At 63.9% G+C, this 57,671-nt stretch carries 44 protein-coding genes and 2 pseudogenes (2 of these 46 cut by a window edge); 17 read left to right on the forward strand and 29 right to left on the reverse strand.

The window, feature by feature from the left end; genetic code table 11:
- Together F1609_RS24530 and F1609_RS24535 are read right to left on the reverse strand one after the other, a co-directional pair.
- Window positions 1–240: pseudogene (locus tag F1609_RS24530) on the reverse strand (transposase) (its annotated part extends 36 nt beyond the left edge of the window); the annotation flags it as partial.
- Between the two features lie 55 nt (window positions 241–295).
- On the reverse strand, window positions 296–1,687 hold the full coding sequence (locus tag F1609_RS24535; protein ID WP_167079286.1) for a thioredoxin family protein: 1,392 nt from the start codon (window positions 1,685–1,687) through the stop codon (window positions 296–298).
- 110 nt (window positions 1,688–1,797) lie between these two features.
- Between F1609_RS24535 and F1609_RS24540 the strand changes: the two genes are divergently transcribed.
- Window positions 1,798–3,666 carry an AsmA family protein gene (locus F1609_RS24540; RefSeq protein WP_167079287.1) on the forward strand — a complete coding sequence of 623 codons (1,869 nt, stop codon included), beginning with the start codon at window positions 1,798–1,800 and terminating at the stop codon, window positions 3,664–3,666.
- 114 nt (window positions 3,667–3,780) lie between these two features.
- Window positions 3,781–4,599 (forward strand): hypothetical protein, encoded by an 819-nt coding sequence (locus F1609_RS24545; RefSeq protein WP_167079288.1) that lies wholly within the window; start codon window positions 3,781–3,783, stop codon window positions 4,597–4,599.
- A gap of 18 nt (window positions 4,600–4,617) precedes the next feature.
- On the opposite strand, the gene nudC is transcribed toward F1609_RS24545, so the two are convergent.
- Window positions 4,618–5,430: an NAD(+) diphosphatase gene (gene nudC / locus F1609_RS24550; protein ID WP_167079289.1), complete on the reverse strand. Its 813-nt coding sequence runs from the start codon at window positions 5,428–5,430 to the stop codon at window positions 4,618–4,620.
- A 199-nt stretch (window positions 5,431–5,629) separates the two neighbouring features.
- Here nudC and F1609_RS24555 point away from each other — a divergent pair, with 199 nt between their 5' ends.
- Window positions 5,630–6,646, forward strand: coding sequence for a glycosyltransferase family 9 protein (locus tag F1609_RS24555; protein ID WP_229422038.1), 1,017 nt, complete (start codon window positions 5,630–5,632; stop codon window positions 6,644–6,646).
- Window positions 6,647–6,733: 87 nt separating this feature from the next.
- On the opposite strand, the pseudogene F1609_RS24560 reads toward F1609_RS24555, so the two are convergent.
- The 4 genes and pseudogenes from F1609_RS24560 to F1609_RS24575 form a co-directional block, all read right to left on the reverse strand.
- A pseudogene (locus F1609_RS24560) lies at window positions 6,734–7,614 on the reverse strand (glycosyltransferase family 9 protein).
- 203 nt (window positions 7,615–7,817) lie between these two features.
- Window positions 7,818–8,624, reverse strand: coding sequence for a glycosyltransferase (locus tag F1609_RS34775; RefSeq protein ID WP_167079290.1), 807 nt, complete (start codon window positions 8,622–8,624; stop codon window positions 7,818–7,820).
- Entirely contained in the window at window positions 8,621–9,238 is a 618-nt protein-coding gene (locus tag F1609_RS34780) for a DUF4254 domain-containing protein (RefSeq protein ID WP_167079291.1), read from the reverse strand. Before F1609_RS34780 ends, F1609_RS34775 begins: the two co-directional genes overlap by 4 nt.
- A gap of 115 nt (window positions 9,239–9,353) precedes the next feature.
- Window positions 9,354–10,580, reverse strand: coding sequence for a pyridoxal-phosphate-dependent aminotransferase family protein (locus F1609_RS24575; RefSeq protein ID WP_167079292.1), 1,227 nt, complete (start codon window positions 10,578–10,580; stop codon window positions 9,354–9,356).
- A gap of 780 nt (window positions 10,581–11,360) precedes the next feature.
- On the opposite strand from F1609_RS24575, the gene F1609_RS24580 reads away from it, so the two are divergent.
- From F1609_RS24580 to F1609_RS24590, 3 genes are all read left to right on the forward strand, one after another.
- Window positions 11,361–12,713: an FAD-dependent oxidoreductase gene (locus F1609_RS24580; RefSeq protein WP_167079293.1), complete on the forward strand. Its 1,353-nt coding sequence runs from the start codon at window positions 11,361–11,363 to the stop codon at window positions 12,711–12,713.
- A 224-nt stretch (window positions 12,714–12,937) separates the two neighbouring features.
- Window positions 12,938–16,204, forward strand: coding sequence for a DEAD/DEAH box helicase (locus F1609_RS24585; RefSeq protein WP_167079294.1), 3,267 nt, complete (start codon window positions 12,938–12,940; stop codon window positions 16,202–16,204).
- A 322-nt stretch (window positions 16,205–16,526) separates the two neighbouring features.
- Window positions 16,527–17,060, forward strand: a complete 534-nt coding sequence (locus F1609_RS24590; RefSeq protein WP_167079295.1) for a cysteine hydrolase family protein — start codon at window positions 16,527–16,529, stop codon at window positions 17,058–17,060.
- A gap of 7 nt (window positions 17,061–17,067) precedes the next feature.
- Here the strand turns inward: F1609_RS24590 and F1609_RS24595 are convergent, their stop codons facing one another.
- A complete protein-coding gene (locus tag F1609_RS24595; RefSeq protein ID WP_167079296.1) occupies window positions 17,068–17,931 on the reverse strand; it encodes a DUF2306 domain-containing protein in 864 nt (287 codons plus the stop codon).
- A gap of 139 nt (window positions 17,932–18,070) precedes the next feature.
- Here F1609_RS24595 and F1609_RS24600 point away from each other — a divergent pair, with 139 nt between their 5' ends.
- Both F1609_RS24600 and F1609_RS24605 read left to right on the forward strand, forming a co-directional pair.
- Window positions 18,071–19,129, forward strand: coding sequence for a sensor histidine kinase (locus F1609_RS24600; protein WP_167079297.1), 1,059 nt, complete (start codon window positions 18,071–18,073; stop codon window positions 19,127–19,129).
- Window positions 19,126–19,896, forward strand: a complete 771-nt coding sequence (locus F1609_RS24605; protein WP_167079298.1) for a LytR/AlgR family response regulator transcription factor — start codon at window positions 19,126–19,128, stop codon at window positions 19,894–19,896. Before F1609_RS24600 ends, F1609_RS24605 begins: the two co-directional genes overlap by 4 nt.
- Window positions 19,897–19,926: 30 nt before the next feature.
- On the opposite strand, the gene F1609_RS24610 is transcribed toward F1609_RS24605, so the two are convergent.
- From F1609_RS24610 to F1609_RS24625, 4 genes are read right to left on the reverse strand one after another with little or no spacing between them, the layout of a single operon-like run.
- A complete protein-coding gene (locus tag F1609_RS24610) occupies window positions 19,927–20,148 on the reverse strand; it encodes a hypothetical protein (RefSeq protein WP_167079299.1) in 222 nt (73 codons plus the stop codon).
- Entirely contained in the window at window positions 20,145–20,507 is a 363-nt protein-coding gene (locus tag F1609_RS24615) for a glyoxalase superfamily protein (protein WP_167079300.1), read from the reverse strand. Before F1609_RS24615 ends, F1609_RS24610 begins: the two co-directional genes overlap by 4 nt.
- Window positions 20,508–20,561: 54 nt before the next feature.
- Window positions 20,562–21,878: an aminopeptidase P N-terminal domain-containing protein gene (locus F1609_RS24620; RefSeq protein ID WP_167079326.1), complete on the reverse strand. Its 1,317-nt coding sequence runs from the start codon at window positions 21,876–21,878 to the stop codon at window positions 20,562–20,564.
- Window positions 21,878–22,753 (reverse strand): DMT family transporter, encoded by an 876-nt coding sequence (locus F1609_RS24625; RefSeq protein WP_167079301.1) that lies wholly within the window; start codon window positions 22,751–22,753, stop codon window positions 21,878–21,880. The genes F1609_RS24620 and F1609_RS24625 overlap by 1 nt, the downstream gene beginning before the upstream one ends.
- A 97-nt stretch (window positions 22,754–22,850) precedes the next feature.
- Here F1609_RS24625 and F1609_RS24630 point away from each other — a divergent pair, with 97 nt between their 5' ends.
- Window positions 22,851–23,717, forward strand: a complete 867-nt coding sequence (locus tag F1609_RS24630; RefSeq protein ID WP_167079302.1) for a LysR substrate-binding domain-containing protein — start codon at window positions 22,851–22,853, stop codon at window positions 23,715–23,717.
- 328 nt (window positions 23,718–24,045) lie between these two features.
- On the opposite strand, the gene F1609_RS24635 is transcribed toward F1609_RS24630, so the two are convergent.
- Window positions 24,046–24,498, reverse strand: a complete 453-nt coding sequence (locus F1609_RS24635; RefSeq protein ID WP_167079303.1) for a hypothetical protein — start codon at window positions 24,496–24,498, stop codon at window positions 24,046–24,048.
- 345 nt (window positions 24,499–24,843) lie between these two features.
- Here F1609_RS24635 and F1609_RS24640 point away from each other — a divergent pair, with 345 nt between their 5' ends.
- Window positions 24,844–25,191 carry a hypothetical protein gene (locus F1609_RS24640; RefSeq protein WP_167079304.1) on the forward strand — a complete coding sequence of 116 codons (348 nt, stop codon included), beginning with the start codon at window positions 24,844–24,846 and terminating at the stop codon, window positions 25,189–25,191.
- 89 nt (window positions 25,192–25,280) lie between these two features.
- On the opposite strand, the gene F1609_RS24645 is transcribed toward F1609_RS24640, so the two are convergent.
- Window positions 25,281–25,970, reverse strand: coding sequence for a glutathione S-transferase family protein (locus F1609_RS24645; RefSeq protein ID WP_167079305.1), 690 nt, complete (start codon window positions 25,968–25,970; stop codon window positions 25,281–25,283).
- Window positions 25,971–26,215: 245 nt separating this feature from the next.
- On the opposite strand from F1609_RS24645, the gene F1609_RS34785 reads away from it, so the two are divergent.
- Window positions 26,216–26,875, forward strand: a complete 660-nt coding sequence (locus F1609_RS34785; protein WP_229422039.1) for a PEP-CTERM sorting domain-containing protein — start codon at window positions 26,216–26,218, stop codon at window positions 26,873–26,875.
- Window positions 26,876–26,936: 61 nt separating this feature from the next.
- On the opposite strand, the gene F1609_RS24655 is transcribed toward F1609_RS34785, so the two are convergent.
- The 4 genes from F1609_RS24655 to ssb form a co-directional block, all read right to left on the reverse strand.
- Window positions 26,937–28,469 (reverse strand): hypothetical protein, encoded by a 1,533-nt coding sequence (locus tag F1609_RS24655; protein ID WP_167079306.1) that lies wholly within the window; start codon window positions 28,467–28,469, stop codon window positions 26,937–26,939.
- A gap of 144 nt (window positions 28,470–28,613) precedes the next feature.
- Window positions 28,614–29,144, reverse strand: a complete 531-nt coding sequence (locus F1609_RS24660; RefSeq protein ID WP_167079307.1) for a DUF6622 family protein — start codon at window positions 29,142–29,144, stop codon at window positions 28,614–28,616.
- Window positions 29,145–29,711: 567 nt separating this feature from the next.
- A complete protein-coding gene (locus F1609_RS24665) occupies window positions 29,712–32,954 on the reverse strand; it encodes a type ISP restriction/modification enzyme (RefSeq protein ID WP_167079308.1) in 3,243 nt (1,080 codons plus the stop codon).
- Between the two features lie 666 nt (window positions 32,955–33,620).
- Window positions 33,621–34,127, reverse strand: coding sequence for a single-stranded DNA-binding protein (gene ssb, locus F1609_RS24670; RefSeq protein ID WP_054265190.1), 507 nt, complete (start codon window positions 34,125–34,127; stop codon window positions 33,621–33,623).
- Between the two features lie 381 nt (window positions 34,128–34,508).
- Here ssb and uvrA point away from each other — a divergent pair, with 381 nt between their 5' ends.
- Together uvrA and F1609_RS24680 are read left to right on the forward strand one after the other, a co-directional pair.
- A complete protein-coding gene (gene uvrA / locus F1609_RS24675; RefSeq protein ID WP_167079309.1) occupies window positions 34,509–37,355 on the forward strand; it encodes an excinuclease ABC subunit UvrA in 2,847 nt (948 codons plus the stop codon).
- 10 nt (window positions 37,356–37,365) lie between these two features.
- Complete coding sequence (locus F1609_RS24680; protein ID WP_167079310.1) at window positions 37,366–37,854, forward strand: P-loop NTPase family protein; 489 nt, start codon at window positions 37,366–37,368, stop codon at window positions 37,852–37,854.
- An 11-nt stretch (window positions 37,855–37,865) separates the two neighbouring features.
- On the opposite strand, the gene F1609_RS24685 is transcribed toward F1609_RS24680, so the two are convergent.
- The 5 genes from F1609_RS24685 to F1609_RS24705 form a co-directional block, all read right to left on the reverse strand.
- Window positions 37,866–38,894 carry an Rpn family recombination-promoting nuclease/putative transposase gene (locus F1609_RS24685; RefSeq protein ID WP_167079311.1) on the reverse strand — a complete coding sequence of 343 codons (1,029 nt, stop codon included), beginning with the start codon at window positions 38,892–38,894 and terminating at the stop codon, window positions 37,866–37,868.
- 73 nt (window positions 38,895–38,967) lie between these two features.
- Window positions 38,968–40,344: an efflux transporter outer membrane subunit gene (locus tag F1609_RS24690; protein WP_370661668.1), complete on the reverse strand. Its 1,377-nt coding sequence runs from the start codon at window positions 40,342–40,344 to the stop codon at window positions 38,968–38,970.
- The gene (locus F1609_RS24695) at window positions 40,341–41,543 is read right to left on the reverse strand and encodes an HlyD family secretion protein (protein WP_167079312.1); all 1,203 of its coding nucleotides are present in this window, start codon (window positions 41,541–41,543) and stop codon (window positions 40,341–40,343) included. The genes F1609_RS24690 and F1609_RS24695 overlap by 4 nt, the downstream gene beginning before the upstream one ends.
- A 4-nt stretch (window positions 41,544–41,547) precedes the next feature.
- Complete coding sequence (locus F1609_RS24700; RefSeq protein ID WP_229422040.1) at window positions 41,548–43,212, reverse strand: MFS transporter; 1,665 nt, start codon at window positions 43,210–43,212, stop codon at window positions 41,548–41,550.
- A 183-nt stretch (window positions 43,213–43,395) separates the two neighbouring features.
- Window positions 43,396–45,261: a phosphoenolpyruvate carboxykinase (GTP) gene (locus F1609_RS24705; protein ID WP_167079313.1), complete on the reverse strand. Its 1,866-nt coding sequence runs from the start codon at window positions 45,259–45,261 to the stop codon at window positions 43,396–43,398.
- A gap of 368 nt (window positions 45,262–45,629) precedes the next feature.
- On the opposite strand from F1609_RS24705, the gene F1609_RS24710 reads away from it, so the two are divergent.
- Window positions 45,630–46,622, forward strand: coding sequence for a D-2-hydroxyacid dehydrogenase family protein (locus F1609_RS24710; protein WP_167079314.1), 993 nt, complete (start codon window positions 45,630–45,632; stop codon window positions 46,620–46,622).
- 128 nt (window positions 46,623–46,750) lie between these two features.
- On the opposite strand, the gene F1609_RS24715 is transcribed toward F1609_RS24710, so the two are convergent.
- The gene (locus F1609_RS24715) at window positions 46,751–47,515 is read right to left on the reverse strand and encodes an L-asparaginase (protein WP_167079315.1); all 765 of its coding nucleotides are present in this window, start codon (window positions 47,513–47,515) and stop codon (window positions 46,751–46,753) included.
- A 151-nt stretch (window positions 47,516–47,666) separates the two neighbouring features.
- Here F1609_RS24715 and F1609_RS24720 point away from each other — a divergent pair, with 151 nt between their 5' ends.
- Window positions 47,667–48,152, forward strand: coding sequence for an asparaginase domain-containing protein (locus F1609_RS24720; protein ID WP_126074765.1), 486 nt, complete (start codon window positions 47,667–47,669; stop codon window positions 48,150–48,152).
- Between the two features lie 171 nt (window positions 48,153–48,323).
- Here F1609_RS24720 and F1609_RS24725 read toward each other — a convergent pair whose 3' ends face one another.
- The 3 genes from F1609_RS24725 to F1609_RS24735 form a co-directional block, all read right to left on the reverse strand.
- Window positions 48,324–49,220: a recombination-associated protein RdgC gene (locus tag F1609_RS24725; RefSeq protein WP_054265203.1), complete on the reverse strand. Its 897-nt coding sequence runs from the start codon at window positions 49,218–49,220 to the stop codon at window positions 48,324–48,326.
- 212 nt (window positions 49,221–49,432) lie between these two features.
- Window positions 49,433–50,506: a DNA polymerase IV gene (gene dinB / locus F1609_RS24730; RefSeq protein ID WP_167079316.1), complete on the reverse strand. Its 1,074-nt coding sequence runs from the start codon at window positions 50,504–50,506 to the stop codon at window positions 49,433–49,435.
- Between the two features lie 122 nt (window positions 50,507–50,628).
- Window positions 50,629–51,318, reverse strand: a complete 690-nt coding sequence (locus tag F1609_RS24735; RefSeq protein ID WP_229422042.1) for a TetR/AcrR family transcriptional regulator — start codon at window positions 51,316–51,318, stop codon at window positions 50,629–50,631.
- Between the two features lie 274 nt (window positions 51,319–51,592).
- Here F1609_RS24735 and F1609_RS24740 point away from each other — a divergent pair, with 274 nt between their 5' ends.
- Window positions 51,593–52,504 carry a lipase family alpha/beta hydrolase gene (locus F1609_RS24740; protein WP_167079317.1) on the forward strand — a complete coding sequence of 304 codons (912 nt, stop codon included), beginning with the start codon at window positions 51,593–51,595 and terminating at the stop codon, window positions 52,502–52,504.
- Between the two features lie 10 nt (window positions 52,505–52,514).
- Window positions 52,515–53,435: a lipase secretion chaperone gene (locus F1609_RS24745; RefSeq protein WP_229422043.1), complete on the forward strand. Its 921-nt coding sequence runs from the start codon at window positions 52,515–52,517 to the stop codon at window positions 53,433–53,435.
- A 201-nt stretch (window positions 53,436–53,636) separates the two neighbouring features.
- Here the strand turns inward: F1609_RS24745 and F1609_RS24750 are convergent, their stop codons facing one another.
- Both F1609_RS24750 and F1609_RS24755 read right to left on the reverse strand, forming a co-directional pair.
- A complete protein-coding gene (locus tag F1609_RS24750; RefSeq protein WP_167079318.1) occupies window positions 53,637–55,457 on the reverse strand; it encodes a S8 family peptidase in 1,821 nt (606 codons plus the stop codon).
- 763 nt (window positions 55,458–56,220) lie between these two features.
- Window positions 56,221–57,671 carry the 3' portion of a TonB-dependent receptor gene (locus F1609_RS24755; RefSeq protein WP_167079319.1) on the reverse strand. 757 nt of this gene lie beyond the right edge of the window, so 1,451 of the gene's 2,208 nt are visible here — the last part of the coding sequence; its start codon lies beyond the right edge, outside the window; its stop codon occupies window positions 56,221–56,223.

Genomic DNA, 57,671 nt, shown 5'->3' on the forward strand with positions numbered 1-57,671 from the left:
TTCGCCGGGGCGTACCGCAGTCCACTGGGTAAAGTATTCATGTACCGTGCGCCAGGGCGGGAAGCCCTGCGGCACGCCGCGCCAGGCGCTGCCGGTTTCCAGCAAGTACAGCACTGCGCAAAACACATCGTACAAATCGTGCTTGCGCGGACGCGTCTTGCGCCGCGCCGCTTCCAGCATGCCGCGGACTTCTTCAAACTCTTCGCGCGAAACGTCGCTCGCGAACTCGGGTCGTGCCATCGTCTTTCACCTCAAATAACGTTTGAGGGTCTGATCTGGAACAGGTTCCCTAAATTTATCGCTTGACGTGCTCCGACAGGGATATTTTTAACTCTTCGACTTTCTCGCTGGCACCGTTCCAGCCGCTCAGCTTGTTCAACATGCGGCTGAGCTGGGTGCCGTTGCGGCGACAGTTGGCGTCAAGCATGCCTTCCACCTCGCGCAGCAGCGCGCCGCAAGCAGCCCCGATGCGGGTCGCATCGGCCGGCGTGGCATCCAGCAGCGCCAGCAGGAAGGTGGCGCCCCATTGCAGGCGCGTGGCGGGGCCGCTGGACTGTTCCCAGGCGCGCTCGTACCAGTCGAGCATGGCTGCGGTATCGCCGCGTTTTTTGGCGACACTGGCCAGGTTGTGCATGAAGTAGAACGGTGCCAGCGAGCTGGCCAGGGCCGCATGCAGGAGCGCGCCGGCGTCGTCCAGCAGGCCGGCGTCGGCCAGCATGCCGGCGGCAGTGTTGAGCACCTGATGGCGCAGCGCGGGTTCCTGCGCCCCCGCCAGTGCGGTGCCGGCACGCTCTCGCAGCGACGCTTCCAGCCCGGCAACAGGGCTGCCGAGGCGCGCCATGCGCACCCTTACGCGCAAGGCGGACAGTTGATCGTCCGGGCTCAGGGCGTCGCATGATTCCAGCTGTATCAGCGCATCCGACCATGCCGCCGTCAATGCCAGGCGTGGCGCCGACTGCGGCAAGGTCAAGCCGCGCACCAGGTCGACCGCGTAGCCGCTCACCAGGTCGACCTGCGCCAGCACCGCCTGCGGGTCGGCCAAGGTGCGCAGCAGCATGGCGCTGGCGGCGTGCTGCTCCGGCGCGGCTTTGGCCGGGAGCGCCGCGTGCAGCGCGTGCCAGGCCAGGCGCAGTGCCGATGCGGGCTCGTCGCAGGCCGCGCGCAAGCTGGCCAGGGTGGCGGCCAGGTCGCGGCCAGCCAGCAGCCGGCCTTCGTCGGTATCCCAGGAATACCACGCCAGCAAGCGCCATTCGTCGGCCGACAGGGCGCGCCGGCCCGACAAGGCGGCCTGCAGCGATGCCGACGCGGTGAACGGCGCCGCCAGCGCCAGTTGCAGCAGGTGAAGAAAGCCTGGCCCCGTCAGTTCGCACGGCAGGCGCGTGATTTCGGCGCCGTCGGGGCGGTACAGCACCAGGGTCGGGTAACTGCGCAGTTGCAAACGATCGGCGGCGCGCTGCGCGCCGGGCGCATCGCCATCGATGTGCAGCGGCACAAAAGAAGACGCCAGCGTGGCAAAGCCTGGCTGCGACAACAGCGCCGCCTTGAGCCGGTTGCAGGGCGGACACCACCTTGCGCCCCAGTACAGGAACACCGGCCTGGCCGTGGCCCGGGCCTGGGCAAAAGCGGCGTCGGCATCGTGATGCCAGCCGATGACGGAGGTTGCCTGCGTGTTAGCGTCGTTCGCCATAGTCCGGTTCCGGGTGTGTTGAAAGTGGCGAAAGTATATCGAAAACAGGGACATGCCACCGGGCTTGCCCGGTGCTACACTCGACGCCTCTCCAGCCTCCGAGTTTCGTCATGCAAGCACGCATCAGGTTCGCCGTCATCGCGCTGGGCGCCACCGTGCTGGTGCTGGGCAGCGCCCTGGGCATCGTGGCGGCCCGCTTCGACCCGAACGCCTACAAGAGCGCCATCGTGGAGCGGGTGCACGAAAAGACCCGCCGCACGCTGACCATCGGCGGCGATATCAGGCTGGCGCTGTACCCGCGCCTGGGCGTAAACCTGGGCAAGGCCAGCCTGTCGGAACTGGGCGGCCAGGGCGAATTCGCCGCGCTCGACAGCGTGCGCCTGTCGTTCGCACTGGTGCCGCTGCTGCTGCGCCAGGAAGTCGTGGTCGACCGCATCGAACTGCGCGGCATGCGCGCCACCCTGGTGCGCCGGGTCGACGGCAGCATGAACATCGACGACCTCACCGCCGCGCGCGTGAAACGTCCCGGCCAGCAGGCGGGCGCCGCCGGCAATGCGGGCGCCGGCCCGGCCAAGGTCCGCTTCGCGGTCGACAGCATCCGGGTCGACAACGCCCACCTGCGCTTCGACGACCGCAAGGCCGGCCGCGTCTTCGACATTGCGCGTCTGAACGTCGATTCGGGGCCGATCGCGCACGGAGTGCCGAGCCGGGTCGCGCTGTCGGCCAATATTGGCGTCGACCAGCCGGCGCTCAACACCGTGCTCATTTTCGAGAGCGGCTTTGCGCTCGACCGCGACACGCGCCGGGTGGTGATGACCGAGCTCGACGCCAATCTCGACTTGTCGAGCCGGGCCGGTATCGAATCGCGCGCCAAGCTCAAAGGCAGCCTCGAGATCGATTTCGGCAAGGAAGCGATTCTCGCCGCGCTCACAGGCAAGATCGACGACAGCAGCGTGAGCGGCAAAGGCGCGCTGCGCGGCGGGCTGTTGCAACTCGACATCGATATCGACCGGCTCGACCTGGCGCGCTACCGTGCGCGCGGCGCGCCGGCGGCTTTGGGGGCGGCTGTGGGGGCGGCGTCGGCTGGCGCGCCGGCTGCTGCGCCGGCGGGTGCGCCCGACCAGCCGATCGACCTGTCGGCGCTGGCCCGGCTGCGCGCCAGCGGCACCTTGCAGGTGGGCGAGCTGAGCGTGGGCGGCGTGCGCGCCGCCAACGTGCATGCGGTGTTGCTGGCAGGCGCCGGCAAGACCACCATCAAGCCGCTCTCGGCCACGCTGTACGGCGGCAACGGCACTGGCGCGCTGAGCATCGATTTCACGGACGACGCCAGCGCACCGCGCATGACGCTGGTGCAAGACTTGCGCGGCATCTCGCTCGGCCCCCTGCTGCTCGATGCCACCGGCAAGACGCCATTGAGCGGACGCGGCGACGTCCAGCTCGACCTGAACACGCGCGGCGCCGGCACCACCGCCCTGCGCGAAGCACTGGCGGGCACGGCGGCGCTGCGCCTGCGCGACGGCGTCATCGGCGGCATCGACCTGGGCCGGCTGGTGCGCGAGGCCAAGGCCGCCGCCGGCGTGGGCAGCGAGGCGGAATCGACCGGCTTCAGCGAACTGAGCGCGCACTTCCGGATAGAAGGCGGGCTTGCCCACAACACCGATTTGACTGCCAGCACGCCGCTGCTGCGGATTGGCGGCGAAGGCCAGCTCGACCTCGCGAACGAGACCATCGACTACCGCTTGCGTTGCACTGTGCTACCGAGCCTCAGCGGCCACGATGGTCCCGCCGCCCGCACCCTGGGCGGGCTGACGGTACCGGTCGCGCTCAGCGGCCCGCTGGCGCAGATGACGTGGCAGGTCGACGTGGCCGCGCTGGGCAGCGAGGCGGCGAAAAAGACGGGCGCCGGCATCCCGGCTGGCGGCAAGGAAAAACTCAAAGACCGTGTCAAGGATGCGCTCGGCGGGCTGTTCCCCCGTTGATCGTGGCGGGCGCGCCACAGCCTCCCCTTTTGTTGAGCAAAGCTGTGCCGCAGAGATCGGCTTTGCGCTAGCGTCGGACATAGCAAACCCCTTGCAAACTCATCGGGAGGATCTATGTTCGGCAGCACAGTCCTTGAAGTGGCGGTTGGCCTGACTTTTTGCTACGCGACAGTGGCATTGATTGTCAGCACGGTGCAGGAAGCGCTGGCTTCGGCGCTGAAAATGCGCGCACGCGGCCTGCTCGAAGGCATCAAGAGCATGCTCAACGATCCGGATTTCACCGCCCTGGCGCGCACCCTGTACGCGCACGCGCTGGTCAATCCGCACGGCAACCCGGCCCAGCCGGGGCAGGAACACATCGGCGCCAAGCCATCGTATATCAAGCCCGAGCATTTCGCCATTGCCCTGATCGACGCGGTGCAGTCGATTCCCGGCGACTACGACCAGCTCGGGCGCGACATCGACGCCCTGCCCGACCCGCAGATCAAGCGTGCGCTGCAAAGCATCTACCAGCGCGCCGGGGGCGACATGGCGCGCTTTCAGGCCTCGGTGGAAAGCTGGTTCGACAGTGCGATGGAACGTGTATCGGGCGTCTACAAACGGCGTTCGATGATGATCAGCGTGCTGCTCTCGCTGCTGCTGGCGGCGCTGTTCAACATCGACAGCATCCACCTGTTCCGCACCTTGTGGGCGCATCCCTCGCTGGCGGCCCAGATCGGCGCGGCCCCGGCCACGCTCAACCCGCAGGCGCTGCAGATGCTGTGGACCTTGCCGATTGGCTGGGAACAATTTCCACCGGCCCTGGACCGGCAATTCGCGCTCAGTGTGGCCGGCTGGGCGCTGACCGCCTCGACGGCGCTGTTCGGCGCTCCGTTCTGGTTCGACCTGATGAAGCGCACGGTGCAGATACGCGGTACCGGGCCCAAGCCATAAGGCCGGCCGTGACGCTCATCAAGCCGGGCGGTGGGCGTCGACCAGGATGGTGGAGACGGAGAAATGCGGCACCCTTTCGGGCCATTCGTCATGCGGCCCGAACCAGCGCGCTTCGATGATTTCGTTGGGGTCCACCCGGATCTCGCCATCGAGATAATCGGCGGTGAAGGCAATCATCAGGGAGTGGGGAAACGGCCACGATTGACTCGAAAAATATTGCAGGTTGTGGACGCGCAAGCCGACCTCTTCGAACACCTCGCGGTGCACCGCTTCTTCCACCGATTCGCCTGCTTCAAGGAAACCCGCCAGCGGCGTGAAGCGCTTGGCGGCGGACGCGGTGTGCAGCGCCAGCAAGACATGGTCGCCCTTGCGGATCAGCACCATCATCGCCGGCGATATGCGCGGATACGCCATCATCCCGCAGGCACTGCACACATAGCAGCGCTCGCCCGCCTTGAGCTGCATCGGCTGCGCGCAGGCGCCGCAGAAACGGTGCGTGCGCGCCCATTCGGCAATCTGGCTGGCACGCCCCGCCACACTGAGCAGGTCTTCGTCAAACGCACCGAACAGGGAGCGCATGCTGCGCCAGGCGTACCCCGGCAAGGCCAGCTCGTCATGATCGCGCCAGAAGGTCTGGCAATAACGCTCTCCCAGCAGGCCCACCGGATGCGGCGTGCCGGCGATTTCCAGCCGGGCCAGCTCTTGTGCGGAAGGAATCGCCAGGTCGGCCTCGCGCAGCAGCAAACGGCTGCCGTGGAACACAAACGTGAGCGGATCAGGATGGGATTGCGCCGTAATCAGCGGCGTAAAAGATGAGGGCATTTGCAGCATGCGGCCAACCTTTTTTGGATGTTGTGGACTGCAGGCAGCATACCGCATTTTTACATGCACAGATTGCGCAGCCGTGGGACGCCACACGCACCGGATGCGATCTGCATCAAGGCGCTGCAAGCCGCAGTGAACGCAAGCGACAGCGCCGTGTCCTATCCATAGCATCAGCGGTGCGCGCAAGGGCGGCACAGGTGCCCGTATGAATGACATCGACATGACATCCTCCTGGTTACAGCAGCACGACAGCGCTACCGTGGTCATTTTCCGCGCGCTCCAGCTTGGCGATATGCTGTGCGCGGTGCCAGCCCTGCGCGCCCTGCGCACGGCCCTGCCTCGGGCGCGCATCAGCCTGGTCGGTTTACCCTGGGCGGAGCAGTTCGCCAGCCGGTTCAGGCGCTATATCGACGAGTTCATTGTGTTTCCCGGACACGCGGCGTTTCCCGAACAGCCGGTCAGGCTCGACCAGCTGCATGATTTTTACGCGGGCATGCGCGCGCGCCGCTTCGACCTGGCCCTGCAGATGCATGGCAACGGCCAGCACAGCAACGCCATTGTGCGGGCCTTCGGCGCGCGCGCGATGGCGGGCTTCGGGGCGGGTCCGGGCGGCAAGGATGAGTACCTGATTGCCTTTCCGGACACCGGCGCGGAGCCGCTGCGGCTGCTGGCGCTGGCCACCGGGCTTGGTGCCCCGGCGTGCGGCGCGCAACTCGAATTTCCGATCACCGGGGCGGACCAGCGGGAGCTGGAAGCGAGCGGCATCACCTGCGGCCTGGCGCCGGGCAGCTACCTGTGCATCCACCCCGGCGCGCGCTCGGCCGACAAGTGCTGGCCGCCAGCCCGGTTTGCGGCAGTGGCGGACCAGCTTGCGATCGACCGGAGGCTCACCACGGTGCTGACCGGTTCGCCCGCCGAGGCGCCGCTGACGGCCGCCGTGGGGCGCCTGATGCGGCGTGCGCCGGTCGATGCCGCCGGGCCGCTGTCGATCGGCGCCATGGCGGCCTTGATGAGCCGGGCGCGCCTGCTGATTTGCAACGATACGGGGGTGTCCCACATTGCCGCCGGGCTCGGACTGCGCAGCGTAGTTATTTTCAGCAAGGCCGATATCCGCCGCTGGGCGCCGCTCGACCAGCAATTGCACCGCTGCCTGTGGGACCCGTTCGGCGAGCAGGCGCAGACCGTGATCGATCAGGCAAGGGCATTGCTGAGGTTGCGGTAAGCGGCTGGGAGGCGCAAGGCGCGTGGTGCAATGCCGACATCTCGTTCAGGCAGCAAAGTTCAGGCAGCAAAGTTCAGGCAGCAAGCTTCAGGCAGCAAGGTCAAGGCCGCGCCTTTCACGCAGCAGCCCGAGCGCCAGCGCGTTCACCTCCTCCTGCGACACGTCGTCGACAAAGCTGGCGTCATGCGCACAACGCGTCTTGATGTTTGCTTCCCCGCAGACCGGACAATGCACCCGCAGCGACACCGCCGCACGATGCCCCTCCTGCCTGAGCGGACCCGATTCGATCAGGTTGGTCAGCCAGTAAATGCCGACGGCAGGGGTACCGATCGCCAGCGCCAGGTGCAGCGGGCCGGTATCGTTCGATACCACCAGCGCACTGCGCGCCAGGATGCCGCACAGCGCACGAGCGAGGCCTTGCCGCTCAGGTCGATCGCCGGATGATGCATCGCCGCGATGAGTTCGCGCACCAGCGGTGCCTCGTCCGCGCTGCCGTTGACCGCCACCTGCGCTCCTTCTCCGGCCAGCAGATCGCCCAGCGCCGCGAAACGCCGCACCGGCCAGCGCCGCCGCGCATCGCTTGCGCCCGGCTGCAGCAGGACCAGCGGCCGCTCGCCCACAGGCGGCAGCAAGCGCGCCGCCTGCGCCAGATCATCGGCGGTCACGTGCAACTCGCGCCGCATCGGCCATGCCGCCGCACCGGCCAGGGCCGCCACTTCCAGCAATTGCAGGCGCCGGTTGACCAGTCCCTCGTGGCGGACGTTGCGGTCCAGCGGCGCGGCGTCGCGCGCGCACATGCCGACCGTCAGGCGCGCGCCAAGACGGCGCACAAAAGGATTGGCGTGACGTCCGCCACCGAACAACTGCACGGCGAGATCGATCCTCGCTGCGCGCAGCGTATCCACGAAAGCGTCGACGGCGCGCGGATCGGTCTGTTCCTGCACGCCGATGCCCGGATAGGGCGGCATGACCGCCACCGAATCAACCGGCCCGGTCCGCCCTTCGAGAAACGCCGCATGCCACGCAAGCCCGATGTACAACAAATGCGCCGCCGGATAGCACTGCTTGAGCGCATGCAGGGCCGGCAGGCAAAACACAAAGTCACCCAGCGCGTTCGGACGCAGCACGGCGATGGTGCGTACGTCGGCCAGCGGCGCCCGTTCCGCGCTGGTCACGGCAGCACCCTGGGGGCGTCGACCCGGCGCGAGAGCACCGTGGTCGGCAATTCCATGTGATAGGCGCCCGATGGAATGATGCCGCAGCCGCCCCAGCGCGCCATGACCCGCAGTTGGGCCAGCACATCTTCACCGCAGTGGTCGGCCGGCAGCGCGCTCCAGAAATCGAAGCCGCCCGCCGCGCGCAGTTTGGCCGTATCAAACAATACGCAACCGCCGATCCACGCGACCCGGTAAGCGCGCGTGGCATCGCGCCCGATGTCCAGCCGGCGCTGCACATGGAACAGGTTGGCGGCACTGTGCAGGTGATGCCGCTCCCACGCGCTGCCGCCCGGCGCCACGACTTCCGGCTCGACCTGCCCCTCCCAGAAGTCGATGGCTTGCTGGTGCGGCCGGACGTCATGCGCGTGACTGAGTCCGTGCAGGGCGCTGCCGACAAAGCCGCAGCGCTGTTGGCGCAGGGTGCGCGCCATGCGTTCGATCAGGTCGCTTTCGATGATGACGTCGTCGTCGAGGAACAGGCAACAAGGCGCCCTTGCCTGCGCCAGCAAGAAAGCGCGCTGCTCCGCCATGCCGCGCCGGGGCAGGTGGCGCAGCATGTCAACCTGCAGTCCTTGCACCGCCATATAGCGCAGCACGGCGCGCACTTCACCGCTGGCGGCGGCGCCCTCGCCATCGGACTGGTCGGACACCACAACGCGCAAGTGGCGCTGCGTCTGCGCCGCCAGCGCCGTCAGCGTCACCGCCAGCGCCGCCGCGCGATTGCAGGTCGGTATCAGCACGTCGATGGCGCCGTCGTTCATGGCGCCGCCCCGCTACGCGGCTGCGCAGGCGTGGCGCCGTACAGCCAGGGATTGAGCGCGGGATCGTTGTACATCTTGAACTGGCGGTAGATTTTGAAGTAAGCGTGCCCGGCGGCGGCTTCGAACAGCAGGCGGTCCAGGCAGCAAGCCAGGTCATGCCGCTGCGCCACCAGCCGATGCAACCTGGCCGTGCATGTGGCCACGTGCCCGGCGCCGGCCTCGCTGCGGCGGGTCTGCGCGTGCATATGAAAAATTTTCAGCGCGAGGATGGACAGGCGGTCGATCATGGCGCCCGCCGTCTCGCTGCTCAGGCGCGCATCGGCGTGCGGCTCGATGCCGTCGAGCTGCGCCAGCAAGGCTTCGTCGATGAATTCGACCGCATCGTTGCGCAACTGGTTGTGCTGGTCGATCAGGCGCTTGCTGGCGGCAATGGCGGCGCTGCCGGCATCGGTGCGGCGGGCGCGGTCTTCTTCATCCCACAGCAGGCAGTTGTGCCGGTGATTGGACTCGACCCAGCGCCACAAGGGGCTGCTGGCCGGGGCCGGCAGGCCGGCATCTCCCAGCCTGGCGTCGTGCCACTGCAACAACGAAACGGCGTCGAAGTCCTTGAGCATCGCAACTCTCCTTGGGAAAACCTCCGGATGCCAGCGCAACCGTGTACAGCTTGGAGTGGTGCGGCATGCGCGAAGTTCCCGGCGCCGGTTCAAGCGTCGTCAATGTCTCCTTCGACTAACTGGATGACGCCGGCTGCGCGCTCGCATGGCGCGACAGCGAGCGCTCCAGTTCGGCCATGCCGGCCGGCAGGTCGAGGCTGGCGCCACCGGCTTGCATGCTGGAACCGAAGGCGTGCAGGGTGCGGAACAGGTTGTGCGCGCGGCTCTGCTCGCCCATCTGGCCGATGCGCAGGATGTTCAGGCCGAAGGCGCCGGAAATTTCCACCTTGTGCACGCGCGACATGTGCGCCCGTACCACATCGGACGAGACGTGCGCGGGCGTGACGATGCCGATCACCGAATTGAGCCGGTGCTGCTTGGGCACCAGCAAGTCCAGCCCGAGCGCTTCAATGCCGGCCTGCAGCGCTTGCGAGCATTGCTGATGGCGCGCAAAGCGGCGCGGCAAGGTTTCGGCGCAGACCAGGCGCAGCGCTTCGTGCAGCGCCAGGATGCCGGACACGGGCGCGGTGTAGTGATACGACTTCTGGTTCCAGAACTGGTCGGCCAGCTGGGCGTCGAGGCACCAGTGGAACGGCTGGTGGCTGCGCGTGGCGATTTTTTTGGCCCAGGCATGTTCCGAGAACGCCAGCAGCGACACGCCCGGAATCGAGGACAGCCCTTTCTGCCCGCCGGTAATGACGGCGTCGACTTGCCAGGCATCCATGTCGAGCGCCATGGTGCTGAGCGTGCAGACGGCGTCGACGATCACCAGGGCCCCGTGCTCGTGCGCCATGCGCGCAATGCTGCCCAGATTGTGATTGCAGACCGTGTTCGAGGTCTCGCCCTGCACCAGGGTGATGGCGGCGTAGCCGCCCTTGGCCAATGCGCGCTGCACCTGCTCGACGCTGGCGCTTTCGTTGTTGTCGATGTGCAGCAGGGTCGGCTCGCCGCGCACCCGGCTGACCATCTCGGCCATGCGTTTGCTGAAGTAGCCGTTGCAGATGCACAAAACCTTGTCGCCCGGATGGACCAGGTTGGCGATCGCCATTTCCATCGCCGCCGAGCCCGGCCCGCCGACGCCCATCACGTGCGAGGAACGGGTCTGGAACACGTAGCGCCCCATCTCCTTCACTTGCGCGATGACCTGGTTCATGGTGTCGCCAAGGTGGTTGATGACGATCGAGTTGGCGGCGGCCACGGCGGGAGGAATCGGGACCGGGCCCGCGCCCATCATCAGCAAGGGTTCATCCGGCAGGATATGTTCGAGCGGGACGATGTCGGGAACGCGGATTGCCTCAACCATGCAATGAACTCCTCAAAGTGTGTGTAACGGATCATTCATCATAGCTTGCAATCAGTTAACAAGTTGCCGACGAAGATTTTTGCAGCCGGGGCGGGCGATCCACTGTCCGTTTTATGCAAACCGGATAATTTTTTCTGCTCCGGTATGATTTAGATCAATAGTTTGTCGAATATGCGTAAACACAACCATTAAATGTGTCTTTTGGCATAGCGCGCGGTGGCTTGCATTCCGGCTCCGCTTATTTAAGCGATATCAGCACAATCAAAAGGCACATGATTATGACGCAAGGATGACAATTATGATCTTTTTACCATAACAATTAATGTTCAATTAATTAATCAGGCGTGGTCGCGAGCTCTGCAAGAACGACCCCGGACAGCACCCGCAGCAGGCTCGAATTTTCAACATCTCAATTGGCGCAACAACAACAGGCCAAAATAGAAGCGAACACCAAACCCGTGTAAATTCAAACACTTACAGCACTTTCTTATGCGACACAAATTGCCATAGCTAATACCTTCGCAATATTGATTGACACTCCGGTGGCAAATCGTTTTTAATCGCCCCGACGAAATAACAATATTTCGCAACAATGCCGGATCCGGCATTAATAACGCGTTCCCGGCATGCGCAAACCGCGTGCCGCTTTCATTGATCCGTCCTGCGAGTGATGAATACGATGTCCATAATTCGATTTGTTGATGTATGCCGGTCCCGGCAATTGGCGTTACCACATTGCGACGCTGCGCTGCCGGCCGCGCAGCACGCGGGAATGCGGCCATGAGCGCCGCCCTGCCCACGTTTGCCGACCTGGCCGCGGGCGTCGCCGGCGGCGTGCTGAGCCGGCCGCGCATCGCCATCATCGGCGCCGGCAGCAGCGGCATGGCGGCCGCCGCCGAGATGCTGCAGCGCGGCCTCGACCCGGTGCTGTTCGAAGCGCGTGCCGAGCCGGGCGGACTGTGGGGCAAGGACCCGCTGTCGGCGCTGTATCCGGACCTGGTCCAGGGCGCCGCCGGGCAATTGCCGCTGTCGCAGCCGGGTCCGGGCAGCTGGGCCGCTTACACCGAGCAATGCCTCGACACCATCAAGCGCCAGGGCCTGGCCTCGCGCATCTTCACCTCGACCAAGGTACTGTGCGTGTCGCCCTCCCTGCATGACGCCGGGGCCGACCTGCTGATCGCCAGCGCCGACCGGGCCGCCGCCCCCTTGCTGCGCCACTTCGAACACGTGGTGTATGCGGGCGGGCTGTACCACACACCGCAGATGCCCGCGATTGCCGGCGCCGAGCGCTTTGCCGGACGCATCCTCCACTCGTCCGATGTGCGCGACCTGAGCCGCTTCGTCGGCCAGCAGGTGCTCATCGTCGGCCTGGGCCATACCGCGCTGGCATGCGCCGCAAAACTGTTTCCGGTGGCGCAGCAACTGGTGCTGTCGGGCCGCAGTCCCACCTGGCTGGTGCCGCGCCTGCTCCACGGGACCCCGATCGACGTCGCCATGCGCGCACTGAAGGAAACCTTCCGCCACAGCTACCAGGCGCGGCTGTGGGATGCCTGCCGCGAACACGGCGCGCTCGGCCATGCGGTCGATCCGACCAGCCACGAGATCGACGTCGGGCGCCAGCGCATCACCGTCAGCGATAGCATGCTGGGACCGCTGCGCAGCGGCATGGTGCCTTTGCGCCCGGCGCTCGCGCAGGTCGACCAGCGCACCGTCTGGTTTGCCGACGGCAGTACCTGCCAGGCCGACGTGATCGTCTGCTGCACCGGCTACCAGAGCCAGGCGATCCTGGCCGAAGGCAGCGAGCAGCCGCAGCAGCTGGTCGGCAACGTGCTGCACGCGCGCTACCCCGGCCTGTGGTTCACCGGCGCCCCGGCGCTGTGGGGCAGCCCGGCCCCGATCGCCAAAAAACAGGGCCGCCTGATCGCCCATGCCATCGCCATGGGCTGGCGCCGCGACGAGCTGGCCCAGGCCGTGCGGCCCTACGTCAACTACGACAAGGCGGCCACGCGCCTGCCGTTCGGCTTCGAGGCGGCCGACTTCAACGGCTACGCGCACATGGTCGACCAGGCCAGCGCCGAGCCCAGCGGCGAGCACGCGCCGCTGGCCGACGATCCGGTCGACTACGCCGGCTAAGCAAGCGGGCTAAGCAAGCTGGTTTCCGGAAGCGCCGCGCAGCGGCCAACGATGCGCGGCGCGGCGGGCCGGGCAATGTGGGGATGCGCACGCCATTGTGAAATCAAGGGTTTTTTTGCGGCGAGTGAAGTTACAATTCCGCCTTGTCAAATGATCGCCAGTACGGTCATGCAAGATGGCCGGCACGCGCGTTCACCGCCCGGCCGCACTCCCGGAAAAATCCTATGCCTGCACAGTACGTCAACACGCTGCGATATTGGTTCGATGTCGAAGCACTCATGTATCCGGATCTTCCCAAGCCAGGCAAGCGTCCCGCATTTTTCAGGCGCTACGACGAGCCGCTGCCGTGGCTGCCCGCGCCGCATGGCACCCTGGCCGCCGACGCCGTGCACGGCCAGCACAAGTATTTCGTCTGGTTCGGCCTGGTCGAAAAAAGCGTGCTGGAAGCCGAACTGGCCGAGCTGTTCCCGCTCGACCCCAACGCCGACAGCTTCAGCGGCAACCACCAGCGTCCGTCCAGGGGCAATACCTTTCTTTGCGCGATAGAAATCGGCTCGGACGGCCGGCCCGACGTCGACACCCTGCAACTGGGCGCGTTCGCGGTCGCCTTTGCGGAAAAGAAAAACAAGACCACGATCGGCTACCGCGGCACCCTGTCCGGCCTGCAAAGCAAAGTGCTCGAACTGGCCATGGGCAACCACGACATCGCCGACGCCAGCTGGTTCGACCAGCTCACCGACCACCTCATCACCGAGCTTGGCTGGCAACCGCGCAGCCTGCTGGCGCGTGCGCAGCTGTGCGCGCATGAAGTCGCGCTGATCGACCGGCGCGGCAAGAAGTTCCCGCGCGAGCCGGAGATGGACCCGATCAACTCCTTCTACCTCGACGACCTCGAGCGCATGCGCCAGGACGCCGAAAGCGGCCCCGGCTCGGCCCAGATCCAGGCTTACCTCGACGGCATGAACCGCGGCGGCACGCGGCGCGACGGCGCCCGGCGCGACGGCGCCCGGCGCGACATCACGCGCCCGGGGTCGGTCAACGCCGCGCTCGACCCGCGCCGCTTTCCAAAGGGACGCTGGCCGAGCGCCTTTCCGCTGTTCCTGATGCAGCAAGTGGCCGTCAACATCGGCCTGGAAACCCTGGCCGGGGGCGGTATCTTTTCGGTCAACGGCCCGCCCGGCACCGGCAAGACCACCCTGCTGATGGACGTGATCGCCGCCCGCGTGGTCGAGCGCGCCAACATCCTGGCCGAATTCGCCCATCCGGAAGCGGCGTTTTCGCGCAGCCCGCAGCAGATTACGTATCCGGCCAACAGCAATGGCGTCTCGCTCAAGGGCAACTGCTACCACCTCGACCAACGCCTGCTCGACAGCGGCATCGTGGTTGCCAGCGCCAACAACAAGGCGGTCGAGAACATCACCCTCGACCTGCCGAATATCAAGAAAGTCGCGCCGCAGCCGCTGCTGTTCAACGGCGAGCCGTTCGACTACTTTGGCACCAGCGCCGAATCGATCCTCAACCAGGAAAAGAAAACATTGCCGGGCGAGGCGGACGAGGCCGACGGCGAGGCCGCCGCAGAAGGCGAAGATGAAGAGCACGGCAAGATCCGCTGCTGGGGCCTGATCTCGGTCCCGCTCGGCAAGAAAGCCAACCGCAGCCTGGTCGCCAACCGCCTCGGCTTTTTCAAGGAGCTGGGACTGGCCAAGCAACTGGCCGGTGCCGGCGCCGCGCTCAACTGGGACGCGGCGCGCGCGCACTTCAACAGCGCCGTGGCCAGGGTCGAAGCAATCCAGGCCGCCATCCTCGAGTACGACAGCGCGCTGCCGGAACGCAAGGCGGCCGAATCCCTGTGCGCCGCCGCCGATGCCGCCGCCGACGTGGCCGGCCAGCGCAACGCACAGGCGAGCGCCGCGCTGGCCGCGCTCGACACCGACTCGGCCGGCAACGCCGCCGCCCTCGCCGTCAACCTGCGCGAGCGCGAGCTGCACGCGGCCGAATGGCCGCTCTGGCGCCAGTTGCTGGCGCGCTTCTTGCGCAAGGCGCGCTACGCCGGCTTCGTGGCGCGCCAGCAGGCGCTGTCGGACGAATACGACCACCTGCGCAGCGAACGCGCGCGCCTGTCCGTGGCGCGCCTCGAAGCGAGCACCAGCGCCAGCAGCTGCGCCGCCCACTGGCAGGCGGCCCGGCAGGACGCCACGGCCCGCGCGCAGGAACTGCACACGGTAGCCGAACGGGTGGACGCGCTCGCGGCCAGCCTGGGCCAGGCTGCGTTCGACCCGGCCGCGTTCGCCGCGCTGCCGGTCGAACAACAGCAAAAGGCCCTCCCGCGCAGCAACCCCGAGGTCCATGCCGCGCGGGCCGAGGTCTTCATCGCCGCGATGCACCTGCACAAGGCCTTCCTCAAGCACGCCGGTAAACCCTTCGAGACCAACTTCCGCCTGGCCCTGTCGATGCTGGCGCAGGAAAGCCACATCCAGCCGCATCTGCCGGCCATGGCGCGCCACCTGTGGGCCAGCTTCTTCCTGGCGGTGCCGGTGGTGTCGAGCACCTTCGCCTCGGTGGCGCGCTGCTTCGCCGACCTGGGCGAAGGCGAGATCGGCCTGCTGCTGGTCGACGAAGCCGGGCAGGCGGTGCCATCGCATGCGCTGGGCGCCATCTGGCGCTCGAAGCGCGCGCTGATCGTGGGCGACCCGATGCAGGTCGAACCGGTGATCACGATGGACCCGAAGCTCGACGCCGGCATCCTCGCGTACCACGACGCCCCGCAAGAACACCGCTTGACCGCGTACTCGGCGCAGCACCTGGCCGACCGCGGCAACCGCTTCGGCGCCAGCGTGGTGCAGTACGACGGCAGCGACCTGTGGGTGGGCGCGCCGCTGCGCGTGCACCGGCGCTGCGCCGACCCCATGTTTTCGCTGTCGAACGACATTGCCTACAATGGCAAGATGGTCTATGGCCCGCCGCGCGCCGAGGAAGAACAGGCCACTGCCAGCCGGCCGCTGCTCGGCCCCTCGGGCTGGCACGACATTGGCGCGGGCGAATTCGACGGGCACTACAACGGACGCGAAGGCGCGCTCGCGGCCGACATGGTGGTGCGCTACGCCCGCGAAGGCTGGGTTGGCAAAGCGCACGGTTTGCCCGAGCTGTTCCTGATCACCCCGTTCAAATCGGTAGCGCAAGGGCTAACCGCGTTGCTCAAGGCGCGGGTGGACGAATGGGCGGGCGACGCCGGCGACGACGCAATCGGCGCATGGCTGCAAGGGCACGTCGGCACGGTGCACACCTTCCAGGGCAAGGAATGCGAGACGGTGCTGTTCGTCCTCGGCGGCAAGAGCGACGGTGCACGGCAATGGGCGGCGGGGCGGCCCAACCTCATCAACGTCGCCGCCACCCGCGCCCAGCGGCGCCTGTACGTGATCGGCAACCGCCAGCAATGGTCGCGTACCCCGTTCGGCAGCAAACTCGCCGACGCCCTCCCTGACATCTCCTAACGCGGCAGGAAAGCCCCTCCAACCGGGGCCAGAGCTTTAATTAGAAACTTTTTTGTTGCAAAACCGGGGACAGACCCCGGTTTTGCAAGTTTTCTTTGCTGCGACAGCGCTTTGGGCGCGCACCCGGTCGCGCAGACGCGTTTTGATTCCCATTGGACTTTTGTTTCTAATTAAAGCTCTGACCCCGGTTGTAGGAAGGCGCTGAGTTGCTGGTGGGGGGATTCGCAACCGGAGGTTTGGAATCTGCGAACCCGCTGCCCGTTTATCTGACACAGACTCTGGATGACACTGATGCCTCTTTCATCACTGTTCCAAGGGTTCCATGAAAACGCTCCTGATCATCGACATGCAAAACGCCTGGCTGGCCGACCCTGCCAGCCCCTGTACCGACACCGATGGCGTGGTCCAGCGCATCAATCACGCCGCCAGGTATATCCGTGCGCAGGGCGGCACGGTGATCTTCGTGCAGCATGCGAATGCGGATGTGCCGATCGGCTCGGCCGCGTGGCAAGTCATCCCGGCACTGGAACAGGCGGCCACCGACAGCATCGTGCACAAGCTGGCCGCCGATTCTTTCGCCGCGACCGACCTGGCGCACCAGCTGGCAGCGAACGCCACCTCCACTTTGTATATCAGCGGCTTCGCCAGCGAGTTCTGCGTCGATACCGCCGTGCGCGCAGCAGCCTCGCGCGGCCTGCACGTGGTGGCCCTGTCGGACGCGCACACCACCGCCGACCGCCCGCACCTCGCCGCGCCAGCCATCATCGCGCACCACAACTGGGTATGGTCCGGACTGCCCGTGAGCGCCGGCAGCACCCTGACGGTCAGCACGACGGCGCAGGCCTTCCCGCACTAGACCGCGCTCACAGATGCGGCAGCCACAGGATCGTCGCCGCCGCAGCCACGCCGGCCGCCGTCGCCGCGCTCAGCGCCAGCATGGCGACGCTCATGGCGATGCGCGCCGCCGGCCGGCCGCTCGCTTGCGCCCGCGCAAACAATTCCAGCAGCGCCAGCGGCAGCAGGTACTGGGCAAACGACAGGAAACTCAGGAACGGCCCCTGGAAGGTCACCGGATCGAATCCGGCCGGCCCGCGGTTGGCGACGATCCATGCCATCAGTCCGATCCGGAAGAACCACACGCCGCTGACCGCCAGGAACAGGCGCAGCGCCCAGCGCCGGTGCTGCGCGATGCGTCCGGCGCGCGCATGATGCACGGCGTACACCGCGCACAGCACGATCAGCACCGCATTGCCGCTGATGCCGACGTGCTGCGCCAGGCCGCCCACCGCGCCGCGACACCACACCATGTACAGGCCGATCAGGCTGGACGCGACCGCCAGCAGCACATACACGCGCCCGTTCCAGCGGTGAAACGCGGGCGCCAGCCGCCGCAGCGGCGCCAGCAGCTGGAGCGCGCCGCCGACGGTGATCACCACCGCCAGCAGCAGATGCAGGCCGATGGCGGCATTGCCGGCCGTGTCGCCAGCGACATACCCGCGCGGCATCACCTTGTTCCATTGCGCCAGGTCGCCTTGCGCCAGCGCCCCGCCGTAGACAGCGGCGACATACCAGGCAAACAGCAGTTGCCCGGCCACGGCCACCGCGAACCACAGACGCGCCGACCACGCCAGGGCGCGCGCGCCGGTGTCGGGCCGCGCGGACGCGCCTGTGCCGGCCGCTGCCGTTTGCGACCGCAGCGGCCGCCGCGGCGCAGTGTGCAAGATCATGGGAGGCTCCTTTTGGTGTGATGGTCTTCACGCACAGTAAAGGCAAGCGGCCGCGCTGGCGGGCGTGCGCGGCCAACGGCGCGACGGACGGCGGTTTTCCGGGCTTGAACGACGCTCGCCGAACGGTTATCGTGGCGGGATGACCACTCCACCGCTCCGCAGCGCGCCCGCGCGCCATCCGGCCCTGCCGACCCCGCGCCAATGGCTGGTGGTGCTGCTCATCACGCTGCAACTGTCGTGGGTGCTGTCGGCCTTGTCGTCCGGCCCGTTCCTGTCGGTGTTGCTGCGCATCGCGTTCATCGGCGTGCTCTTGCTGCTCACGTACACGGCCAGCGCCAGCGTGCGCCGGCGCTGGCTGCCGCCGGCCCTGCTGCGGCCGCTGGCGGTGGCGCTGGTGGCGCCGCTGGCCACGCTGGCGATCTTTTTGCTGACCGAGCGGGTTCCGGCCAAGCGCGCGCTGGTGTACGGCTACATCATGCTGGCCATCCTGTCGGTAGTGACCGGCACGCTGGCGACGCTGGTGGCGCTGCGCCTCGAACGCAAGGCGAAGGAACGCGCCGCGCGCCAGCAGGAAGAGCGCGAGCGCGACACGCTCGAGCGCGAACTGACGGCCGCGCGCCTGCGCCTGCTGCAGGCGCAGATCGAGCCGCACTTCCTGTTCAATACGCTGGCCAACATCGCCGCGCTGGTGGAAGCGAAGTCCGACAATGCCGGCCCGGTGCTGCGCCACCTGATCGCCTACCTCAAGGCCGCGATGCCGCGCCTGAACGACGCCGACGCCACCCTCGACACCGAACTGCAACTGGTACGCGCCTACCTGGAGCTGATGCATATGCGCATGCCCGACCGCTTGCAGTTCAGCGTGCAGGTAGCATCGGAACTGCACGGCCTGCCGTTTCCGGCGATGGCCCTGCTGACCCTGGTGGAAAACGCGGTGCGGCACGGTATCGATCCGAGCCTGGAGGGCGGGCGCATCGAGGTCGGCGGCATGGCCGATGCCGCCAGCGGGCGCATTACCTTGTGGGTGGGCGATACCGGACAGGGCATGTCGGCATCGGCCCAGCCGGGCACCGGGCTGGCCAATGTGCGCACGCGCCTGCAAGCCTTGTACGGTCCCGGCGCGCGCCTCGATCTGCATGAAGAAACGCCGCATGGCGTCCACGTCGAACTCACTTTTATGCCACGGAGCGCCGCATGAGCCACCCCACCGCCCTGATCGCCGACGACGAACCGCTGCTGCGCGAGCACCTGCGCGCGCAACTGGCGCGGCTGTGGCCGGAACTGGAGATCGTGGCCGACGCGCGCAACGGCGCCGAGGCGGTCGAGCTGTTCGACCAGCATCGGCCGGCGATCGTGTTTTTGGATGTGCACATGCCGGGGCTGAACGGGATCGAGGCGGCGCGCTCGCTGGCGCGGCGCGCGCAGATCGTGTTCGTGACCGCCTACGAGCAGTACGCGGTGCAGGCCTTCGAGCAGGGCGCCATCGATTACCTGGTCAAGCCGGTCGACGCGGCGCGCCTCGCCGATACGGTGCAGCGCTTGCAGGCGCGGCTGGGCCAGGCGCCCGCCGCCGGCGCGGCCTTCGACGCGCTGCTCGAGCGGATCGCCGGCGAACTGCGCCAGCGCACCGGGCCGCGCACCTGGCTGCAATGGATCCGGGCGTCGGTCGGCAGCCGCGTGCGCCTGATTCCGGTCGAGCAGGTGGCTTTCATGCGCGCCGAGGGCAAGTACACCTCGGTGGTGTGGATGGATGGCGAGGCGCTGATCCGCAAGAGCATCCGCGAACTGGGCGACGAACTCGATCCGGACTGCTTCGTGCAGATCCACCGTTCGGTGATCGTCAATCTGCATTGCGTGAGCGAAGTCGTGCGCGGGGTGAACGAGACCGCCGATGTGCACCTGCGCGGGCGCACCGAGGTGCTACCGGTCAGCCGCAGTTATTTGCATCATTTCCGGCAGATGTAGCGCAGTCCAATGGCGCTGAGGGCTCTTGAATTATGCAACCCGCACGCCGATGGCCTCCAAGGCCAGCTTGATGTCATTCATTTCCGCATCCGGCACCGCCAATTCGATCAGTTGATTTTCCAACAGGTCGTCGACCACGCGTTTTGCCGCGCCGAGCGACTGGCCGAATCGCCCTCGTAGGAAATGGTTCAGCGCAACCTTATTCAACCCCGGGTTCCACCCTTCCAGCACGATTTTTCCCATGGCCGTCATGCCGGCGGCTGGCAAAAGCGGATGCGGTTGCCGAAAGGATCGCCGACCTGCATCACCCTGCCCCACGGCAAGTCATCCACGCCAGGACGCGCGTACGCGTAATTCTTCGCGATCAGCTCCTGGTGCAGGGTGTCGATATCGTCGACATGCACGAAAATGGTCGAACCCGGCGTGGCGTCCCCATGGTGCTCGCTCAGGTGGATCACCAGATCGCCGCGTTTGACCTCCATATACAAGGGCATGCCTTCCTCGAAGCGGTGCTCCCATTCGCAGGTGAAGCCGAGGAAGTCCAGGTAGTGCTCGCGCGCTTTTTGCTCCGAGAAAATGCGCAGGATGGGAATGGCCGGGGACAGCTGCATGCGTCGCTCCTGATGAATGTGATTCCCCCAGACTGCGGCATGCGGCGCGCCTTGTCAACGCAGCAGTGCTTCAAGCTGGTCCACCTCCTTGGGCACGCCGGCGCTCATCACTTCCCTGCCCCCAGGCATCACCGCCACGTCGTCCTCGATGCGGATCCCGATATGCCAGTACTGCTCCGGCACGCCCGCCGCCGGCCGGATGTACAGGCCCGGTTCGACGGTGAGCGTCATGCCGGGGTGCAGGATGCGCCAGGCATCGCTGCCGGGCTCGCGGTAGCTGCCGACGTCATGCACGTCCATGCCGAGCCAGTGGCTGGTTTTGCACATGAAAAACTGGCGCCAGGCGCCGCTGTCGATGACGTCGTCCAGCGCGCCGGCCTGGCCGGCCCGCAGCAAGCCCGTATCGAGCATGCCCTGGGCCAGGATGCGCACCGCCGCCTCGTGCGGCGCCATCACGTGGGCGCCGGGGCGGACCGCGTCGATGGCGGCCAGTTGCGCATCGAGCACGATCTGGTAGAGGCGCCTTTGCACCGGCGAAAAGCGGCCGCTGACGGGGAAGGTGCGGGTGATGTCGGCCGCGTAGCTGTCGAGCTCGCAGCCGGCATCGATCAGCAGCAGCTCGCCCTCCCGCAACAGCGCGCGGCCGGGATTGTGGTGCAGCACGCAGGCGTTCGCGCCGGCCGCCACGATCGACGGGTAGGCCGGCGCCGCCGCCCCCTGGCGATGGAATTCGTACAGCAGTTCGGCCTCGACCTGGTACTCGGCCTGGCCCGCGCGGGCCATGCGCATGGCGCGCAGATGGGCCTCGGCGGAGACAGCTGCGGCGCGCCGCATGATGGCCAGTTCGCCGTCATCCTTGAACAGGCGCATCTCGTCGAGCAGCATGTGGACGTCGTCGATACGCGCCGGTGCGCGCACGCCCGAGCGGCCCGCCTTGCGCACGCCGCGCAGCCATCCGTGCAGGCGCTCGTCGAAGGCGGCGTTGCGGCCCAGGGCGGCGAACAGGGCCGGCGCCCCGGCCAGCAGGGCCGGCATGTGCTCGTCGAGCGCGGCCACGGGAAACGCCTCATCGAAGCCGAAATGCACGCCCTCTTCGTGCGGACTGCGGCGCGCGCCATGCCAGATGGCGTGCTCCGGGTCGTTATCGCGGCAAAACAGGATGGCGCGCGGCTGCGCTCCGGCCACCAGCACGATCAGCGCTTCCGGTTCGGCGATGCCGGACAGGTAATGCACATAGCTGTCGTGCCGGAACGGATACTCGACATCGTTGTTGCGCATGACTTCGGGCGCGGTGGGAATGACGGCGACGCCGCCGCCGTGCTGGTGCATCTGCGCGATCAGCCGCGCGCGCCGGGTGCGGTAGGGAAGCATCATGCCCTCTTCATGGCAGGGAAAAACTGCCATTCCAGGTTGACGCCGAGCGTGGCGCAGGCGATCAGCGCAAAGCCGGCCAGTTGCAGCGCGCCGATCGCGTGGCGGTAGACCAGGTAGTCGACCACCAGTGCCGAGGCCGGATACAAAAAGGTGAGCACGGCGATGGCGGCCGTCTGCATGCGCGGCGTGGCGCCGTACACCATCACGTAGGCGAGCGCGGTCGGGACCAGGCCCAGGCCGGCCAGCCACCCCCACTGGGCCGCGCCAATGCCGCCAGCCGGCATGCTGAAAAACCCGGCCGTCAGCACGGTGCCGGTGAGGCAGTGGGTCAACGCGGTGAGCTGGGGCGGCATGGCGCGGATGGCGCGCGTGGTGAGCGTGACACCGGCATAGGCGATGGCCGCGCCGAGCGTGAAGGCAATGCCGGTCAGATACGCGGAATCGAGCGTCATGCCGCTTTTCAGCCCGCATGCCAGCACCAGGCCGGCGAATCCCACGCCGACCCAGCCGACGCTATGCGCGCTCACCCGTTCCTTGAGCAGGAGCGCACCGAAGATCAGCACCAGGAACGGCTGCACGTGGTACACGATGGTGGTCATGGAAATGCCGATGCGGGCGATGGCTTCGAAGAACATCACCCAGTTCAGGCACATCAGGACGCCGCTGCCGAGCGCGAGTCCGAGGTTCTTGAGCGACACGTTCTGTTTCGTGAGCAAGCCTTTGTACGCGCAGTACGCCAGCAGGATGGCGGCCCCGAAGGCGCAGCGGAAAAACACGGTCATGACCGGCGCCAGGCCGGCTTCATGAAAGAAAATACCGAGCGTGCCAATCATGATCATGGCGGCGGCGAACGAGACGGCGGGATTGGACATGCTTGCTCTCCTGTGAGTGGTTTCGGGCTATCATCGGACAGCGCCACACATCAAACAAGCTGATTTATCTGATGAAATCCATTCGAAAATCGAAACCATGAATCCAGACCTGAACCTGAACCAGCTGCGTACCTTCGTGGCCGCGTCCGACAGCATGAGCTTCGTCGGCGCGGCCGATGCCGTGCACCGTTCGCAGGCGGCGGTGAGCATGCAGATCATGAAGCTCGAAGACACGGTCGGCCAGGCGCTGTTTGCGCGCCACACGCGGCGCATCGAACTGACGGCGGCGGGCGAGCGCCTGCTGCCGTACGCGCGCCAGATGCTGGCGCTCGAAGCGCAGGCGCTGGCCGCGCTGCGCACGCAGGAAGTGGTCGGGCGCGTGGTGCTCGGCGCGCCGGACGACTACGTGGCGTCCCTGCTGCCGCCGGTGCTGGAACGCTTCACCAAGCTGTTCGCCAATGTCGAAATCGAGCTGGTGTGCCTGCAAAGCACGCTGCTCAAGCCGCTGCTGCAAAAGGGCCAGATCGACCTGGCGCTGGTGACGCGCGCCGAGGACCTGGAAGGAACCCTGATCCGGCGTGAAGAGATGGTCTGGGTCGGCTCGCAACGCCATGCGGTGTGGAAAAAATCGCCGCTGCCGGTGGCGCTGTTCGACAAGGGCTGCATGGCGCGCGAGCACACCCTTGCGGCGCTGGACAAAAGCGGCAGGCCGTATGGCGCCAGCTACAGCAGCCCGAGCCTGCTGGGCATCGTGGCGATGGTCGATGCGGGCCTGGCGGTGGCGGCCTTGGCCGAGTGCAGCATCCCGCCGCACCTGGTGCGCCTGGGCCACGCCGAAGGCTTGCCGCCGCTCGAACCGCTCGAGGTGGTGCTGATCCGCGGCCGCAGCAGCAATACCCCGGCGGTGGAATGCCTGGCCGGCGAGATCATGGCGGCCTTGCGGCCGTTACGCGCGGTAGCGTGATTGTGGGTAAGGGCGGCGCTAATTAAAAAATTGGTCGTTTTTTTTAATTAGCGGGCCTACTCGTCAACAACGCCCTCCATGCACTGGAAACGCTTGGCATTGTCAGGAAGATTACCGGGAAGTCGCGTTCACGCGTCTACTGTTGCCAGGCATTCCTGACTATCCTGGGGGACGCAATGCAGAATGCGCGCACCGCTGGCGGATAAACGCCCGCGCGGTTCAATGCCGGCAGCGTTGATTGACCCGGCGGCCCTGGTCGAAAAAAAGCCAGCCTCGAAGGCTGGCTTGTTCGCTGGCGGCAGCGGCCAGGCGCCGCCGCGGGTGTGCATCAGCGGCGCAGCGCCGGGAATTTCCAGAGCAGCACCAGGGTACCGATAAACGCCATGAACAGGCCGATGCCGGCGCCGGCCAGGACGGCGCTCATGATGCCTTCCTTGGGATCGCGCGTGTCGTATTCGGTCTTGAAAATGCTGTCGTCCGGCTTGCCGGTGGCGAAGGCGATCTGCACCGGCGAGGCCGCCATTTTCTCGGCTTCTTCGACCGTATCGAACCAATCCGTGTCTTTCTTGAAGGTGGCGCCGTCAACCGTGTAGCTGTAGTTCACCTGGTAGGTGACGCGGCTCTTCTTGGTTCGCTTGGTGATGCCTTCCGGCGTGGCCAGCACGAACACCGGCGACTTGGCAATGGCGTTATGGGTATCGATCTTCTTGATGTTCACCCAGGTGCAGAAGGCAAAGGCCAGTGCAAACAGAACGAGGAAGGTTAGGAACGGTTTCTTCATGATGACTCACGGATATTGTGTAGTTAAAAACGCAACAAGTATCCCATATCGCTCGTCAATACGCCCGTTAATTATTGCACTTTCGCGATTTCTGTTTCATTATTGCAACGTGGCTTGTTTACTCACTGTGACGACTTCGTCGCTCTTCTGCGCCTAATACGTTGCGAACCACGGCGCGCTGCGCTCGCCATCCTGGAATCTTTATGCTGATAATCACTAACGGCTTACTAGCGGCAAGCGACGGCCATGCTTACCCGCTGCGCACGCTGGCATGGTCCGGCGCGGCAATTGTGGACGCCTGCCCGGTCCAGGCGCAGTATGGCGCCCTGCTGGTACTGACAGCCGATGGCGCGCATGCGGCCGTGGTGGTCGACGGCGGCCAGCACGGCATCGTGGTCGCTGTCCAGCGCCGTCACCATGCGCCTCGACGGCGGCGATTATCATGCCGAACAGGTGCCCTTCAGTGCCTGCTTCCTGCGCCATGCGGGGCGCAATGTGCTGGTCCACCGCAGCGCATGGAACCGCCTCGACGTTGCCGATGCGGCGAGCGGCGCGTCGCTGACCGAACGCGTGTTCGACGAGCCCGAGGGTGACAAGTCCCCCGGGCACTACCACAACCGCTTCCGTGGACGGATCGCCCCAGCCCGGACGACAGCCGCCTGCTCGACGATGGATGGATCTGGGCGCCGGTGAGGAACATGCCAGCCTGGTGGCCGTCGGGCCGGCATCGATCGTCGCGTTGCCGCTGGCGTGGCTGGAGCGGGCTTGACAGGCCAGCAGGCTCAGGGCGCGTCCGGATCGAAGTAGCGCCGCGACAAACCGCTGCGCCCGGGAAAAAACTTGAAATAGGGACGCGCCTGGTCGATGGTGAGCGCGACCGGGGGATGCGCCATCAGGCGTTCGACATAGGCCGCCAGGCGCCTGTGCTCTGGCGCGGGCGGCACGTAGGCCATGGCATAGAACAGGGCGGGCGCGGCGGCGCAGTCGGCCATGCTGAAGGCGTCGGCGGCGACCCAGGTGCGGCCGTCGAGCTGGCGTTCGATGAAGCCATAGGCCGACGCCAGGCCAGCGCGCGCCTGGGCCACGGCGCCTGCGTCGCGCTCCCCCTCGGGACGCAGCAGGTCGGCGGTCAGCGCCTGCATCGGCGTCATCACGTACAGGTCGAACAGGCGGTCCCACAGGCGCACCTCCAGCGCCGCGTCGGGCGCAGCGGGAATGAGCGTGCGGCCGGGAATGGCATGGTGACGCTGCAGATATTCGACGATGATGCTCGTTTCAAGCACCGGGCGTGGCCCGTCCATGAGCAGCGGCATCTTGCCTGTCGGGCACAGCGCCAGATGCGCGGCGCGCTCGCCGGGGTCGCCCAGGTTGAGCAGGCGCTTGTCGACGTCGATGCCCAGCACGTCGAGCGCGATCAGTACTTTGTGGCAGCAGGAAGACAGCGGGTGGTAGTGCAAGGTGAGCGCATGCATGGGAGGGCCTGTGCGGTTTGCGGAGTTGGAAATGATGCGCCGGTTGGAGCCCGGAGTCAAAAATCGCTGTGGCGCCCGGTACTGGTGGATCTGTCGGAAAACTTTACACTCTTGAAAAGATGTGACAAGGCCACTAATTTATCCTATTCACAACTTGTTGATTATTATCAACTTTTCAAGTGAATGGGAAATTGGCATGAAATTTGCTTGTACAGATGATCATTTATCTTATCGGAATACGCGTTATGAAATTCAAGATTGGCAAAGCCCTCCTCATCGCATCGACCCTGCTGGCGGCATCGAGCCAGGCCTCGGTTGCGCGCCTCACCATGGCGGCCGCACCAGGCGAGTATGACTTTATCAGCGGAGGAAAGCTGGTTGACAATGTGTACTCTTCTAACGATCCGCTGCTCTACTGGAGCTTCGCCAGCTTCACCAACAGTCACGGTACGGCCGCTGCTCCGGCGACCGATTACATTTCGTTCATTTTCCTCCTTAACACCCCGCGCGCTACGGACGACAAGTACGCCATGCTGGATTTTTCGACGCGCGAATTGGGCATGCCGTTGACAGCCGGAGTCACGTACACGAATGCGGAGAGAGCCGTTTTCCCATCGGCCGGCCATCCCGGCCTGTCCGTAAGCTACGACCATCGGGCCTGCAACAGGCTGACAGGCGGTTTCACCATCAATCAGTTGAGCTTCAAATCCGGCGCCATCGATATGTTCGACGCGTCTTTCAACCAATCCTGCGATGGCGGCGCGCTCATGAACGGCACGTTGTATTACAACGCCAGCCTGACCGCGCTGCCGGCCAACAATGTACCGGAACCAGGCTCGCTGGCCTTGCTCGGCCTGGGTATTGCGGGGCTTGGTATCGCACGGCGCCGCAAGCAGGCACGCTAAGCGGCGCCAGTCTCCCCCGGCAAGCGGCGCGCCTGCGTCGCGCACTTCGGAAAAGGCTGGCTCAGCGGTCGGTGAGGGGATTGTGGAAATGCCGGCCGGTGCTGGCCGCCTGCGGCGCAATCGACAGCAGGACCGGCAGCAGCCGATCGTACAACTGCTGGGCGTCGCGCCGGCGCTCCTTGCTCAAGTCGCTGGCAAATGTCATTTTTGCCAGCCAGCCCAGGAGGGAGTCAGCAGACGCCGGGTCGCTTGCCACAGCCCGGGGGAAGATCTGCACCAGACGCTCGGCCGCCCTGCCGCCAAGCCGGGTGTCCTTGCTGTGCATCGCATTGGCGAGCACGTGCGCGGCGGCGTCGGGCCGAATCGCCACCACGTGTTCCATCTGCGCCCAGAACTTGTCGACCATGATGGCGTGCAGGGCATGTTCGGGGCAAGGCGGCAGGTCGACGTTGCGGCCGCTTCCGCTGCTCCGATAGCGTGGCGCGAGCAGGCCGTCCAGCTCCTCGAGCAGCGTACTGCAAAGGTAGGCGTGGCTGCGCCAATCGGCGTCGGGCGCGGCCTGGCGCAGCGCGATCGCATCGGTGTAGTGAACCAACGCCTGCGCCGCCGCCGGCTGATCGACCGCATTCACGGCGATCGTGAACAAATTGCCCAGGGCTTCATGCCAATCATCCATGCGCCGGGTGGCTACCAGGGCCGCCGCGCTCGCCGCCGGATACCATGGCGTGTCCCGATGCGCGGTGCGCAGCAGCGTGCACCAGGCACGCGCCAGTGGTTGCGGCTTGTCCGAGTGCGCTGCCGGGATGGCACTGAGCAGGGCGAACAGGTCGGCAGCGACCTCGCGCGCCAGCCTGTCATTGCCCGGATCGGAGTCCGGCATGGTGCGCACCTCGCACAGAAAACCGCTGAACATGACTGCGGCCAGCCAGGGGTCGAGCGCGCGCATGTTGCGACCGAGCGCCAGTAACAACTGCTTGTCGTCGCTGTTGGACAGCAGCGTGCTGGAGGCGTTGTGCGATTTGCTGCGCAAGGGCTCGATGGCGCTGCGCAGCCGCTCCGGATCGCGCGCCGATTCTTGGACCACCAGCACCAGCAGCAGCGACGTCAGTGTGTATGGTTCCCTGTGCGGCCAGTGCTCGCACAGCAGCAAGCCAAGATCGACCCGGGTGGCCAGTGGAGCGGCCGGGTCGGAGAGCCATGCCTCGAGCCGCGTCACAAGCTGCCTGTGAATCTCGAAGGACGATCCCACGGAGACCAGGCTCATCGCGGCCACCTTGAGCGCCAGTGCCGGGTCGGCGGTGTTGAGCGCATCCAGGGTCGCGAGCAGCGCCGTTGCCGGCGCCGACAGCACGGTTTCCCAGTCGCTGCGGCGAGCGTCGTCGTGGCTCTCGGGCAGCGCGCGCGCGAGCCGCGCAAATTCGCCGAAGTCGGCGTGCGGTTCGGTGTCCATCACATGACGCCGGAACTTTTCCAGCGCCTGGTCTTCTGTGGCCCGGTAGACGTTGATGAAGTTCCAGCGCAGTTCGCCCGATGGGGTATGCGTTTCGCTTCTGTTGCCGGGAAGCGGTGTGGTGGCCGTCGCAAGCTTGTCCATGGGATGCAATGGTAGGGGAAATAGACAGGATAACGGGGAAGCAACTTGGCAGGTTGGACGTTTTTGAGCGATGGCCAACACTCGCCGGCGGCAGTGCTGGCAATTAACCGGGTCACCATTTTCCCATGTAACACGGCAAAGTGCTCAGGCTGCGCTCGCCAGATAGCTGCTGCCCGCGCCCGATGCACGCAATGACTGCCAGGTCATCAGCTGGCCTGCCAGGCGACCCAGGAAATAGCCGTTAAAGACGCCGAACAAGGCGCACACCGAGGCCGACAACAGGGCATTGTGGCTGGCGCCAGGATGCATGACCAGCGTCACGGCCGTCACGTACTTGGTGAAGAAAATCGCCACCATCATGACCAGTGGCACTGCGCTCCCATGGACGCGCATGGTGCCGGGCGTGGCGCCGGCGCTCGCCGCCGCGCTGCTGAACTTCCAAACCAGCAACATCACCGCCACCAGCGCGCCGGCCCAGGCGCCCAGCGGGAGCACGGTGGCGCCGAACTTTGCCGCGATGTCCTGCAGCGACAATGCCAGCATGATGGCGGGAATGATGAACAGCTTACGGATCGCCATCTCGCGATCACGCATGGCAACGACGCCACGATACACCAGCAAGGCCAGAATCGCCCAAACGTAGAGTGGAGTGTGGGTCAGGATCTGGATCAGCATGATGGGTTCCGCAAAGTTGGTTAAGTTGGCGCCACTTTGCTCGCAACCGGAGCGCGCGGGAAAGAGATGCGACGAATCGCGCGATACCGGCGCGAAATGCAGCCTGGCGGCGCCAGATGCGCAGCTGCGCGATCCCGATGCCACGAGCGAACGTCGCCGCCGGCAACCGCCCGCCCATGAAAAAGCCCCTGTAACGTCAATCCGTTACACGGGCCTTTTTACAGAGAGGGGGAGGATGCTGGCCGATCTCAGAACGGTTATACGTATAAAAAGTTGTTGTTAGGAGGCGGCCGCGTGAGTGAGTGTAGCTATACTTTCAGCTGCGCGATCGCTAGAACGTTAGTAGGCCGTCGAACAACACACACTTCACCAATATCCGAGGATTCTAGGTGGATTTGTGGGTAGGCCTGTAACGTCGATCCCGCGTCGGGGCGAAAAGGCACCCAATGCGAGCCAATCCGACTGAGTCGCCGCGTTTTAAGAGCTGATGATCACGGAAGCGCCGCGCCACCGCCGGAAACTGCGGATGTATGGCAACCACTCCGTTCCCTTGCCATGTAAACGGTTCTAGCTAGCCAGTGGCAGTTCATTTTGGTCGCCCAAGCTGCTGGGTGCCTTTCTCCATTCGGCAGGAACTACGGAAAACTCAGAAGCCAAGAGGACGTTGGACGTTGCGATCTGGTCGAGGAGCTCCACTTGTTTGGAAGAATATACAAGTGTCTGTTCTAACGTCCAAACTAATTGCAATAGCTCAGTCGTCATTGTTGCGGTCCAGCACATCGGACCAATCTCATCGAGAACGGAACTCTTTTTTCCCGGCCGAATCGCCATCCGATTTGCGATCCATGAAGAAAGCACTTTCATCCCGGAGACTTGAAACGACCAGACGTCAGGTGAGACAGGTCGAAATTCCCCACTCCCAATCCGCAGGCATGCTGTGGCCTCGTCATACCCAAAGCTAGTCACCGCCTCATCCCCTTGGATCGACTTTGTACACTTGGCAAGGCCTGTCAGCCTGGTCTGGCGGGCTTGATAGCGCTCACCAAATGTATGAAGGTTGAGGAGGCATCGCCCGATCTCAGTCGCTCTGTCGAACAATGCAAGATCGGTGGTAATCGGCACCCTGATGGAGCGTGCTGCCAACTCGGTTGCGAATTTACTCGTGAAGCCAGCTTGGGCGGTAATACAGTACAAGTACGCTGCCCAATCTTCCGGAGAGACTGTCTTTCCGAAACACACCGATAACTTCCCCAACAATTCTGGGTGCAAATTAGGGTAAAGCGCAGCACTGTCGCGATACAGGGGCAGCACATCTTTGGCGCCAAATGAGCCTCGAAAGCAATGCAAATCCGGCACATCGGACGATACCGTGATCGCAGGTCCTGTTGTGATGGTATTCGTACTTAACGAACTAAAAAAAATCTGCTTACTGCTCCTACTTTGCCAAAGCGCAGGGCGTAGGTAATCCGCCAGCCGATTGTCCCAAATAAGGTACTGGCGATCGAAGGAACGAAAGGCATAACGGACCATCGTCGGAATCTCCGCGTCGCTCGGTAAGTCTGCAATCGGTTTAAGGGTCCCGGCACCGTCGATGGCATTTAGTTTCGATGTTACCGTGCGATCGCGACTTTCTTTGAAGGCTGCAGCACGCCCTTCGTTTTCCATGAGGGCAGACCACCGACGGGCTAGTACCTCCGGCGCCGCCGAAATTGGCCAGCTACGCTTGATCTGCGCGCCTGAGTGTCGCCATGGCATCAGCTCATCGAGATTGGGCCAGGCGAAATAGGCTGGTGTACTATCGACCGGCCGCATCTCAGCCTCCCAGCCGCTAGGGCACTGTTCAAATTCGATATCGGAAATCTTCCCAATACTTTCTAGAGCAGCTAATTTCTGGGATCGGTTTCCACGGATGCGTGCGTAATTGACTATTGCAGCCTTACCCGGCTGTGCCTGTTCATACCTGACGGCGATCGTAATTGCCACCGGAGTTTGGATCGCAAAAACATTCTCTTCCTGCTGTGTCCCACGTCCGTCGCCGCCAAGATCAATGATCCAGATTTCGTCGCACAGATGCCGCATCATTCTTCGCATACCCAAGAATGCTTCGCCATCTATAAATGAGGAAGCCGTAATAAACGCCACAATCCCCCCAGTTTGCGCGAAGGGCTGCTCGAACACCTTCCAAAGCGCCCAGCGCCAAAAATAAGTGTATAAATTATATAAATTCTTTAATTGATTGCCCTTGCCGGCGTGTGTCACCGGGTCAATGAAATCATTAAAAATAGCCTCTTTCTTGTCCTTCGCCTCGCCCCACCGAACCCACGCACCAGTACTCATTCGGTTTGCTGTGGTCGCCTTTTCATGACGATCGTAAGGTGGGTTGCCAATGCAAACCAAAACCGGCACTGTTTCCTTAACCCTTTTCGCCCGCTGGTGCTCTTTACCGATCGCTTGATACATCATCGGCAACTCCGGCATTCGCTCGTGGGGAGACTCGAGTGTGTTGCTGAGAAATATTTGAACGCCATCCTGGGGGATGCCGGCTCCGAAATCCTGCAAGAGCCTTGTCATGCGTAGTGCGGCGACGGCGTAAGGCCCGACCATCAGCTCAAAACCGAAGAGATTCTGGGCGAGCAGGCTAGCCCGGGCCTTTCCCGCGCCCACGCCCTCCTCGGCAATGACACGAGGCATCGCTTCTTCGATGATTGCCAGCAAATAGGTTCCAGTTCCGACGGCGGGGTCCAGTGTCGTGACGCCGCCCTCTGCAAACCCCATCGGCTTATCCATGCGGTTGCGCAAAATGTCGTCAACTAATCGCACCTGTGCATGTACAACCGATAATGGTGTGTAATATGCTCCCGCGTCTTTCCGAAGTTTCGGATCGTATTCTTGCAAGAAATCTTCGTAGAAGTGCAGCCATGGATCCCGTTTTCCCCGGGTCATTGTCGTCGCGGGGATTTCGCGGATCACGCGTTTTAGCATATCAACAGAAGCCTTGACATCTTCCAGAACTTGGTCGTCAGTGAGCACTTGAAGGGCCCGGCCTAGAAGAGTATTTTTCGCCGACAACGAGTTGATCGCTTCGTCAATTAGCAAGGTATTCGCACCGTTGGAGCGGGCGAGGAGCAGTGCAAAAGTCACAGTCTGCGCATACGAATCAGCGAATTTTTTGTCGTCAGCATCAGGAAAAAGATAGTTTCTCCAGTCGCGTGCGACACTTTGCATGGACGGCGAACCTCGGCGCAGCGCGTCGACCACATCATCTTTAAGCATCCTGCAAAGTGGAGCAAGATAAAGGGCAAGCTGTTTCGCTGTGCCCGGCACCACCGGCTTCCAATTGAGAAAATCATTAATGACAAGGTTAAGCTTATCGTCGTCGCCAGCACCAACCGCCATGATTCCTTGCTTAGCCGGATTCCCATCGAGAATAAAGCTGCGAATTTCCTCACCACTACGATACAGCGTCCAGTGGCGGCCATCAGTGTAGAGGATATTGGGTAAGCCTTTGAAGCGTTCCCACTGGTGCTTGTCGTGCCCCTTAAATTTGGCCGTGTCGGCACCTTTACCAGGTGCCTTTAGCTCGACATGGCCACAGAGCAGCCCAGCCACCGCGATACCATAGTCCGGCCGCCCGAGATTGTCCTCCAATCGCGTCTCGCCTATCGGCGTGATCGCGAGATTATTACTGGCGCCAAACTGGCGAATAAGTGCCTCGAAAGGTGCTCTGAGTTGGTCTTCCGGATCACCTGAAAACGGCATGGAGAATTTTTCGCGGACCGTCTCCGCAAATTGTGGCAGGATTCCTGTCATTCTGAATGCTCATATTGCGACGACTTCATAGGTTCTTTCATGTGACTCGTTTGCCAACTAGGTTCGAAGAAAATTCTTTAGTGACGCGAATTATTACACTTTGTGTACCTGCCTGACTACTTGGTCTTGTCAACTTAACGAATCGATCAGCATTTTTAAAGCGCTGCGGGACACTATTTGGCGGAGATCCTCATCTGTGCAGGTGGTCAACCAAGCAGTTAAGGAATAATTTTGCTCTGCAAGTCGTTGTCCGCTGACCATCATTTCCCCTCCTTAATTCAGTCGCGATGGGACTTAGGCAGCGGCGCATTCAGCCAGAAGGTCGAGTAGCTTGCCCCTGGCCTTGTCAGGTTTTCGGAACAACAGGGCTAGGCTGCAGCATACGAAGTGAACGGTATTACCGGCGCCTATCTTCCGGCAATATTTGTCCAGATAGACGGCCACTTCATGGACCGGAAGTCCGTTCGGTACGGACAGAACAGTGTGGCGTTCTCCATTACAAAATCAAATGCGCTTGGCAACGTACTTGAGCATGAACCCACCATTTTTTAAGTAGTAGGTCAGTCTTCGACCATACGAATCCGAGAAAAGTTCGTGGATAACGAAAAAGCCCGCCGTTCTCTCGAAGGGCGGGCCAGTATCAACAAAAAAGTCTGTTTGTCTGGATTAGAACGGAATATCGTCATCCATATCCGAGAAGTTCGGCGCCGGCTTCGGTGCCGGACGGGCCGCTGGCGCAGGCGGTGCCTGGCGCTGTGGCGCCGGACGGCTCTGCTGCGGCTGCGAATCGTAGCCGCCGCCATCGTCCATGCCGCCGCCGGCGTCGCCGCCCATGCCCTGGCGTCCGCCCAGCATCTGCATCTGTTCGGCGACGATTTCGGTCGCGTACTTCTCGACGCCATCCTTGTCGGTGTATTTACGGGTCTGCAGCCGGCCTTCGACGTAAACCGAGGAACCTTTTTTCAGGTACTGGCCGACGATTTCAGCCAGGCGGCCGAAGAACGAGATGCGGTGCCATTCGGTCAGCTCTTTTTGCTCGCCGGTGTTGCGGTCCTTCGATTTGTACGAGGTCGCGACGGCGATGTTGGCGATGGCGTCACCGCTGGGCATGTAGCGGATTTCCGGATCGCGCCCCAAGTTGCCGACGATGATGACTTTATTGACTGATGCCATGTATTACTCCTGTTGAACTGCTGCGGCGTGCGTCCCGCGGCGCGATGATTTTTTGCCAGACGAGGATTATATGTCAGCCGGGATGCCAAATGTCTATTCTAACCCGCACGGGCACCCTCCCCGTCCAGCCGCCTGACCCCACAACTTGTCAAGTCAGACAACAAAACCGGCGCGGAGTTCAGCCCTTGTCGACTCGTCATGCGTTTGCCGGCGGCATGAATACTGGTATTATATACAGTAGAAACATCGTAAAAAGATGCAACATCCCTGAGCAAGATCAATACGCCCCTGGCGCAACTGCGGACGCGGCAATCGTCCCCGCAGACGTCGCTTTCGAAACACGGCTATAGTATGAGCTGACCCGTTTAAGGCACACAACACATGGAACAGATCCGCATTCGCGGCGCACGTACGCACAACCTGAAGAACATCAATCTCGACCTGCCACGCAACAAGCTGATTGTGATCACCGGCCTGTCCGGCTCCGGCAAGTCGTCGCTGGCGTTCGACACCTTGTATGCCGAAGGGCAGCGCCGCTATGTCGAATCGCTGTCGGCCTACGCGCGCCAGTTCCTGCAGTTGATGGAAAAGCCCGATGTCGATCTGATCGAAGGCCTGTCGCCGGCCATCTCGATCGAGCAGAAGGCCACCTCGCACAATCCCCGCTCCACCGTCGGCACGGTCACCGAGATCCACGATTACCTGCGCCTGCTGTATGCGCGCGTCGGCACGCCTTACTGCATCAACCACCCGGACCACGCGCTGGCCGCGCAGACGGTGTCGCAGATGGTCGACGCGGTGCTGGCCATGCCCGAAGATACCAAGCTGATGATCCTCGCGCCCGTGGTGGCCAACCGCAAGGGCGAGCACAGCGATCTGTTCGAATCGATGCAGGCGCAGGGCTTCGTGCGGTTCCGCATCCAGAGCGGCACCCACGACGCCAAGATCTACGAGATCGACGACCTGCCCAAGCTGAAAAAAACCGAGAAGCACACCATCGACGTGGTCATCGACCGGGTCAAGGTCAACGCCGAGATCAAGCAGCGCGTGGCCGAAAGCTTCGAGACCGCGCTGCGCCTGGCCGACGGCCGCGCCGTGGTGCTGGAAATGGACGGCGGGGCCGAACACGTCTACTCCAACAAGTTCGCCTGCAACACCTGCGGCTACTCGCTGCAGGAGCTGGAACCGCGCCTGTTCTCGTTCAATAATCCGATGGGCGCCTGCCCCGAATGCGACGGCCTCGGTCACATCGAATTTTTCGACCCGCGCCGCATCGTCGCCTTCCCCAACCTGTCGCTCGCCTCGGGCGCGGTGAAGGGCTGGGACCGGCGCAACCAGTTCTACTTCCAGATGCTGTCGAACCTCGCAAGCCACTACGAATTCGACATCGACATGCCGTTCGAGCAGCTCGACCTGGCCTCGCAGCAGGCGGTGTTGTACGGCTCCGGCAAGACCTCGATCCCGTTCACCTACGTGAACGAGCGCGGTCGCACGGTCATTCGCGAGCATACTTTCGAGGGCGTGGTCACCAACCTGCAGCGGCGCTACCGCGAAACTGATTCGATGGCCGTCAAGGAGGAGCTGGCGAAGTTCATCAACGAGAAGCAGTGCCCGTCGTGCGAAGGCGCGCGCCTGCGCGTGGAAGCGCGCTACGTCAAGGTCGGCACCGGCAAGCAGCAGCGCGCCATCTACGAGGTCGCGCGCAAACCCTTGCGCGAATGCCTGGACTTCTTCGAGAAGCTGACCCTCAAGGGCGCCAAGAAAGAGATCGCCGACCGCGTGGTCAAGGAGATCGTCTCGCGCCTCAAGTTCCTCAACAACGTGGGCCTCGACTACCTGTCGCTCGACCGCAGCGCCGATACGCTCTCGGGCGGCGAAGCGCAGCGCATCCGCCTGGCCTCGCAGATCGGCTCTGGCCTGACCGGCGTGATGTACGTGCTCGATGAACCGTCGATCGGCCTGCACCAGCGCGACAACGACCGCCTGATCGAAACGCTCAAGCACCTGCGCGACATCGGCAACAGCGTGCTGGTCGTCGAGCATGACGAAGACGCGATCCGCACCGCCGACTACATCGTCGACATGGGCCCTGGCGCCGGCGTGCATGGCGGCGAGATCATCGCCGAGGGCACGCTCAAGGACATCCTCAAGAACAAAAAATCGCTGACCGCGCGCTACCTGAATGGCTCGCTCAAGATCGCGGTGCCGAAGAAGCGCCACGAGGCGGACAAAAACAAGCAGGTGGTGATCACCGGCGCGACCGGCAACAACCTGAAAAAGGTCACGCTCAAGCTGCCGGTCGGCCTGATGACCTGCGTGACCGGCGTTTCCGGTTCGGGCAAGTCGACGCTGGTCAACGACACCCTGTACCCGGCCCTGTCGCGCCACCTGTACGGCTCGCAGACGGAACCGGCGCCGCACGATGCGATCAGCGGCCTGGAACACTTCGACAAGGTCATCTCGGTCGACCAGGCGCCGATCGGACGCACCCCGCGCTCGAATCCGGCCACCTACACCGGCTTGTTCACGCCGATCCGCGACCTGTTCTCGGGCGTACCGCAGGCCAAGGAGCGCGGCTACAGCGCCGGGCGCTTCTCGTTCAACGTCAAGGGCGGACGCTGCGAAGCGTGCCAGGGCGACGGCGTGATCAAGGTCGAGATGCACTTCCTGCCGGACGTGTACGTGCCGTGCGACGTCTGCCACGGCAAGCGCTATAACCGCGAAACGCTGGAAGTGCAGTACAAGGGCAAGAACATCACCGAAGTGCTGGGCATGACGGTGGAAGAGGCGCACGAATTCTTCAAGCCGGTGCCGCTGATCGCGCGCAAGCTGCAAACCCTGCTCGACGTCGGCCTCGGTTACATCCGCCTCGGCCAGAGTGCGACCACCTTGTCGGGCGGCGAGGCGCAGCGCGTCAAGCTGTCGCTGGAACTGTCCAAGCGCGATACCGGGCGTACCCTGTACATCCTGGACGAGCCGACCACCGGCCTGCACTTCCACGATATCGACCTGCTGCTCAAGGTGATCCACCGCCTGCGCGACCAGGGCAATACCCTGGTCATCATCGAGCACAATCTCGATGTGATCAAGACCGCCGACTGGATCGTCGACCTGGGGCCGGAAGGCGGCGCGGGCGGCGGCAAGATCATCGCCGCCGGCACGCCGGAAGACGTGGCCGCCAATCCGGAGAGCGTGACCGGCAAGTACCTGGTGCCGCTGCTGGCGTAAAGGAGCGGCGATGCGCGTTCTGATCATGGGCAATTCGGGATCGGGCAAGTCGTCGCAAGCCCGCCAGCTGGCTGCGCAGCACCAGTTGATGCACCTCGATCTCGACACCATTTTCTGGGCACCTGGCGAGGTGGCGGTGGCGCGGCCGGCGTATGAAGTGCTGGCCGACCTGTATGCCTTCGTGCGCAGCTATCCCGACTGGGTGGTGGAAGGCTGCTACGGCGACCTGATCGAAAAGGCGCTGCCGTTCTGCACGCAACTGGTGTTCATCAATCCGGGCAAGGACGCCTGCATGGCCAACAATGCGGAGCGGCCGTGGGAGCCGCACAAGTACGCGTCCAGGGAAGAACAGGACAGCATGCTGCCCAACCTGATGAAATGGGTGGGCGAGTACGACGTGCGCGACGACGCCTGCTCGTATGCCTTCCACCGCCGCGTGTACGACGCCTTCCCGGGCGCCAAGCGCGAAGATGCGCCGCTGTCAGGCGACGCCGCCTGACCAGCGCGTGATCAGGCCGGCGCCGGGTCGTCGCCGAACACCGCCGCCAGGCCGGGCGCGTCCAGGCTGCGCTCGACCCACTGTTCCAGTTCCGCCTGCGTGGCCTGGCCGATGCGTTGCGTGGCCGTTTGCGGAAGATCGCCGAAACGCTTGTGCAACAGGGTGCCGAGCACGCTGCGCAGTGCGCTGACCCGCCCTTCAAGCTTGCCTTCCGCAGCCCCTTTTTCCAGTCCTTCAGCCCTGGCCTTTTCCGCCAGCGCGAGTCCCTTCTGAAAGCCGATATCTTCAAATTCTTCGGCCCAGGTTGCAAATTTACGTTCCATGTCAGCCCCCTTCTCTACACTGTCAAGCGCGAACGATTCCGGTTCGCCGCGCCGTTGCGCGAGGTGATTTATCCATTGCGCGACCGAGCGCCGCAGGCTTTCCTGGGGCGTGTCGTTGAACCAGGTAAGCAGCGCCGGGAAAATCATGTTTTTGACCTCGGATGCGCTTGAAAGTTCCAGCCGAAACAGCAGCGCCAGCAGGGTGCTGTTCGCTTCCAGCACCGCCCGGTCCATGCGCTGCTGGTCGATCAGCACATAGCGCTGGAATGGCTGGAACGGCGCCAGTTCGGCAGGCGCTTCCATCAGCAGCGTGGCCAGGTCGGTGCTGGCGCTCCAGCGCGGCACACCGTTGTAGAACACCAGCGGCAGCACCGGTGGCAGCAGCAAAGAAGGCGGCAATTGATGCTGCTTGATCAGGTTCTGGCACAACAAGCCGACATAGTTCTGCATGCGCAGCGCCATCCAGCGGTCCACGCCGGACTGGAATTCGAGCAGGATATACACGTACAGGGTTTGTTCGCCGATCCGCACGCGCCAGACGATGTCGTTCTGGCGCGCCGCCATGCGCTCGCTCACGTACACCGGATCGACCGGCTCGAAGCAGGACAGCGCCACATCGTCGAACAGCGTGAAGGGCGTAAAGTGCGTGACCAGTTCGCGCACCAGCTCAGGGTGGGCAAACAGTGAACGGTAACCGAGGTCGTGATAAGCGGGCATGGGGCATTCCAGCCACCGCCACCGCCCCGGGTTTGCGCTGTATCAGTCGTGCGCGAGACTCGGTTGACGCGTGTTACTGCGCCCCGGCGCGCCAGCCGCCGCCCAGCGCGCGGTACAGCGCCACCATATTGTTCACCTGGTTCTGGCGCAGGGTCACCGCGTTGAGCTCGACCTGGTACAGATTGCGCTGCGCATCGAGCACTTCCAGATACGAGGCATAGCCGGCCTGATAGCGGTCTTTGGCAAAGTCCAGCGTGCGCGTGAGGATGTCGCGGCGCTTCTGCGCGTGTTCCATCTGGGTTTGCAGGCGCGTCACGCCAGCGAGGGCGTTTTCGACTTCGCTGAAGGCTGTCAGCACCACACCGCGGTAGGCAAACGCCGCCTGGTCGCGCTGCGCGGTGGCCGCATCGACCTGCGCAGTCAGGCGCCCGGCGGAGAAGACCGGCGCCAGCACGCTGCCGCCCAGGGTCCACAAGGTCACCGGATCGTAATCGCGCCCGTTGGTAAACAGGCTGCCGAATTTGGCGCTGATGGTCACGTGCGGCAAAAAATCGGCGCGCCGCAGCGCCAGATTGGCGTCGCTCGCGGCCAGCAGCAACTGGCCCTGCGCAATGTCGGGCCGGCGCGCCAGCAGGCTGGACGGAATCGACGCCGGCGCAGGCAGCACCGGCAAGTCCTGGAAGTGCCGTTCGCGCAGCACCGCGCCGGGCAGCTCGCCGGTGAGCACGCGCAGCGCGTTTTCCTGGCGGCGGATGGCCAGTTCCAGTTCAGGAATCGCTTGCAGCACCGTTTCGTTTTCGTTTTGCGCCTGGGTCAGTTGCAGCTGCGAGGTGTAGCCCACGCGCGCCTGGTCGGACGCGAGGCGCAGCGCTTCGGCGCGCGAGGCCGCCGTCCCTTTGGTGATCTGCAACTGGGCGTCCAGCGCCAGCAAACCGACGTACGCCTGCGCCGTGCTGGCCGCCACCGACAGCGCCACGCCATCGCGTTCGGCCTGGCTGGCCTGGTACTGCAGCGAGGCCGCGCGCGACTGCTCGCGCAGGCGGCCGAACAGGTCGAGCTCCCAGCTTGCCTGCAGTTCCGGTTGCAGCGAGCGCGAATTGACCAGGCCCGCACCGGCCGGCGCGCGTGCGGAAGCCGCGCCCAGCACCGCGTTCACGGCCGGCAGCGCCGCCGAATCGGCCACGGTGACAAGCGCGCGCGCCTGGTCGACGCGGGCCACGGCGGCCAGCACGCTGGTGTTGTGCGCCAGCGCCGCTTCCACCAGCGCGGTAAGCGCCGGATCGCCAAAGGCGCGCCACCATTGCGGATCGACCGCGGCTGACCCGGCCGGGCCGTCGCGCCACGCATCGGGCACCGTCACTTTAGAGAGCGGCGGCGCGGGACGCAGGGCCGGCATGCAGGCAGTCAGGCCGCAGGCCACGCCGGTGGCGAGGAAGACGCGGCGCCTCACGGCTGCTGCTCCGCCGCGCCGACGGTATCGACCTTGACGATCACCGACATGCCGGGCCGCAGGCGCTTGGCCAGTTCCTGGTTCGCATCGATGGCAATGCGCACCGGCAGTCGCTGGACCACTTTGGTGAAATTGCCGCTGGCGTTATCGGCGCGCAGCACGGAAAATTCGGAACCGGTGGCCGGCGCGATCTGTTCGATATGCCCTGTCAAGACAGCACCGTTGAACGCATCCACCGTGAACGTGGCGCGCTGGCCGATGCGCATTTTCCAGGTCTGGTTTTCCTTGAAGTTGGCCACGATCCACATGCTGTCGGGCACCAGAAACAGCAGTTGCGAGCCGGCCGTGACGTACTGCCCCAGGCGCACCGACGCTTCGCTCACCTGGCCGTCGCGCGGGGCCTTGACCACCGTATTCGATAAATCGATCTTGGCCAGCGCCAGCTGCGCTTCGGCCGTCTTGACCTGCGCTTCCAGGCCCCCGCGCGAGACGGTGGTGGCCTTGACGGTTTCTTCGGCGATCGCGATATCGGCCTTGGCCTTGAGCACATTGGCGCCGGCCAGCTGGGTCGTCATGCGCACGCGGTCGCGCTCATTGAGCGATACCGATCCCTTGGCCGCCAGTTCCTCGACCCGTCCCAGTTCCGCGCTGGCGCGATTGCGCTCGGCCTGCACCGCCACCAGGGTAGCGCGCGCGGCGCCGCCACGGGCGCGGTTTTGGGCCTGGGTCTGGGTGAAGTTATCGAGTGCGGCGATGGCGCCGTCGCGCTGGGCCTCGGCCTGCTCCACGCGCGCCTTGTAGATGCGGTCGTCGATGCGCAGCAGCGGCGCGCCGGCTTTGACGAACTGGAAATCCTTGACCAGCACTTCGGCCACGTAGCCATTGACCTGCGGCGCAAGCACCGTGATCTGGCCACGCACGTAGCCGTTGTCGGTCTGGACCAGGGTGCTGTTGAAAGGGCCGAGGCGCCATGCCCACATGATCAGCACGATGCCGACCAGCGCGACGAACGCCATCAGCACCACGGTCCACAGCTTGGGCTTGATGTACTTGGGTGGAGGTGCGGGAGCGACCGGCACGGCGGCCGGCGGGATCGGCGCGGCGGTGTTGCTGGAGTCGCCCGGTACTGGCGGATTGGCCTCGTCGGCGGGAGTGTCGACAGCGCGTTCGCTGCTCGAAGGAGGAAGTGGATTGCTCATATTTTTATCTGGCAGGTGCCTGGTTGAGTAAGGCTGCGGCTTCGCGCTTTTGGCGGCGCGCGAGGCGCACCGCGTTGATCAGCGACCAGCCGAGGAAGAGGATGGCGATCACGCCGCTCAGGGCGAAGACATCGTTGAAGGCGAGGACATTGGCCTCGCGCCGGCTGATTTGCGCGAGCTGGCCCACGCCCTGGGCGGCGCGCAGGGCCGGGTCGGTGTTGACGCCCTGGTAGACCTGCTGCTGCAGGCGCAGGCGCTGCGCGACGACCGGGTCGGCCGGGTTGAGCTGGGCGTTGATCTCGGTCGAATGCACATGCTCGCGGTGCAGCTGGTAGGTACTGAGCGCGGCGGCGCCGGTAAAGCCGCCCAGGCTTTGCGTCATCGCCAGCATGACCACGAAAGTGACCACGTGGTCGGCGCCGAATTTGAGCGCCTGCATGATGCCGATCATGATCATCGGCCCCATGAACATGCCCGCGCCCAGCGCCACCAGGAACTGGCTCACAAAGAAGTCGTGCGGGCGATCGAGGCTGGTGCGGCCGTAATCGAGCCAGGCGGCCACGCCGAACAGCAGGATCGACAACAGGATCTGCGGGATCACGGTCTTGGGACTGAAGGTGATCGAACTGGCGACCATGCCAATGATCGTCCCGGCCAGGATGACCGCGAACAGCGGCTGCATCTGGTCCGGGCCCATGCCCAGGGTGCGCAGCAGGCCGACCGCGCCGTAAGTCTGCTCGGACGTCAAAAAGCGGATCAAAAACGCCCCGATCATGAAGCGGATGGTGGGACCCATCATCAGCCAGCGCGTCTGGATCAGCGGATTGGCGCGGTGGTGCTCGATGAACAGCGCGATCGTCAACAGCAGCACGGCGGCGATCAGGAGGTAGGCCAGCCAGGGCGTATCGAACCACCAGCGCGTGAAGCCCTGCGCCAGCACCGCGACAATCATGGCCACCGCCGGCGCCACCAGCGCGAAGGTGAGGAAGTCGAGTGGCTCGATCACCTTGATGTGAATCCCCGGCGGCAGCTTGAGCACCACCACCGCGGCCAGCGAGCAGAGGGCAAGACCCGCTTCGAACAGGTACAGGTTGTGCCACTGGCCCATGTCGAGCAGGGCCGGCGACATCAGCCAGGCCAGCGGCGTGGCAATCTGCGCGATACCCACCCCGAGCACCAGCATCTTGCCGGTATATTTTTTGGGCGCGGCCTGCAGCATGTAGAGCATGGCCAGGGTACTGGTGGTGGCGGCGGCCAGGCCGCTGGCGGCGCGCACCAGGATCGCCATCTCGAAGCCGCCGACGATCAGGTGCAGCAGGGTGACGAAGGCGTACAGCGACAGGCCGATTTCGGCGAACAGGCGCAGGCCATACTGCTGGCGGAACTTGAACACCATCAGGTTCGACGTCACGTTGACCATGATGTAGGCGGCCGGCAGCCAGGCCGCTTCGGCCGGGGTCAGGCCCAGGGTGCCCTGGATGGCCGGCAGGTTGGCCGACACCAGCGCATTGCCCAGGCCCCCAGTAATGCCGACCAGCAGCGCCACGCAGGCGTAGGCAAAGCGGATGTGGGGCGGATGCCAGGGCATCGACGCCGAACCCGGCATGGTCGGTTTTTCGTGCTCTTCCCAGGCGGGAGTCGGTTTCAGGTACTGTGGCGCTGCTGCCATGCTGGCGGACTCCGGGCGACGGGCCGGCGATGTCGAGCGCATCGGCTCTGGGATTGATAATGGGAAAATTATAAGATAAATTGCCAGCCGCTGTAGCGCGCCGGTCCGGCAAGCGTGCGGGACGAAAAAAAAGCGCGTCCGGAGACGCGCTTTTTCATCCGGTCTGCGCCGGGCCCAAGGGGCTTATGCAGCCAGGCGCTTCTCGAGCGTGGCTTTGGTCTCCACCAATTCTTGCGGCAGGTGATAGGCCAGCTTCTCGAACAGCTCGTTGTGCAGCTTGAGCTCTTCGTTGAAAGCTTCCTTGTCGATCGAGGTGATGGTGTCGAACTGCTCCTGCGTGAAGTCGATGCCGTCCCAGTTCAGGTCGGCGAACTCAGGGGTCGTGCCGAACACGTTCTCGGTGCCGCCCGCCTTGCCTTCGATGCGTTCCAGCATCCACTTGAGCACGCGCATGTTGTCGCCGAAGCCAGGCCAGACGAACTTGCCCTCGGCATCGGTACGGAACCAGTTCACGCAGTAGATCTTCGGCAGCGCGGCCGGGTTCATGGCTTCGATCTTCTTGCCCATGCCCAGCCAGTGCTGGAAGTAGTCGCTCATGTTGTAGCCGATGAACGGCAGCATCGCGAACGGGTCGCGGCGCACGATGCCCATCTGGCCGGCGGCGGCGGCGGTGGTTTCGGAGCCCATGGTCGCGGCCATGTACACGCCTTCGACCCAGTTGCGCGCTTCGGTTACCAGCGGCACGGTGGTGGAACGGCGGCCACCGAAGATGAAGGCCGAAATCGGCACGCCCGCAGGATCGTCCCAGGCGGCGTCGATCACCGGGTTCTGGGTCGCGGCCACCGTGAAGCGCGCGTTCGGATGCGCGGCCTTGGTGCCGGACGCCGGGGTCCAGTCCTTGCCCTGCCAGTCGATCAGGTGCGACGGCGCTTCCTTGGTCAGGCCTTCCCACCAGACATCGCCATCGTCGGTCAGCGCGACGTTGGTGAAGATGGTGTTCTCGGTCATCGAGGCCATGCAGTTCGAGTTGGTGCGGGTGTTGGTGCCCGGCGCCACGCCGAAGTAGCCGGCTTCCGGATTGATCGCGTACAGGCGGCCATCGGCGCCCGGCTTGATCCAGGCGATGTCGTCGCCGATGGTGGTCACTTTCCAGCCGCCGAAGCTCGCCGGCGGGATCAGCATGGCGAAGTTGGTCTTGCCGCAGGCCGATGGGAAGGCCGCCGCGACGTAGTGCTTCTTGCCTTCTGGCGACTCAACGCCGAGGATCAGCATGTGTTCGGCCAGCCAGCCGGTGCCGCCGGCCTGGGCTTCCTGGTGGCCCATGTTCGAGGCGATGCGCAGCGCGAAGCACTTCTTGCCCAGCAGCGCGTTGCCGCCGTAGCCGGAACCGTAGGACCAGATTTCGCGGGTTTCAGGGTAGTGAACGATGTATTTGGTCGGGTTGCATGGCCATGCCACGTCTTTCTGGCCGGCGGCCAGCGGTGCGCCGACGGTATGCACGCAGGGGACGAACTCGCCGTCCGCGCCCAGCACGTCATACACAGCCTTGCCCATGCGCGTCATGATGCGCATGTTGACCGCCACATAAGGCGAGTCGGACAGCTCGACGCCGATGTGGGCGATCGGCGAACCCAGCGGGCCCATCGAGAACGGCACCACGTACAGGGTGCGGCCGGCCATGCAGCCGTCGAACAGGCCGTTCAGGGTGGTGCGCATTTCCGCAGGGGCCATCCAGTTGTTGGTCGGGCCGGCCTGCTCTTTGGTGGCCGAGCAGATGTAAGTGCGGTCTTCCACGCGCGCCACGTCGGTTGGATCGGAACACGCCAGATAGGAATTCGGACGCTTTTCAGGGTTCAGCTTCTTCATCGTGCCGGCCGCCACCATCTCGGCGCACAGGCGGTCGTACTCGTCTTGCGAGCCGTCGCACCAGACAATGCGGGCCGGCTTCGTCAGGGCAGCAATTTCACTGACCCAATTGATAAGCTTTTGATGTTTGATGTAAGCTGGGACGTTCAGTGTAGCAACGCCACCCATCACGGGCTGATTCATAGTACCTCCAATGCCAATAAGAATTCTTTCTTGTCCCGGCACGGCAGGATCGTCGTCAGCGTTTCAGCTTGCGCTCAAGAATCCATTCGCTAAGAAAGGTTCGGCGATACGGCGGTCATGTCGACAACCTCGATGACGGCGAGGCTGGTGGAACGGTAGTGCGGGGACTTGCGGGGGGCCGGAAAACGAGGCCACGCACGCGGACAAATCCCGAAATTAGGGGGCGATTGTACACCCGCTATTACCGCTTTTAAATGCTAAAAGGCCAAAAATGTAGGAATAATAGTTGACCAATGTAGTAGGCTATTTCGAATATTCCGTATCCTGTTATTTACCTACGAAGATTTATTTAACTTCTGCCATCTCCCATGAAAATAGCTATTCTCGATGATTTCCAGGACTCGGTGCGCCAGCTCGACTGCTTCAAGCTGCTCGACGGTCACGATGTCAAAATATTTAACAGTTCGGCCCGGGGCGCGGGGCAATTGGGCATCCGCCTGGCGCCCTTCGAGGCGCTGGTGCTGATTCGCGAACGCACGGCGTTTCCGGCTGGATTGCTGGAAAAACTGCCGAACCTCAAGCTCATTTCGCAGACCGGCAAGCTGGCCGGGCATGTGGACGTGGCCGCCGCCACCGCGCGCGGGGTGGCGATTGCCGAAGGCGTCGGCTCACCGGTGGCGCCGGCCGAGCTGACCTGGGCGCTGATCATGGCGGCCAGCCGCAAGATCGTGCCTTACGCGAATAATCTGAAAGACGGGCTGTGGCAAACGGCCTCGGTCAACCCGCTTCTTAACGGCCTGGGGCGTACGCTCAAGGGCCGGACGCTGGCCATCTGGAGCTACGGCAAAATCGGACGTATGATCGCCGGCTACGGCAAGGCCTTCGGCATGCAGGTCCTGGTCTGGGGTGGCGAGGCCAGCCGCGCAGCGGCGGTGGCCGATGGCTTCGAGGCGGCGCCCACCCGCGAAGCATTCTTCGAACGCGCCGACGTGCTGAGCCTGCACTTGCGGCTGGCCGACGGCACCCGTGGCATCGTCACTGCCGAGGACCTGGCGCGCATGAAGCCCGATGCGCTGTTCGTCAACACCAGCCGCGCCGAGCTGGTGGCAGCGGATGCGCTGGAAACGGCCCTGCGGCTGGGGCGGCCGGGCAATGCGGCCATCGACGTGTTCACCAGCGAGCCGCTGGCGCCGGACGCGCCGCTGCTGCGCATTCCGACCGTGCTGGCAACGCCGCATATCGGCTATGTGGAGAAAGATAGTTACGAGCTGTATTTCCGCACCGCGTTCGAAAATGTACTGAACTTTGCGAACGGCGCGCCATCCAATATTTTGAACCCGGACGCGTTGCAAAAGAAGTAGCGCCAGGGTCAGCCCCCCGGCTTTTCCAAGGGGTCAGACCCCGGTTTTTCTGTTGGGGGTCTGACCCCGGTGTCGCAGGTCGCGCCGCAGGGAGGTGTCTCAGGTGCCCGGTATAACCCTGCCGCCCGCTACGACGGCTCGCGCAGCCTGCGTTCACCGGTAATATCGATCGGCGGTGCCGGCACGACATGCGCGCGTGTCCACAGGCCGGCCCAGCCAGGCGGCCAGCCGAGCGCCGGTCCATCGTAGGCTGGCAAGCTGGCGCGCACGGGAATAACCGGCACCGGCGGTGCATCCTGCAAACCGCCCGTGTCGGAGCGCTCCATGTTCAGGCTGTACATATAGCCAGGCAGCAGGAGCTCGCACGCGCCTTCAAACCACGCGGTGTGGTCTTCGTCGCGGCCGAGCGCCTGGGCCAGGCCTTGCGGGTCGAAACGGGCCAGCGCGGTAACGAGCTCATCGGTTGTGGCGCCGGGGGAATCGCCCCAGCCCATCACCGGGTTGACGTTGTAGTCGGCGCCGGAGCCGTACCAGCCCTCGCGCCAGGGGCGCTGCATCCAGTCGCGCTGGCCGGTGAACAAATGCCAGCGCCAGTGCAGGCCCGAGGGCTTGGGCCAGGCGTAGAGATAGAGTTTTTCGTAGCCGGCCTGGTGCAGTGCGCGCACCATCGCCATCAGGCGCGCGTGCGGCATGCGGTCGGGCGGTGCGCGCCGGAACAGGATCGCTTCGCCATCGGCGTGCTGCACGTCGTCGGTCGACAGGTTCAGGTCGAGCGTGCGCGCTTCGCTGCCGAAGCGTGCGGAGATCCAGCCGGTCAGCAGGTTGACGTGCGTGATGACGCCATAGCCACGATGGCGATGGAAAATAACGGTTCCTGGGGCAAGGGCTTTCATGGCTTTTTGAGGGACAAAAAAATGAGTGGACTCATGCGCAGACATCGATTCTAACGCACTGGCAAGATGCGCGTTCTGGTTTGCACGCTTCGACATCGCCGACCTTACACGTTATCATACGGCACCTTCTCTTTACGAATTCCAGATCACTATGAGCTTGCGCATCATCGCCACCGGCGGCACCTTCGATAAACATTATGATGAACTGACCGGTAAGCTCGGCTTTGCGGAAAGCCATCTGCCAGCGGTGCTGGCGCGTACCCGCATGACAGTTCCCGTTGAGCTGGAGCAGCTTCCCCTGCTCGACTCGCTCGACATGCAGGACGCCGACCGCGCGCGCGTGCTGGCCAGTTGCCAGGCGGCGCCGGAGAAGGCGATTGTGATCGTGCACGGCACCGATACCATGCCGGAAACGGCGGCCGTGCTTGGCGCTGCCGCGCTCGGGAAAAGCATTGTGTTGACTGGTGCAATGATTCCGTACGAAATTGCGAATTCGGATGCGCTGTTCAACCTCGGCTGCGCGAGTGCCGCCGCGCAAATCTTGCCGCCGGGTGTGTATGTGGCGATGAACGGACAGATTTTTACGTGGGATAACGTGACCAAGAATCGCGCGGCGGGAGTGTTTCAGCCGTTGTGAAAACGTCGGCGGCGCTTGACGGCCGAAGCCGACTTCCCGCCCAGGCGCGAATCCAAGTTATTTCGGTGGTGCCTGCAACTACAGATCGAACTTGGGTTCCCGCCTGCGCACTTACTTAGCGTTAACGGCATGTCGAACGGCTACAGTGAGCGGCTCGACTTTCCGTGCCGGTTACGCCTTCGCTTCGCCACCCAGCGCTTCCACCACTTCGCTCATCATCTTGGCCAGTTCGCCAGTCATGAGCATCATGTCGTTGTCGAAGCGCTCTTCATCGTTGCGCGTGCTGGTATCGCTTTCCTTGATCACGTCGAGCGGCTTGATGCCCTTGATCGCCAGCGACTCGGTCAGCACGAACGAAATCTTGTCGTCCCACGTCATCGCCAAGCGCGTGCACTGCTTGCCTGCCGCGATGTGACGGCGGATATCGTCCACTTCCAGCGCATGCTTGACGTAACGTACGGCCGCCTTGCTCTCGCCAGTGGCGCGCAGTTCGGTATCCTGGTCGATCGTAAAACCCACCGGCGCTTCGTCGGTTTCCAGCCAGGCCGTCATGACAGCCACCGGCGAGCGCTGCACGCGCAGGCTTTCCAGCGGCATGCGGTCGACCGCTTTGAGCAGCAGCTTGATGACTTCGTCCGCCTTGGCCGGACTGGCCGCATCGACCACCAGCCAGCCATTGACCGGATCGATCCAGGTGAAGGTGTTGCTGCGGATGCTGAAAGCGCGCGGCAACAATTCATCGGCCACCCGTTCCTTGAGTTCCTTCATGGCTTTCTTGCCCGGCGCGAAGCCCTGGGCTTCTTCCAGTTCGGCCGCCTTGGCCTTGGCCACCTGGTTGATCACCGACGATGGCAGCAGCTTCTTTTCGGTGCCCAGCAGGATCAGCATCTGCTTGTTGACGGTGTGCACCAGCATGCCGTTGTTGCGCGGCGAATCCCAGCCCTGGCGCAGCAATTCGTTACTGGTGGCCGGAACAAAACTCATGGGCGCCAGCGCCGCTTCGAGTTGCTCAGGAGTGAATGCCCATGGTGCGGGGAGACGGTAAATCTGAAGATTCTTGAACCACATTGTGCTTTACCTTGTTTGAGTCAGTATTTACAGCGGGGTGAAGCAGGAAGGCGCGCAAAACCGCTCTCACTTCCTGCGTAACGGCCTGTTCATTGAGCGAATGTCGTTGACGTCAGCGCTGTCGAGCCGCCGTCGAACTTCAAACCGTCGATGCTTTTTTGGCAGGACTTGCGTCGTCCGCGACAAATCATCTGTGCGAAGGGAACGACATTTTACACGTCCGCATCGGCGAACAGGCTTAACTGTTCGAGGTTTTCGGCCTCGCCCAGGCGGACTCCGACGCCCAGCAAGCGCACAGGCTGCTTGCCGCGCGCGTAGCCGGTTTCCATCAGTCTGGCGTATTGCCCCACGTGTGGCGCGGTGCCAACACATTCCACCGTGGTCTGGTGAAAGTCGGAAAATTTAAGCTTCACGAATAATTTTTGCACGCTTTTCTGGGCCCCGGCGCGGGCGATGCGCGCGTTCAGGTTGTCGAACAGTTCCGGCAGCAGGGCGATGCAGGCCGGCAGGTCGGGCACGTCCGGCGTGTAGGTCTCCTCGACGCTGACCGACTTGCGCTCGCGCTCGTTGCACACGGAGCGGTTGTCGATGCCACGGCACAAGTCATGCAGGCGGGTGCCGAAGCTGCCGAAGTGATGTTGCAGTTCGAGCATGGTCCAGCTGCGCAGGTCGGCGCAGGTTTGCGCGCCCAGGTTGTTCAGCTTGGCGGCGGTGACCTTGCCGACGCCGTGCAGTTTTTTGACCGGCAAGGCGGCCACGAACGCGTCGACCTCGTCCGGACGCACCAGGCACAGGCCGTCGGGCTTGTTCCAGTCGCTGGCGATCTTGGCCACGAACTTGTTGGGCGCCACGCCGGCCGAGGCGGTGATCCCGACCGTGTCAAAAATGCGCTTGCGGATTTCCTGCGCAATCAGGGTGGCGCTGCCTTTGCAGTGCGGCGAGTCGGACACGTCGAGATAGGCTTCGTCGAGCGAGAGCGGCTCGATCAGGTCGGTGTAGTCGCCGTAGATGGCCAGGATCTGGCGCGAGGCGATGCGGTATTTTTCCATGGCCGGTGCAATGACCACGAGCTCGGGACACAGCTTCATGGCCTGGGCGGTGGCCATGGCCGAGTGGATGCCGTAGCGCCGCGCTTCGTAGTTGCAGGTCGCCACCACGCCGCGCTGGCCCGGCTGGCCGCCGACGGCCAGCGGCACCTCGCGCAGGGCGGGATTGTCGCGCATTTCGACGGCTGCGTAGAAGCAGTCGCAGTCGCAATGGATGATTTTTCGGGCTGGGGCGTTCACGCGGGTCGCTGTGCCCGGCTGGGGGCAACTACTGTCATTGCATACAGTATTCACTGAAATGGGATTTGTTGCAAGCCGGAAGGCCGCGTCGTCTGCGCCGCTGACGCAGACGACGCGAAAGGTCAGCTCAGATGGCTGCGGATCATCGCCAGCGTACTATCGGCAAAATCGTCCACATGCACCTTGGCAGCGCGGTATTTCCAGCGCTTGATGTACCAGTCCTGGAACATCGCCACGATGTGCGCCGCCAGCAAGTCCGGCTTGCCGCTCGGCACCGGCTGGAGCTGGCCGATCATGTCCGCAATCTCGGCCTGGATCGACAACTCCGAATTTTTCGCCATGCCGCGCTGCTCGAAACTGAGCACGCGCGAATCCATGTACACGAAGTAAAACCACGGCTGCAGGATTTCGGACAGGTAAATCGTGGCGCGCACCAGCGATTCCAGCCTTTCCAGCGGCGCCTGCACGTGCAGGAACATGCGCGGCAATTCCTGGCTGGCATGCCGCACCACATCCTCGATCATTTCCGCCAGTTGATCCTTGCTGTCGATGTAGCCGTACAGCCCGCCCATCGACAAACCGGTCTCGCGGCACAGGTCGCGCAAGCTCATGGCGCGAAAGCCGACTTCGTTGGCCAGGCGGAAGGTGGCGCCGAAAATGCGTTCCATGTTTTCCAGCGCCGGCTTGCGGCGCTTGACGCCGATCCGCTCGGCGTGACGGTCGACAAGGTAGGCCCAGATGGTGTCGCCATTGAGCGGCGTCATCTTTTCAAACTGGGCGAAGTCGAAGCGGGTGGACACCAGCGTTTCCATAGTTGCGTCTAGCGCTAGAGTTGGTTTCGGGAATGATTATAGCTCGTTAAAACCACAGATAAATTCAAAGCACAAAACAAGGCCTCCGTATGCTGCACTGCGCGATGCTTTCCGCATACGCCAGTGCTACATTCAAAAAACCGAGCGCTCGCTCTAATTCATAAAACAGCCTAAGCAGGGGCGTTTGCCGGTAGCCGGAGGAATGTGCAGCTTGAACTGCGCAACTCCGGTTCCAGTAGTTCATTTCATACAAAAACCATCAATGGAGACAACAATGATGAATCGCTTTTGGCAGTGCCTGTCCGTTTTTCTCATCGCCATCCTCGTCGTTCCCGCCCCGGCCCTGGCTGCGGGCTACACGCAAACCAAGTATCCCATCGTGCTGGTGCACGGCCTGTTCGGCTTCGAAAAGCTGGGCCCGGTCGAGTACTTCTACGGCATCCCCTCGGCCCTGCGCAGCGGCGGGGCCAAAGTCTATACCGTCACCGTCTCGGGCGCCAACAGTACCGAAGTACGCGGCGAACAACTGCTCTCGCAAGTGAAACAAATCATGGCCGCCACCGGCGCCGCCAAGGTCAATCTGATCGGCCACAGCCACGGCGGGCCGACCGTGCGCTACGTTGCTTCGGTAGCACCCAACCTGGTCGCCTCGGCCAGCTCGGTAGCCGGTGTGAACAAAGGTTCGAAGATCGCCGACATCCTGACCGGCAACGCGCCGGAAGTGGGCAATGCGCTGGCCAACGCCGTGGCCGCGCTGATGGACTTCCTCACCGGCCGTTCCGGCTTGCCGCGGGATGGCGCGGCCGCACTCGCCTCGCTCAGCACGGCCGGCGCGGCCGCCTTCAACAAGCGCCATCCGCAAGGCGTGCCGACCAGCGCCTGCGGCGAAGGGGCCAACCATGTCAACGGCGTGTATTATTTTTCGTGGAGCGGGGCCCAGCCCTACACCAATGTGTTCGATGCGATCGACCCGTTCATGGCGCTCACCGGCGCGGCGTTCGGCGGCAAGAACGATGGCCTGGTCAGCAGCTGCTCGAGCCGCCTGGGACGGGTGATCCGCGACGACTATGCCATGAACCACCTCGATGAAGTGAACCAGTTCATCGGCATCGTGAACCTGTTCGAAACCAGTCCGGTGACGGTCTTCCGTCAGCAAGCGAACCGCCTGCAGGCGCTCGGTCTGTAAGGAGGCTGCCATGACCGCACGCATGCAATGGAAGAGGATCGGGGCCGGCACGCTGGTGGCCGCTTTGCTGGTGGCCGCTTATCCGAGGCCGGAGGTGGCCGCCGTCGCGGCGGCGCCGCCGCCCACATCGGACCCGTTTGCGTTCGTGCGGTCGATGGAAGGCACCAGGCCGGACGGCGATGTGCGCCTGGGCGCCGATGGCCAGCTGGTGATCGACGCCGAACTGGGACATCTGTTCGACTACTACCTCGCCGGGCTGGGCGAGAAGGATTTGCAGGCCATCCGCGCCGAGATCGAGCGCGAGATCGAGCGCCGCTTCGCGCCCGCTCCGGCGGCGCAAGCCAAGCGCTTGCTGGCCAGCTATCTCGATTACAAGCGGGCGCTGGCCGATGCCGAGAAGACCTTGGCGCCGCAGGCCGACCTGGCCACATCGGCACGCGCGCGCCTGGCGCTCAAGCAGCGTTTGCGGCCGCAGTTTTTCAGCGCCAGCGAGGCGGCGGGGCTGTTCGGCGCCAGCGATGCGTACGACGCCGATGCGCTGGCGCGGCTCGACATCGAGCAGGATGGCGCCCTCACGCCGGTCCAGCGCGAACAGCGGATGGCGGCACTGGACCAGCGCATGCCGGCCGCGCTGCGCGCAGACCGCGAGGCGCCAACCAAAGTGATCCGGATGGAAGCGTCGGTGCAGAAGCTGCGCGAGCAGGGTGCGGGCGACGACGAGGTGTATCGCTTGCGGGCGGCGGCGTTTTCGCCGGAAGCGGCCGGCCGGCTGGCCGATCTGGATCGCGAAGAGGCGGCGTGGAAGGGACGCATCAAGACGTATCTGGCGCAGAAGGCGGCAGTGGGAGCGGGCTCGGAAGCGGTGCTGCAGCAGGTGCGCGATCAGCATTTTTCGGCTGATGAACAGCGTAGGCTGGGGGCGTATGAGTAGGTAGGGGCTTTCCTGCGCAAGCGATTGGCAGAGAGACGACGGCGTCCTTCAAACCGCAGCGCTCATCGCCGTCTTCCCCGCGAAGGCGGTTTCGAATTTGGTGGCCAGTAAGGCGAACAGGCGGATATGAAAAAAGGGGACGACCAGCAAGCCGGTCGTCCCCTGTTTCATGCAGCGGCCAGGCCGCCGCAGTCACTTACATTACCACGACAGTTTCAGCGAGTATGCGCCGCTGGTGGCGCCCGTGCCGCCGCTGTAGTACTTCACGCGGACGTAACGGGTGGTGGTGGTGGTGCCGGTGTTGGCGGTGCTCAGGCTGTCGGCTACGCCGGCGCCGTTTTCACTGAGCGCCACTTGCGAACCCGTCGCGTTGTAGGCATACAGATCGTAGTCGGCGCTGCTGCTGCCGATCGTCATTGCCGCCGACAGGGTTTTACCCGCTGGCAGTTGAACAGCGAAGTAGTCGGAGTCGGTGCTCGAACCCATATTGCCCTTGACGACCGTGCCGCTGACCGTCACCGCATTCGCCGACGCGGTCGTGTTGTTCGCTTCCGCTTCGTTGATGGTGGTTCCCGCCGGTGGCGTGGTGCCGCCGCCGCCAGCCGACTGCACGGCCGCCAGCGCATCGACGATCCCGGTGCCGCAGCTGTTGCAGGTTGCCGGGAAGGCGCGTGCGGTCGACTTCAGCTTGCTTTCGATGTCATCCGGCGTCAGCGCCGGATTTTTCGACAGCATCAGCGCGGCAACGCCAGCCACGTGCGGGGTCGCCATCGAGGTACCGGCGTAGTTGGCGTAGTTATCCGCGCCAGGTGCGTTGGTGCCGGCGTTCAGGGTCGACAGGATCAGGCCGCCGGTGTCGCCACCAGGCGCCGCCACGTCGATCAGGGTGCCGTAGTTCGAGTACGAAGCGCGGCCGCCATCCTTCTTGGTTGCGGCAATCGCCACCACGCCCGAGCAGTTCGCCGGGCTCGAGCCACTCACGTTCACGTTGTCGTTACCAGCGGCGACAATGACCACGGTGCCGCGCGAACGGGCGCCGTTGATGGCGTTCTGGGTGGTGGTGTCGCAAGCGCCACCGCCGCCGAGCGACATGTTGATCACGCGCGCCTTGTTGGCATTGGCCGGCACGCCGGAGACGGTGCCGCCCGATGCCCAGGTGATCGCATCGGCGATGTCGGAGGTGTAGCCGCCGCATTTGCCCAGTACGCGCAGCGGCAGGACCTTGGCATTGAACGCCACGCCGGCTACGCCGACGCCGTTGTTGGTCTTGGCGGCGATGGTACCGGCCACGTGGGTGCCGTGCCAGCTCGAATTCTGGCTCTGCACCGGACGGCCGCCGCCGCACTCGCCGGCGGCGACCGCGTCGCCCGGATCGCTGGCGTCGGCGTCGCGGCCGTTGCCATCGTTGGCGATCTTGGTGTCGGTGATGAAGTCATAGCCGCCGACGAACTGGCCGGACAGGTCGGCGTGCGGACGAAAGCCCGTGTCGAGGACAGCGACGACAACGCCGGTGCCGGTCGAGATGTCCCAGGCGGCAGGCAGGCGCAGGCCGCCGGTGGTGTCGCCGTAGTGCCACTGCTCCGCGTAACGCGGATCGTTCGGGGTGAACAGCGGATGCATGATGCGGTCGGGCTCAGCGTACTCGATGCTGGCATCGCGCTCCATCAGGTCCTTGGCGATGGCAGCGACGTCCTTGACATCCATCTTTTTGTCGAGCTTGAGAATCTGGGCGCCGTTGGCGGTGGTGTGCAGCGCTTGCATGGTCAGGCCAAACTGCTGGCCCGAACGCTGGACGATCGCCAGACGGTCCTTGCCAGCTGCCATCAGGGAGGCGCCCGGCACGACGGGGCCGGTTTCCTTGTACTTGACGATCATGCGGTCGGTGGTCGTCGCCGCCGGGGCGATCTTCGCGTTCGATTCGATATCGAGCACGCTGGCGTGGGCGAATACCGGGCCGACCGTGATGACGGCAGCTGCGCAGAAGGTCAAAAAGGATGGGTACTTCGATTGCGAATGCTTCATTGTCGTTCCTTAAGTTTTCCGATGAACATTTTATAAAGGATAGGTGGCAGCGCGTGGCCGTCGCCTTCCCATTGTCTCCACGTTGTTCTGCAACGTAGCCCCGCCTTTTGTTAGCGAGCGTTGTACATTACTGTGATTCATGTCGATTTTTGGAAATTTCCAACTGGATTCGGCTGTTTCGCAACACAAAAAGCCAAAAATTTTTCCGCGAGCAAAGTTAATTTGGCAATAGTTGCGTTTTTCCAAATGCAAATTCGTTCATTTTTGTCCATTTCTGAACATTCGACTGCTAATTGTCTAAAAATGAACAGTTTTTGATAAGCAATGAACATTGCAACCCGGGTGGAAGTCGAGATCGGATGAATGATTCAGAACAATTTCCTGTGCTACCGTGAATATGCTGTAGACCGTCGGAATCTGCCGAAAGTTCATGCGGCCTCTGTCACGCGAGCATGGTTTCGTTGCTACTAATCAAGGTGTAGAGACTCTGTCGAAAATCTGCCCGGAATTCGGCGCAGCAGAGCGTATTTCACTCTGTCAGAGAGGGCAGCTTGTGGGAAAAAGCCTGGCGTTAACGTATAAAGTCGTCAATGATCGCGGCATGCAGTCTGACGTGCAGGCACGACGTTGGCTTACTCCGCCTAGGTCAGCAATCTGACAGGCGGCGACGGTATAATCCTACGAACTTAGGACGACTCCTAAACCGTTTGACGAAAAAAAGCCGCGATCGCGCGCGGCTTTTTTGTCACACAGACAAACTGTATTAGAAGTTGCCTTTGAACTGCATGCCCCACAGACGCGGCTCGTTGGTGAAGCCGGTCAGGTTGTTGAAGTCGATGCCGCCGACAATGCGCTCGGTGCCGGTGATGTTGCGGCCGTACGCGGCCACTTCATACTTGCCGCTGTCCCAGGTGTAGCCGACGCGCAGGCCGCCTTCCACCAGCGGCTTGCCGGTGAATTCCTTCGCTTCGTACAGGAAGAAATTGATCTTGCTGCGGTAGGCCCAGTCGGTGAACACGAACAGTTGGCCTTCGCCCAGCTCCATCGAGTAACGCGCGGTGGCGTTGAGGATCCATTTCGGCGCCTGCGGCAACGGGTTGCCGTCGATGACGACGCGGCCGGCGGCGTTGAGCGGATCGGTAATGGTGCACTGCGCGCACTTGTTGACCGAAATGCTGCCATCGCGGATTTCAGTGAAGTTGTAGCTGCCGCCCGCCGACACCTTGAAGTTGGTGGTGACGAAACCTTCAAAGTCCAGCTCGGCGCCACGGCCGTTGGTCTTGGCCGCATTGATCAGGCGGTTGACGTTCGAGTTGCCGCCGACTACGGTCAGCTGCTGGTTCTTGACCTGGTAGTCGTACACGCTCAAGGCCACGCGCGCGCGGCGGTTCCACAGGTCGGCTTTCACGCCCGCTTCCACCGAGGTGATGGTTTCGGCGTCGGCCACGGTGATCGGTACCGCAGCCGAGGCCGCCGCGATACTCGGCGCACGGAAGCCGGTCGCCACGCGGGCGTACACGTTGACATCCTTGTTCAGCTTGTAGGTGCCGCTCAGGTCCCAGTTGGCCTTGTTGCTGCTCTCGCCCACCGAACCAGGGCCGATCTGCGCCACGTTCCACGCCGTGACGGTGTTGAAATCCTTCTTGTCGCTGGTGTAGCGCAAGCCGCCGCGCACGTTGAAGGCATCGCTGACCACGTAGTTGAGCGAGCCGAACGCCGCCCAGGCGGTGTTCTTCTGGTGGCTTACCAGGCGCGAGGTTTGCGCGCCGCTGGTGCTGTTGTAGTTGTCGGTCGAGCCAGTGGCGTCTTCGTTGAAGTAGTACAGGCCGGCCTGCCAGTTCATCGGGCCGCTGTTCTTCGATTCGACGCGCACTTCCTGGCTGTATTGCTTGACGTCGCCGATGCCGCCGGCGGTTTCTACCTGGAACGGGATCACGCCCGGGCCGCTCGGCACGCCGCCGTCGATGTCGCCGCGGCTCAGGTAGTGGTCCACGCCTTCGTAGCCGGTGATCGAGTACAGCTTGACCGCACCCAGGTCCCACGACAGGCGCACGTTGGCGCCGTTGGTGCGCAGGGCCTGGAAGTTCAGGCCGTTGTTGGCGATCTTGTCGGCGTCAAAACCGTCGACCAGTTCGTTCGTGCCTTTTTTGATGATATTCGCGCGGAACAAACGCGAGCTGCCCGTGGTCGAACGCTGGTGCACATTGAACAGGG

It is taken from the genome of Massilia aquatica (assembly GCF_011682045.1).
In the GTDB taxonomy this organism is placed as follows: Bacteria; Pseudomonadota; Gammaproteobacteria; order Burkholderiales; family Burkholderiaceae_D; genus Telluria_A; species Telluria_A aquatica.

What these genes read in the sequence shown, in the direction of transcription:
- F1609_RS24740 (WP_167079317.1), top strand. Translation starts at nt 51,593, where the DNA reads ATGATGAATCGCTTTTGGCAGTGCCTGTCCGTTTTTCTCATCGCCATC.
- F1609_RS24540 (WP_167079287.1), top strand. Translation starts at nt 1,798, where the DNA reads ATGCAAGCACGCATCAGGTTCGCCGTCATCGCGCTGGGCGCCACCGTG.
- F1609_RS24620 (WP_167079326.1), bottom strand. Translation starts at nt 21,878, where the DNA reads ATGCTTCCCTACCGCACCCGGCGCGCGCGGCTGATCGCGCAGATGCAC.
- F1609_RS24725 (WP_054265203.1), bottom strand. Translation starts at nt 49,220, where the DNA reads ATGTGGTTCAAGAATCTTCAGATTTACCGTCTCCCCGCACCATGGGCA.
- F1609_RS34775 (WP_167079290.1), bottom strand. Translation starts at nt 8,624, where the DNA reads ATGAACGACGGCGCCATCGACGTGCTGATACCGACCTGCAATCGCGCG.
- F1609_RS24595 (WP_167079296.1), bottom strand. Translation starts at nt 17,931, where the DNA reads ATGATCTTGCACACTGCGCCGCGGCGGCCGCTGCGGTCGCAAACGGCA.
- ssb (WP_054265190.1), bottom strand. Translation starts at nt 34,127, where the DNA reads ATGGCATCAGTCAATAAAGTCATCATCGTCGGCAACTTGGGGCGCGAT.
- F1609_RS24630 (WP_167079302.1), top strand. Translation starts at nt 22,851, where the DNA reads ATGAATCCAGACCTGAACCTGAACCAGCTGCGTACCTTCGTGGCCGCG.
- F1609_RS24715 (WP_167079315.1), bottom strand. Translation starts at nt 47,515, where the DNA reads ATGAAAGCCCTTGCCCCAGGAACCGTTATTTTCCATCGCCATCGTGGC.
- F1609_RS24680 (WP_167079310.1), top strand. Translation starts at nt 37,366, where the DNA reads ATGCGCGTTCTGATCATGGGCAATTCGGGATCGGGCAAGTCGTCGCAA.
- F1609_RS24655 (WP_167079306.1), bottom strand. Translation starts at nt 28,469, where the DNA reads ATGGACAAGCTTGCGACGGCCACCACACCGCTTCCCGGCAACAGAAGC.
- F1609_RS24645 (WP_167079305.1), bottom strand. Translation starts at nt 25,970, where the DNA reads ATGCATGCGCTCACCTTGCACTACCACCCGCTGTCTTCCTGCTGCCAC.
- F1609_RS24635 (WP_167079303.1), bottom strand. Translation starts at nt 24,498, where the DNA reads ATGAAGAAACCGTTCCTAACCTTCCTCGTTCTGTTTGCACTGGCCTTT.
- F1609_RS24610 (WP_167079299.1), bottom strand. Translation starts at nt 20,148, where the DNA reads ATGACGGCCATGGGAAAAATCGTGCTGGAAGGGTGGAACCCGGGGTTG.
- F1609_RS24705 (WP_167079313.1), bottom strand. Translation starts at nt 45,261, where the DNA reads ATGAATCAGCCCGTGATGGGTGGCGTTGCTACACTGAACGTCCCAGCT.
- F1609_RS24545 (WP_167079288.1), top strand. Translation starts at nt 3,781, where the DNA reads ATGTTCGGCAGCACAGTCCTTGAAGTGGCGGTTGGCCTGACTTTTTGC.
- F1609_RS24625 (WP_167079301.1), bottom strand. Translation starts at nt 22,753, where the DNA reads ATGTCCAATCCCGCCGTCTCGTTCGCCGCCGCCATGATCATGATTGGC.
- F1609_RS34785 (WP_229422039.1), top strand. Translation starts at nt 26,216, where the DNA reads ATGAAATTCAAGATTGGCAAAGCCCTCCTCATCGCATCGACCCTGCTG.
- F1609_RS24710 (WP_167079314.1), top strand. Translation starts at nt 45,630, where the DNA reads ATGAAAATAGCTATTCTCGATGATTTCCAGGACTCGGTGCGCCAGCTC.
- F1609_RS24700 (WP_229422040.1), bottom strand. Translation starts at nt 43,212, where the DNA reads ATGGCAGCAGCGCCACAGTACCTGAAACCGACTCCCGCCTGGGAAGAG.
- F1609_RS24735 (WP_229422042.1), bottom strand. Translation starts at nt 51,318, where the DNA reads ATGGAAACGCTGGTGTCCACCCGCTTCGACTTCGCCCAGTTTGAAAAG.
- F1609_RS34780 (WP_167079291.1), bottom strand. Translation starts at nt 9,238, where the DNA reads ATGCTCAAGGACTTCGACGCCGTTTCGTTGTTGCAGTGGCACGACGCC.
- F1609_RS24750 (WP_167079318.1), bottom strand. Translation starts at nt 55,457, where the DNA reads ATGAAGCATTCGCAATCGAAGTACCCATCCTTTTTGACCTTCTGCGCA.
- nudC (WP_167079289.1), bottom strand. Translation starts at nt 5,430, where the DNA reads ATGCTGCAAATGCCCTCATCTTTTACGCCGCTGATTACGGCGCAATCC.
- F1609_RS24575 (WP_167079292.1), bottom strand. Translation starts at nt 10,580, where the DNA reads ATGGTTGAGGCAATCCGCGTTCCCGACATCGTCCCGCTCGAACATATC.
- F1609_RS24605 (WP_167079298.1), top strand. Translation starts at nt 19,126, where the DNA reads ATGAGCCACCCCACCGCCCTGATCGCCGACGACGAACCGCTGCTGCGC.
- F1609_RS24555 (WP_229422038.1), top strand. Translation starts at nt 5,630, where the DNA reads ATGAATGACATCGACATGACATCCTCCTGGTTACAGCAGCACGACAGC.
- F1609_RS24600 (WP_167079297.1), top strand. Translation starts at nt 18,071, where the DNA reads ATGACCACTCCACCGCTCCGCAGCGCGCCCGCGCGCCATCCGGCCCTG.
- F1609_RS24745 (WP_229422043.1), top strand. Translation starts at nt 52,515, where the DNA reads ATGACCGCACGCATGCAATGGAAGAGGATCGGGGCCGGCACGCTGGTG.
- F1609_RS24535 (WP_167079286.1), bottom strand. Translation starts at nt 1,687, where the DNA reads ATGGCGAACGACGCTAACACGCAGGCAACCTCCGTCATCGGCTGGCAT.
- F1609_RS24685 (WP_167079311.1), bottom strand. Translation starts at nt 38,894, where the DNA reads ATGCCCGCTTATCACGACCTCGGTTACCGTTCACTGTTTGCCCACCCT.
- F1609_RS24720 (WP_126074765.1), top strand. Translation starts at nt 47,667, where the DNA reads ATGAGCTTGCGCATCATCGCCACCGGCGGCACCTTCGATAAACATTAT.
- F1609_RS24585 (WP_167079294.1), top strand. Translation starts at nt 12,938, where the DNA reads ATGCCTGCACAGTACGTCAACACGCTGCGATATTGGTTCGATGTCGAA.
- F1609_RS24640 (WP_167079304.1), top strand. Translation starts at nt 24,844, where the DNA reads ATGGCGCGCATGCGGCCGTGGTGGTCGACGGCGGCCAGCACGGCATCG.
- F1609_RS24665 (WP_167079308.1), bottom strand. Translation starts at nt 32,954, where the DNA reads ATGACAGGAATCCTGCCACAATTTGCGGAGACGGTCCGCGAAAAATTC.
- F1609_RS24615 (WP_167079300.1), bottom strand. Translation starts at nt 20,507, where the DNA reads ATGCAGCTGTCCCCGGCCATTCCCATCCTGCGCATTTTCTCGGAGCAA.
- F1609_RS24580 (WP_167079293.1), top strand. Translation starts at nt 11,361, where the DNA reads ATGAGCGCCGCCCTGCCCACGTTTGCCGACCTGGCCGCGGGCGTCGCC.
- F1609_RS24660 (WP_167079307.1), bottom strand. Translation starts at nt 29,144, where the DNA reads ATGCTGATCCAGATCCTGACCCACACTCCACTCTACGTTTGGGCGATT.
- F1609_RS24590 (WP_167079295.1), top strand. Translation starts at nt 16,527, where the DNA reads ATGAAAACGCTCCTGATCATCGACATGCAAAACGCCTGGCTGGCCGAC.
- F1609_RS24695 (WP_167079312.1), bottom strand. Translation starts at nt 41,543, where the DNA reads ATGAGCAATCCACTTCCTCCTTCGAGCAGCGAACGCGCTGTCGACACT.
- uvrA (WP_167079309.1), top strand. Translation starts at nt 34,509, where the DNA reads ATGGAACAGATCCGCATTCGCGGCGCACGTACGCACAACCTGAAGAAC.